The sequence below is a fragment of the Methylobacterium sp. UNC378MF genome, assembly GCF_900103195.1.
Lineage (GTDB): Bacteria > Pseudomonadota > Alphaproteobacteria > Rhizobiales > Beijerinckiaceae > Methylobacterium.
Window position 1 is genome coordinate 1 of the sequence record NZ_FMWU01000002.1, and the last position, 53,167, is coordinate 53,167.

The window sequence follows — 53,167 nt, forward strand, 5'->3', positions numbered from 1 at the left end:
GGAAATGCCCCTGCGCCGACCCGCTTCTGGGCTGACCCTGAGCGACCTGCGGACCCGCCCACGACGAGGCGGGACGGCTGGAAGGCCACGGCGCTGATAGCGGGTTCCGGAGGTGCGTGCGCCTCGCAGAGACCGCTTGGCAGGCAGGCGCAGGTCCGGGGCGTCGGAAGACACCGCGACGAGAAAGACGGCACCGGCCGGGGAGGATGCCCGGTCGATGCCGCGGGCGCCGCGGGGATCGGATCCCGCGCGTTATTTGGCCGACACAGGGTTCCCGCGGCGTCCCGCGTCCCTCGTGATCTCCCGGGCCATGCCCCCGGCGCCAAAGGCGCGCGGGGACGATGACGCACAGCTTGAGGACGGGCTGGGGCCAGGGATGCGCTGCGCGGCCGTTCCCTCGCCTAAAAAATCGGTCTACACGGCCGCTCCCCCGAAGACGCTTACCTGCCGCGTATGCAGGACTGAGCCTGGAGACGCTCGAACCATGCCGATTCTCACCTTCCCCGACGGCAATACCCGAGAGATCGCCGCCGGCACGACCGGCCGCGCCGTGGTCGAGGGCATCGCCAAGTCGCTGGCCAAGCGCACCGTCGCCATGGCGCTCGACGGCACGGTCGCCGACCTCGACGATCCGATCGACCGCGATGCCCGAATCGAGTTCCTGGACCGCACCGACCCGCGCAGCCTGGAGCTGATCCGCCACGACTGCGCGCACGTGCTCGCCGAGGCCGTGCAGGCGCTCTGGCCGGAGACGCAGGTCACGATCGGCCCGGTGATCGAGAACGGCTTCTACTACGACTTCCACCGCGAGACCCCGTTCACGCCCGAGGACTTCCCGAAGATCGAGGCGAAGATGCGCGAGATCATCGCGCGCGACGCGCCCTTCACGAAGGAAGTCTGGACGCGCGACGACGTGCGCGGCCTGTTCGCCGGCAAGGGCGAGGGCTTCAAGGTCGAGCTGGTCGACGCGATCCCGCCGGGCGAGGACCTGAAGATCTACCGCCAGGGCGACTGGTTCGACCTCTGCCGCGGCCCGCACATGACCTCGACCGGCAAGGTCGGCACGGCCTTCAAGCTGATGAAGGTCGCCGGCGCCTACTGGCGGGGTGATTCGAACAACCCGATGCTGACCCGCATCTACGGGACGGCCTGGGCGAACCAGGCCGATCTCGACGACTACCTGCACCGGCTGGAGGAGGCCGAGCGCCGCGACCACCGCCGGCTCGGCCGCGAGATGGACCTGTTCCACTTCCAGGAGGAAGGGCCGGGCGTCGTCTTCTGGCACGCCAAGGGCTGGACGATCTTCCAGGAGCTGATCGCCTACATGCGCCGGCGGCTGCGCGGCGACTACGCCGAGGTCAACGCCCCGCAGATCCTCGACAAGGCGCTCTGGGAGACCTCCGGCCACTGGGGCTGGTACCGGGAGAACATGTTCGCCGCGCAATCGGCCGGCGAGGAGGCCGAGGACAAGCGCTGGTTCGCCCTCAAGCCGATGAACTGCCCGGGCCACGTGCAGATCTTCAAGCACGGGCTGAAATCCTACCGCGACCTGCCCCTGCGCATGGCCGAGTTCGGCATCGTCCACCGCTACGAGCCGTCGGGCGCCATGCACGGGCTGATGCGCGTGCGCGGCTTCACGCAGGACGACGCCCACGTCTTCTGCACCGAAGACCAGCTCGCCGACGAGTGCCTGAAGATCAACGACCTGATCCTCTCGACCTACGCGGATTTCGGCTTCGACCAGATCGTCGTGAAGCTCTCGACCCGGCCGGAGAAGCGCGTCGGCTCCGATGCCCTCTGGGACCACGCCGAGGACGTGATGACCCGGGTCCTGGCCCAGATCGAGGAGCAGTCGGCCGGCCGGATCCGGACCGCCATCAATCCGGGGGAGGGCGCGTTCTACGGGCCCAAATTCGAGTACGTGCTGCGCGACGCGATCGGCCGCGACTGGCAATGCGGCACCACGCAGGTGGACTTCAACCTGCCCGAGCGGTTCGGCGCCTTCTACATCGACGCCGACGGCGCAAGGAAGCCGCCCGTGATGGTCCACCGGGCGATCTGCGGCTCGATGGAGCGCTTCACCGGTATCCTGATCGAGCATTTCGCCGGGCACTTCCCGCTCTGGCTGGCGCCCGTGCAGGTGGTGGTGGCGACGATCACCGGCGAGGCCGATCCTTACGCCCGGGACGTTATCCGCACCCTGGAGCGCGCGGGCCTGCGGGTCGAGGCGGATCTGCGCAACGAGAAGATCAACTACAAGGTCCGCGAGCACTCGCTGGCCAAGGTGCCGGTGCTGCTGGCGCTCGGCCGCCGCGAGGCCGAGGAGCGGACGGTCTCGATCCGGCGGCTCGGCAGCCAGCAGACCCGCACGCTGCCGCTGACCGAGGCCGTGGCGGCCTTCGTGGAGGAGGCGACCGCCCCGGACCTCCGCCGGGCCCAGGCGGTGGCCGAGTCGGTCCCGACCAGCGACACCGTCCTCGACGGCCATCACGGCCCGCACGACGCGCCCTGACGGCGTATCCGGGCGCCGTCATCCCGGGGCGGCACAGCAGCGCCCGGGATCCAGACGCGCCGACGTGCCAGGACATCGCGCCGGTGGTGGTTCCGGTGTCCGGGCTCACCTGCGGCGCCCCGGACCGATGGGGCGAGCCGACGGCTGTGAAGCGTTGATGCCGAGACGGCGGCTCCGCTGGCGCGATCCCGGAGCCGGGCGGAGCCGGAACCCGAGCAAGTCGGCGGACAGAGGCCGGACGTCGGTCGGGAACAGTCTTGAGGCGCACCCGGTCCACCATCTCAACTTCAGGATGGCGCCACTCCCACTTCGATCGCTCAACGTGCATTACTTTCGTCAAGGTTGGCGAAAGGAATCCCATTCTATGTGGAGTCGAGACTGATGTCCGGGTCGGATCGATCCGGCGGCGGCACGATTGCGCCGTGGGGCGCTTCGGGGGACTGGCCATGGCGGCGCAGGCGGGCAGGGCAGCGATGAGGCTGGCGCGGCGCCATCGTCAGGCGGCCTGCGGCCGGCGCCAGGACGGCCTCGGCCGCGGGCGGAAGCTGGGCCCCGGTCTCGTCCAGGCTCTGGACTCGCTGCCGCACGGCCTGTGCCTGTTCGATTCCGCCGACCGGCTGCTGTTCGTGAGCGACGGGTTCCGGCGCCTGTTCGGACCACCGGCGAACCGGATCCGGCTCGGCATGCATGCCCGGGAGGTCGGCGCGGCGAGCGTCGCGGGGACTCTTCCGGCCGACCGGGAGCGCTGCGGGCTCTGGGCAGCGCGCCGCCGGCTCCGGGTTCGGGGCACGGCCGATGCCGTGGTGCAGACGCTTCCGGACGGGCGCCAGATCACGATCACGCTGCACCCACAGGCCGGCGGCGGCTGGACCGCCCTGTGGGAGGACGTGACCGAGCGCCGCCGGGCGGAATCGCTCCTGCGCTACATGGCCCATCACGACCCGCTGACCGGACTGCCGAATCGCTACCTGTTCGCGGCCCGGCTCGACCGGGCGCTGGCGCGCCGCGACGGCGCGGCCTGCGCGCTGCTGTGCATCGACCTCGACGGCTTCAAGCCGGTCAATGACCGGCACGGGCACGCCGCGGGCGACGCGCTCCTGCGGCAGCTGGCGGAGCGCCTCCGTGAGGGGTTGGGCGCGGAGGACGTCGCCGCGCGGCTCGGGGGCGACGAGTTCACCATCCTCCTGGGCGACGCCACCCCGGCATCGGCCCTCGGCCTCGCCCGGCGCGTCCAGGCGCGGCTCGCCGAGCCCTACGATCTCGGCACGGGATCGCCGATCCGGGTCGGCGCCGCGGTCGGCGTGGCCTGCGCTCCCCTGCACGCCACGCGGGCACAGGCCCTGGCGGAGCGGGCCGACGCGGCGATGTACGCGGCCAAGCGGCTCGGCCATCCGTGCCTGTGGGACGCGGCGCTGGTTCTCGCGCCCACGGATACCGGCCACGGTGCCCCCGCCTGAGGCGACCGCGATCCGGTGTGTCGCGGAACACGCCCGCGGCGAGAGCTTGGGCTTATCGAACCCCCACACCGCGAAGACAGTCGCGAACCGAATGGAGATCGACGATGAGCTGGACCAACCGCATCACCCTGGCTCTCACCCTGATGGGCGGCGCCCTCGCGCTGACCCTGTACGCCCAGGGCCTGTCGCTCCCGGCGCATTTCGTCTGAGAACGCCGGGAGCGGCCCGGCTCCCGCAAGGCAGCGCTCAGCGCGCCTTCTCGTGCTCGCCGAGGCCCACGGCCTTGTAATCGTAGGTCGGGAAGAACTCGGTGCGGTACGCGCCCCAGGCCGTGTCCTCGAGGACGCGGTTGATCTCACGCAGGCGGGATGCGGGCAGCCGCAGGACGATGATCTGCCCGATTCCCATGACGACGTTCCAGGAGACGACCTCGATACCGGGCGGCGGGAAGGCCTTGTAGAAGCCCTGCTTGGCGAGTTGCGCGTTCAGCTCCGCCAGCGGACGGGACTGGTCATGGCGCAGGAAGACCGTCAGCAGCACGGCGTTGTCCGCCGTCGCCGTGGCGGAACCCGCCGGCGGTGGCGGCGCGGTCTGCGCGGTCGCCGGCCCGGCGGCCCCGAGAAGCACGAGCACCGCCGCGAGAGAGCCGGTCAGACCTGTTGAACGTCGCATGCGATCTCCTGGAACTGTGCGCCGGCCTCCGTCAACGCGATCGGGCGCAGCGCTTTCCCCGACCGGTGCGACGGCAGCCCCGTCAGCCGCCCTCGATATCGTAGGAGAGGCGCAGGCGCAGGCGGACCGCGCCCTGCTCGTCGCGCACGGCGATCACGTAATCCTGCCGCTCCATCGGATCGGCCAATCCCTGCGCCAGCCGGGTCAGCATGCGGACCGCCTGTGCCCGCGCCGCGGCGAGATCCGGCAGATCGAAGCCGTCCCGGTCGCGAACCAAGTTGGCGCCGTCGTGAAGGTCGATGAAATAGCGGGGCACGGATGCGGGCTCGGCGAGCGCGGGGGCTGACAACAATCAGCCCCGGTTGTTTCTACGTAGTTTCCTGCGGGCCGCAATCCGGCGGCGCCCGTGTCGCACCCCGGGATGCGCCCGGTTGTCCGCAGGCGTTCCGGACCGGCTCAGCCTCCCAGGAGACTCTCGGCGAAATCGTCCGGGACAGTGCCGAACTGACCGAGGATCGTGACGCCCTCGAGCTCACCCGTCTCGTCGTCGGCGACGACCTTGAGGGCCGCCGCACCCGGCATGCGGGCGGCCAGCGCCTCCGCCTTCTTGAGGGCACCGAATTCGCTCTGCGCCGGCTCCTGGCGCGCGGGCCGCAGGCGGTTCCGGTGCATCTCGAACGGCTGCACGAGATAGGTGGTCTTCAGGGTCATTCCCGCCTCCTCGGCGCGGACAGCGGTCGTGACCGGACCGATGCGTGTTCCGCTACAGGCTGCGGGTGGTCACTCCAAGGGCGAGCAGAACATAGGCGCCGATAAAGAACCACTGCCGGTGCGCCACGACCGTTTTGCCGACCATGGGGATGCGCGTGTAGAGGCTGGCGACGGCGAGGCCGATCAACACGGCCGACACCAGGAACGTGAGCAGGCGCGGTGCGGAGAGCGTGGGCATAGCCCATGCTCGCGCCGGTACGCTTACCGAACCGTTACCGATCGAGCCCGGGGACAAGGGGGCGATAGGCCGTCAGCGGGCCCTGGGTTCCCGGAAGCAGCCCGACCTCGGCCAGCCACAGAGCCATGATCGCCCCTGCCAGCAGCGTCGCGACCGAAGCCAAGCGCCCGGTCCACCGCCGCAGGATGAACATCGCGACCACGACGGCCAGCAGGGCGATGAGGAGCGCGAGCATCAGCATGGTCGCGCCATGCCACGGCGCAGCCGCCGCGTCACCGCAGAAGACATGGAACGCCCCGCCCGCCGGTGTCGCTGGGTTTCACAGCCGCTAGATGCACCTTCTGGTCGTTCCGCAGAGCGGAAACTCTACCGCAGTCGATAGGCCGGACGCGGAGGCGTGCGAAAGGTCTCCGTCACAATTTGCCAGAAGTACCTGCCTGCTCCGCGCGGCGGGCACGCCAATCATGCGCCGGATGCCCCCTGCAAACGCTTTTGTAACTTGCATTCAGCGCTCAAAAGTAGCAGATCCCAGGCGAGGGGCACACCAGGAATCTTACAGTGACAGAAGAAACCACAGGGCCCAACTCCAACTTTATCGAGCTCGCCGGCGATATCGTTGCCGCCTACGTATCGAACAATCCGGTGCCGGCCTCGGAGCTGCCGGCACTGATCGCGCGGGTGCACGGCGCGATCAGCGGACTCGTCGCTGGGAGCCTGACGGCGGAGACCGGGGCGGCCCAGCAGGCCGATGTGGAGAAGCCGAGTGCGGCGCAGATCCGCAAGTCGGTCCGGCATGACGGGATCGTCAGCTTCATCGACGGCAAGACCTACAAGACGCTGAAGCGCCACCTGACGAGCCACGGTCTCGATCCGCGCAGCTACCGCGACCGTTACGGCCTGCCGGACGATTATCCGATGGTCGCCCCGAGCTACGCCGAGCAGCGCTCCGCCCTCGCCAAGGCGATCGGTCTGGGCCAGCCCGGCGCCATGGCCGAGCGTGAGCGCAAGGGCCGCAAGGCCGCCTGAGGGCGAAGGTTTCCGGGGGCGCCTATGCGTGCGCCCCCGTAACGACGGGCTGCGCAGCCCGGCGTAGCGCGCGGCCAGCGGCCGACGGTGCGCGCCGACCCGATGGTGCAGCCGGATCATTCCATGGCCCCGAGGCACCGGACCGCGCCGAGACCGTTGCATCGCGGTCACACACGTCCAGGACATTGCACGACACGGACAAGCTGCCACACTCTGCACAAAGCTGATGCGCACGCCGGAACCCATCGATGTTACCGAGGGGTTCGGCGAGATGAAGCGAGAGCAGACGATGACGAGTTCGGTCGTGCCGTTCCCGGCGCATATCGCGCCCGCGGTCGCGGATGAAGACACCGCGTCGATCATCGCCGTGTTGCAGGACCAGCTGGCGATGGCCCGTGAGGGCCGGCTGCGCTCGGTGGCGGTCGTGTCCGTCTCGGCGGACGGGGAGGCGATCGGCACGCAATGGTCCTGCAACGGCTCCGATATCAGCAATCTGATCGGCAAGCTCACCGTCCTGACCCATGACCTGATGGCTGCCCGCAAGTGACTGCCCGCAAGTGACTGCCAGAAATTGACCGGCCCACCCTGACAGCCGTGGCCGCGGGCCTGTCCCCACACGGCAGCCACGATGGGCGGGCACCGCCGGTCCGGTGCGGCGTTCCAGAGGCGGATTCAGCCTCGGACCGAAGGAATGCGTCCGGATGAAACGCGCTCTGCTGCTCGCCGCCCTGTTGACTACGGCAGCCCTGCCCGACGCGGCTTCGGCTGCCGAAGACACGAAAGACAGCCAGCGCACCGAGACGATCGAGGGCCTCGTGCGGATCGTCGGCGCACAGGCCGGCATCGTCCTGTACTGCCGCAAGCTCTACACCATCGACGATACGGTCTCGGAAGGCCTGTCCCGCACGGTTCGCCGCGCCCTCGAAGCGTCCCTCGGCCACCATCAAGCCCAGAGCGCCATCGCCGAGGAGGGTCGGCGCGTCGCGGGGGAGATCGCCGCAATCGGCGCGGAGCAATGGTGCGCCGACCAGCGCGACATCCTGAATACGGATGGCGTCCGCGTCTTCGTCGATTGAGCGTCTTCGGGGCCGCCCGGTCGATGCCCCCCTCGACAGGGGCATCCCTGCCGGCGGACTTGCCCCGAGCCCCGCGCCCAGATCAGATGAAATGACGATCCGCTCGCGTGTTCCGCAATGCAGAACAGATTATCGTCTTGTTCACGGGTTCTTCGTCTGTCATGTTTTGACGACGGATGAACCTGAACAGATCAAGCCGGTCGCACTCATTCGTTTACAAGAGCCCTGAAGGGCCGCGAGACCGGCGAAGAAGGAAACGCCATGTCTCGATCGATCGTTCTGGCCCTTGCTCTCGTCGTCTGCGGGGCTGCCGTCACGCTGTTCGCCTTCCTGCGTGCCCCTCAGTCGAAGGAATTCGCCGGATGGGACGTCGCGTTCATGAGCGGTATCGGGGCTGTCGCCCTGGGCTTTCTGACCACCCTCGTCGAAGTCGTCACGGAGTAGATGGCGACCGGTCCGAGGCCCCAACCACCTCCGAAGCGGTCCGGCCGAGGCAGGCTCCGTCTCCGTGGCCTCGCTGCCTCCGGAGGCGGCGAGGCGCTGGGCATGCGGCCTGGCCGCGCAACCCGCATACAAAGCTCAGAATTCACAGGGACGCAGGCATCCCGACAATTCGACGCATTTCGCAAACCCGGCCTGAACGCGGATGGCGGATCCTGTCGGGCAAAGGTCTTCGAGGCGGTGATGTTCGAACGACGCAGCGCTCCACGCACACGCCTCAACGAGACCGGCAGCATCTCGGTGGACGAGCATCGAAGCATACCCTGCATCGTCTACGACCGGTCCGCCGGCGGCGTGCGGGTTGCCCTTCCGGACGCCGAGATCGTGCCGGACAGCTTCATTCTCAGCATCGACGCCAGCAACGAGATCCTCGTCTGCCGGGCCATGTGGCGCAAGGCCGACGAGATCGGGGCAGCGACCGACGCCCGCGAAGCCGCACGTCCGGGCAGGTTGAACCTGCGGCGCGAAGTGGAGCCGATCTGACGGCCGCGTCCGGCAGCGTATCCGCCGCCCGGCGCCGCAGAGTTGTCACGGCTGTGTTCCGCGTTTCACGCGCAGCAGCATCGCGGGCCGAGCTTGCCGATGCGCGTCAATCCCAATCGATGTTCAGGGAGCGCTCGAAGGCGGCCGCGGACAGTTCCTTGCCCTTCGCGTCGGCGACCGTGATCTCGCGGAAGCCCCGGCGGGCCAGTTCCCAGGTCTTCTCCATCGCCTGCTCGTCAGTCCCGCATGCGAACGTCATAACGCGCCCGGACGGATCAATCCCCTTAACGGTGAACACGCCGCTCTCCCTGCTCTCGCCTCCCATATAGAGCCGCGTCACGCCTCCCGTCATCGTGAGGAGCACCCGGGACCCGTACCCGCGCCGTCGCGTTGGCTGCAGGCAGGGAGAAGCTGCATGATCAACGCGCGCGAGACCGGAACGCCGACGGGCCAGACAGCGGGCCCGCGCGACGGGGAGCAAATCCCGCCGGGATTCGGTCAAAGGGACGTCTCCAATGCGATCCCGACCGAGGATCCCGAGGTCGGCCTGGCGCAGAAGGGCAGCGGCGAGAACGCGATCGTTCGGCGCGAGACCGAGATCTCACCGACCGCTCCGGCGAGCCGCCGATCCCTGGACGCGCCGGCGTGTGCGATGCACAAACGAGCCGGCCGCAGCCGAGCGGACGGCCGACAGGAGACCGGTCATGGCAGAGATTTCGAGCTTCGAGGTCCCGACCCAGATCCGCGACGTCGCCGAGACCAGCCTCGAACAGGCCCGCAAAGTCTTCGGGAGCTTCATCCGGACCGCGCGGCGCGCCTCCGACACAGGTCGGGATTCGGCCCAGGAGATTGCGGTCCCGGAACGGCAGCCCGCCAGGGAGGCTTCGCACTGAGCCCTCGTCGAGCGACCTTCGGGTGAGAGGGCCGCCGGCCCGTCGAGGCGCTGCCGGTCGTGTTCGGATGCGGAGTTGGAGATGATGTACGGAGAGGTTGGCCGCTTGGCGGATGAAAGCCTGCGGCTGGGCCTGCGGCAGGCCGAGAATGCCGTATTGCTCGTGATGGCCGCGCAATACGCGTGGGCGGAACTGTGGTTCGAGGGATACCGGACGACGGGGGTCGCTCTCAGCGCCAAAGTCAACCGACAGGCGCGGACACGGCGGCTGATCCGGCGTGGCGTGGCACCGGCGGCGGCCGCTCAGGAGTTGCACATTGTCTGAGCCATGGCCGGAGACGGAGCTGCCTAGGGCGCTCCGTCTCCGGCAGCGGGCTCAGCGGCTCGCCTCGACGGAGGCCTGAACCATCGGGCGGCTGAGGGACGAGACCGTGCGGCCGACGCTTGCCGGCGCCGCGACGGGCTGGGGCGTGGTGGTCAGATCGTGGATCACGCGGACCTGCTGGGCCGGCCGGGCCTGATCCCGATAGAGGGGCGGCGTCAGATGCAGGCGGTCGTCGGCAGCGGCAAGGCCGGTGAAGGCGGCCGAGGTGAGCGCGGCCGACGCGAGGATGAGGATCGTGCGCATGGTGCGTCTCCGTTTCGATCGCAGGGTCGATCGCGGGATGCGATCGACCAGCGCATGAGACCACGGATTTGTGCGATGCGGCATGCATTTATCGCATTGCACCATATCGCCATGATGGCACAGTAATGCAGTGTCTCCCTAAGATCCTCAGGCATTGACGGCAGCCGATCACCGAACGCGCCATGCATTCGATGCAAATGAAATAAACTTCCGACGGCGAGCTCTCAAATCAAAATTGAAGGGAACGTCATTTAATTTCCGCACGGCCCCTCTGACCGCACGAGGAAGCGGCTCAAGCGTCACGGTTGCTGTTGTCGCGCCCGTAGGCGCGAATCGGAAACCATGGCGCCAGATCCGCGTCATACAAGCACGGTAGAACCGCTTGTCCCGCGAAGCACCACGAGCGTTCCGATGACGCCCGCCGATCTCGACAAACGGGCCGAGCTAACCATCTGGCTCCGAAGGGCACCCGGCCGGTCTGCAGAGGGACGGCCCTTCGCGACGCTGCGCGAGGCCCTCGCGGTCGCGATCGCGGCGATCGAATCCGGCGAAGCCCAGCCGTGGATCATCACCGAGGCCGGCGACATCCTCTCGCCGCGCTGGATCCAGGCGAATTCCCGATCGTGGGGGCTGCAATAGCCGGCGCGAAAGCCGGCTCGCGGAGCCGATCAGCAGCCGATGCAGATGTCGCGCACCACGTGCTGATGTCGCGACCCGGTGCGCTGGTTCGGAAGCTGCCCCTCGACCGCCGAGAAGCCGCTGCCCAGGGCCCGGAGGCGGCGCCCAGCCGCCGACCCGGCTTCAGCCCGTGCCGGAGCCGGTGGATCGGTCGTCGGTACAGGTGACGGTGCGGGCAGCGACGCGGGCTCGGGCGCACCGCTGGCCATGCCGGGATCGGGCAGCGACAGGGCCATGCCGGGCACCGGCGGCGCCTGCGCGAACTCGCCCGCCCGACCTGGGACGGGAGCGATGACCAGGGCCGCGACGACGAGCCGGTTCAGCGGACGCATCACATTCTCCTGGCTCCGAAGCCGGCACGCCACGAAACGCCGTGCCGCTGAGACGCTGCCGCACCCGCGCCCGTCCCGATGGGAGGCGCCGATCCGGCAGCGGTTGTGACGTGGGCGCCGAGGCCGCGCCACTCCTCCATTCGGTGGAGCGGGCGCCGGGCGGCTCAGTAGGCCCGACCGTAGAAGGGCTGCGAGACCGGGCGATAGCGGTCGCTGACCGGCCACGAATAGGGCTGATCCTTGCCGGTGCGCAGGCTCGAACCGAATTTCGGTTCGGTGAAGCCGATCCCATGCAGCCCCGTCGTGCCCTTGGCACCGTGCGCCTTGGGCCCGGCATCGCGCGCCAGGGCGGCACCCGAGACGCCGAGAACGAGGGCAGCCGCAAGCGAGACGCGGCCCAGAATGACGTTCATCTCTGACTCCTGTCCCGGCCGAGGTGCCGGAACAGAAGGAACGGCAGCGGTTCGGCGCGGTTCCGGACACGGCCGCCGTTCAGAACCCCTGGCCGAGGCAGGCTTCGGCGAAGGGCCCGCTGCAGAGGTCGCCGGTCCGGACCGGCGCGGCAGCCGCGCCGCCGATTCCGGCACCGCCGACCGCTCCACCGCCGGACGGGGGAATCCGGGTCGATGGGGCCGGAACGTCGGCGCGCAGCCCGGAGCTGCCGGCGATCCCGACCCCGCCCGTGCCGATCCCGCTTGCGCCGGCCGTGCCCGCAATCGTCCCGCCCGCGCTTGAACTCACGGCGGTGCCGAACCCGAACAAGCCGAACAGCCTGCCGGTGGACAGGGCGGTGCCGGACGCTCCGATCTCGGCTGCGTCGGCCACTCCGCTCCCGAGGCCGGCCGAGCCGGCGACGCCGGACGAGCCCGCCGCGAGCGAGGATCCGAGGGTTCCGGCACCGTTCAGGCCCGTGGCAGGGTCGGCGACCGGGCCGGCCCCAACCAGGGGCGTCAATGGCACGGCGGTGTTCGTGCCGCCGGAACCCCGGCCGACCGAGAGGCCCGATCCGCCCCCGAAGCCGCCCGTGCCGATGGTCGGCGACAGGATGCTCCCGGCGGTGGTCGAGCCCGACCCCGAACGCGTGGCCGTGCCGAGGCCGCCACGGGCGCCGGTGGCTCCGATCGTCCCGCCGGTCCCGAGCGTCGAACGGGTGACACCGGCACCGCCGGTCGCGGATGAACCCAGGACGCCGAGCTGGCCCAGGCTGGCCGATCCGGCGGTCGAGGCCCCGAGCGTCGTCCCGCCCGACACCCCGGCCGATGCCCCGATGCGGCCACCGCCTCCGCCACCTCCGCCGAAGCTGAGCTGGCCGGCATTCACCAGGCCGCCGGTCTGCGCCGAGACGGTCGGAAATGGCCCGGTGGTGGAGCCGCCACCCAGGCTGAGCTGGCCCGGATTGGCGATGGGCGTCAGCGGTTCCAGCGCGGCTGAATTCGGCACCGTCGCGGTGGCCGACAGGCTCTGTGCCGAGGCCGGGACGGCGATCGGCAGCAGCAGGGCGGCAGCGAGCATCGTCCGCATGGCACGCTCCGTGGGCAAAGGGCCGCCCGGAGGCAGACGGACGGGCGGGAAGGTTACCTGCCGGAAACAGAGGGTCGTCCGGCCGGTTCCGGCGGCCCAGCGACGCGGAGCGGCGGCACAGGCGCGGAAAGCGCGCCGCCGGCCTTCATGCTGCCGGAAAGGCGGTGTGCTCTCCCGGCCGGATCCGCCTAAACCTGCGATCGTGCCGTTGCCCGAAACTCTCGCCCAAGGCTTGCGCAGCGCCGGCTGGCTCGCCGGCCTGCCGGCGCTCGCGCTGATCTGGGCGAGCGCGACCCTCTACGCCGCCCCGCGCATCGCCGAGGGGCTCGCGGCCGAGGGTGCGGCGATCGTGTCCGGCACGGCCACCGCCACCGGCGAGCCCTGGCTCCGGCTCGCGGCCAGCGGCCGCGACCTCGTGGCGGCCGGCGAGGCGCCGGACGTCGCCGAACGCGCCACGATCCTGTCCCGCCTCGCCGCCCTGGAGGGCCCCCGCCGCATCGTCTCCGAGGTCGGGATTGTGGAGACCGCGACGCCTTTCCAGTGGGCGGCGATCCGTACGGGCACGAACCAGATCGCCCTGGAGGGCAGCCGCCCGGTGGAGATCGGCCGGAGGGCCCTGGAGGCGCGGATCACCGGCGCGGTGAATCCCGGCACCAGCCTCGACGACACCGCCCGCGCCGCCCGGGGTGCGCCGCCGGATTTCGCCAGCGCAGCCGCGTTCCTGGCGGCCCGGCTCTCCGGCCTCGCCAAGGGCGGGCGCGCGGCGCTCAGCGACACCGTGCTCAGCCTGTCCGGCGAGGCGCTCGACGTGCCGGCCTACGAGGCCCTGCGGGCGGCCCTGTCGGACCCGCCGGAGGGGTTCAGCATCGGGCGGGTCGAGATCCTGCCGCCCAAGGTGGCCGCATACCGGTTCGCCGTGGAGAAATCGGCCCGGGGCATCGTCCTCGACGGCTTCGCCCCCTCGGCGGCCGACCGCGAGTCCGCCCTGCGCGCCGCCACCGAGGCCGCCGCGGGCGGAACCGTGGAGGACCGGCTCCTGGCCGCCCGGGGCCTCGACCCGGCGATCGAGCCGAAGCGCCTCATCGCCTTCGCGTTCAAGCTCGCCGAGCTGATCCAGTCCGGCCAGGTCGCCTTCGTGGACGGGGCGATCTCGGTGACCGGCGACGCCATCGACGGGCAGGCGCTTCCCGACGCGGAGGCGCTGATGCGCGACGGCCGGCCCGCCGGGGTGGCGGCCGGGCGGGTTGCGCTCACGGCGCGGCCGCTCTCGCCCTACCGGGTGGCGATCCGCCGGACCGCCGAGTCCGTGACCCTCACCGGGCACCTGCCGGACACCGCGACCCGGGAGCGCGTGCTCGCCGCCCTGCGCCCGCGCCTGTTCCGGGAGCCGGTCATCGACCGCACCCGCCTCGCCGACGGCGCGCCCGCGGATCTCGGCGAGGCGCTGGCGGCCGCTGCCCCGCTGGTGACGAACCTCGCGGACGGGACCGTCTCGGTCTCGGACCGCACCCTGACGCTCACCGGCGAGAGCCTCTACCGGGAGGGCGCCGCCCGCACCCCCGACCGGCTGGCCGAGGTGCTGCCCCCCGGCTGGACCGGACAGGCCAGCGTCACGGCCCGGGACGCGGCGGAGCGGCGCGATCCCGCGACCTGCCGCACCGACTTCGCCGCCGCCCTCGCGGGCGCGGATCTGCACTTCCCCGCGGGCGGCGCCGTGCTGACGCCCGCCTTCTACCCGACCCTCGACGCGCTCGCCGCCCTGGCAAAGACCTGCCCGTCGCTGCGCATCGCGGTCTCCGGCCCCGCCGATCCGGCCAAGCCGCCGGCGACCCCGGCCGCCGGACCGGCTGCGGGGGAGGGCGCCCCCGCCGCCGAGCCGATCCGGGTCGCAGACGCGGCCAAGCCGGAGGCTCATGCCAAGCCCGCGACGCCCGGGAAACCCGCCCCGGCCGGGAAGGAGACGGCCAAAGGAGCCGGCCAGGATCGGGGCAAGACCGAGGCCGGCAAGGCGAACGCGGCCAAGACAGACCCGCCCAAGAAGGAGCCGGCCGCCTCCGGCAAGGCGGCGAAGAAGCCTGCCGACACCTCCGACGAGCCGCCGCCCGATCTGCCGCGCCTGCGGGCCCAGGCGGTGGTCGAGTATCTGCTCCAGGCCGGCGCCCGACCGGAACAGGTGAGCGCCGGGCCGGACGGGCCGGCCGGACCCGTCGTCTTCGCGTTGCTGCCGTGAGGAACGCCCGCTCCGCCGCGCGCCCGCAAGCCGGGCCGCGCCCATCCGCGCGCCACCATCGCGCCCCCAGGGAGGCCGCACGGCCGTGACGCTGCTGCTCGCCGGATTCTGGCCCGGGCTCGCCGGGGCGGCCGCGCTCGGCCTCGTGGTCGGGGGGCTGGTCGGCTGGCCGGCCCGGCTCACCGCCTCGCTGGGCCTCTGCGTGATCGCAGGGCTCGTGGCCGCGGCGGCAATTGCCGGGTTCGTACCGGGCGTGGCTGGCCTGTGGCTCGATGGCGCGGCCCTGATCCTGCCGGTCTATTGCGGGGCCTGCGCCCTCGGGGCGCTGGGGCGCCGCCTCGTCATCCGGACCTGAAGCTCCGGGAACCGGTCCGCCCCCCGACAGCGTTCCTCCGGCAACAGGGCCCCGAGGGCCCGCCCCGAACCCGGAGAGGCCGCGATGCCCAGGACCGTCGAACGTCCCCATCCCGCGAAACGCCGCGCCGTCCGCCTGCCGCGCCCCCGCGCCGGCGCCGCCGCCACCGGCCTGTTCCTGGCCGGACTGATCCTCTCGGCCGCGACGGTGCCGCTGGTCGAGCCCGCCGACGCCACCACCGGCGGCGGCACCGCGCAGGCCGCGCTCACCCATCCGGGCCGCTGAGCGAGGCAACCCGCGCCCGCCCCGGATTGTTGTTCGCCCGGGCTCGTCAGGCCCGAACCTTGGGGGAGACGCGCATGGGACTGCTCGAATCGGCGATCGGGGGCGTGCTGGGTCAGGTGTTCGGCGGGCAGAAGCAGGGCTCCGGGGGCATGTCGCCCCTGGTGAAGGCGCTGCTGATGCTGCTGCTCGCCAAGGGCGCCAGTGGTGGATTCGGCGACATTTTCGGGCGCGGGCGCCAGGGTGAGCCGGGCCCCGAGGCTGACCGCTCCGGCGGCGCCGGACCTTACGGGCGCGATCCCGGCCAGCATCCGGCCGATGCCGGTGGACGCCGCTCCGACGACCCAGGCGATATCGGCGGCTGGGACCAGTATGGCGGCCGCCGCGACAGCGGCCCGGACGGTCCGGTGGACCGGTCCCTGCCGCCGGGCGATTTCTCGGATCTGTCCGGCATGCTCGACGGCCCGGGCGAGGCCCCAGCCCCGAGCCGCGCCGCCCCGGACGGGCAGGGCGATCTCGGCGGCCTCGACGGGCTGGTGGAAAGGTTCCGCCAGGGCGGCCTCGGCGACGTGATCGAGTCCTGGATCGGCCACGGCGCCAACCGCCCGGTGGCCCCGGACCAGCTCGCCCGGGCGCTCGGCCCCGACACGGTGGACACCCTTCAGAGCCAGACCGGGATGGACCGCGAGACGCTGCTGGCACAGCTCGCCCAGGCGCTGCCCGAGGTGGTGCACACGCTCACCCCGCAGGGGCGGGTGCCGGGGGCGGACGAGCGGCGGGGGTGGTAGAGATCAAGCTATTACTGCTTCTCCGCAGCCAGAACGCGTGTTTGAACCTAGGATTTCTTTAGAACAACGGTTCATGTGACAGAAATCCAAGTCCCTCTCTCATCCTGATGTGCCGAAGCGCGGCGGAGGCCCCGGAGGAGGCCTCCGGGGATCACAGCGCGTTCTGGAGGGCTCCTTCGAGACTTCTGCGCACCGCCTCAGGATGAGAGCGAGATCGGGATATCGCTCACAAGCTTCGCGCAACCAGCGTCGCGGATTTCGGGAAGAGCGTCTACGCGGGCGCGATTGCCGGATCCGAGGCGGCATTCTGCACGCAGCTCAGTAACCGTCCGCAGATTGTGCCAAGCCGTCCGCGAAACGCTCGCGTTGATCGACTGAAAAGCTGCAGGCCGGAAGTATTTCTTCTTGAACGCACCCTCGGCGCGCAATGCGAGAGGCGCCAGACGAGGCTGACCCGTTCGGCCTTCCAGGCAACGGCTTCCACGGGGCTCGCTACATCGGCGCACGCCCCGCAATCTTCAGGCCCATGCCAGACCCCTACCGCACGGGCGAGCACGGCCCGTCACGTTCCACGTGGCGCCCTCTGCAAGAGCGCCGAAGTATTCGTGCGCCCGATCACGGCCAAAGTTTCTGGAAGACTTGCAGAGCGTATCGGAGTGAACCGGCGACGCTCTTATGCGACCCGCCGCATGACCAAGCTGGCATTCGTCCCGCCGAACCCGAACGAATTCGACAACACCACATCGACCTGCTTCCGCTTCGCCTCGAACGGCACCAGATCGATCTTGGTGTCGACCGAGGGATTGTCGAGGTTGAGCGTCGGCGGGATCACGCCGTCGCGCAGGACGAGGATGGAAAAGATCGCCTCGACCGAGCCGGCAGCGCCCAGCAGGTGGCCGACCGAGCTCTTGGTCGACGACATGGTGGCGTTCGCGGCGGCGTCGCCCAGGAGGCGCTCCACGGCCTTCAGCTCCAGCTCGTCGCCCATGGGCGTCGAGGTGCCGTGGGCGTTGATGTAGCCGATCTCGGCCGGCGAGATCCCGGCCCGCTTCACCGCCGCGCTCATGCAGCGGAAGGCGCCGTCGCCGTCCGGGGACGGGGAGGTGATGTGGTAGGCGTCGCCCGAGAGGCCGTAGCCCACAACCTCGGCGTAGATCTTCGCGCCGCGCGCCTTGGCGTGCTCGTATTCCTCCAGCACCACGATGCCGGCGCCCTCGCCCATGAGGAAGCCGTCGCGGTCCCGGTCGTAGGGGCGCGACGCCTTCTCCGGCGTGTCGTTGAAGCCCGTGGTCAGCGCCCGGCAGGCGGAGAAGCCCGCGATCGAGAGGCGGTTCACCGGCGACTCGGCGCCGCCCGCCACCATCACGTCGGCGTCGCCCAGCGCGATGAGGCGGCTCGCGTCGCCGATGGCGTGGGCGCCCGTGGAGCAGGCCGTGACCACGGCGTTGTTGGGGCCCTTCAGGCCGTACGCGATCGAGACCTGGCCCGAGGCGAGGTTGATGATCCGGCCCGGGATGAAGAACGGCGAGATCCGGCGCGGGCCCTTCTCGTGCAGGGTCACGGAGGCGTCGTAGATGCCGCCGATGCCGCCGATGCCGGAGCCGATCAGCACGCCGGTGGCGCATTGATCCTCATGGCTCTGAGGAAGCCATCCGGCGTCCTTCAGCGCCTCGTCGGCCGCCGCCATCGCGTAGACGATGAACGGATCGACCTTGCGCTGCTCCTTGGGCTCCATCACCGCGTCGGGGTTGAAGGTGCCGTCGGTGCCGTCGCCGAAGGGGACCTGCGCGGCGATCCGGCAGGGCAGGTCGGCGGATTCGAAGCCGCGGATCGGGCCGGCGCCGCTGTCGCCCGCGATCAGCCGGCTCCAGGTGTGCGCCACCCCGCTGCCGAGCGGCGTGACCATCCCCAGACCCGTGACCACCACCCGCCGCATGTGCCCTGTCCCGTCTTCAGGCGCCGCCCCGCCGGCACCGCCGCGGTCGCGCATCGTCCTAACGTCCTCGGAGACGGAATCGGTCCCGCCGGGACCCGTCACGACTCCGAGCCTTGAAACGCATAACGGCGCGGGGGCTGTTTCGCCTCACCCGCGCCGCGTCAAACCCGGTCCCCGGCGCCTCAGGCGGCGGAGTTCTTTTCCAGGAACTTCACGGCGTCGCCGACCGTCTGGATCGTCTCGGCAGCGTCGTCCGGGATCTCGACGTTGAACTCCTCCTCGAAGGCCATGACCAGCTCGACCGTGTCGAGGCTGTCGGCACCGAGGTCGTCGATGAAGTTGGCGCTCTCGACCACCTTCTCGGGCTCCACGCCCAGGTGCTCGACGACGATCTTCTTCACGCGCTCAGCGATATCGCTCATCGGTCTTCCGTCCTCGTCCTTTTGGTCTGTCAGTCTTCTCGGGGTGGTGCCGTGGCCGCGTCGCGCCCTTGCGGGCTTGTTGTGACGGGCCGGTGTCCGATCGCGCGTGCTTCTGAGGTGAACCGGCGCGTGAGCCGGGACGCCCCCGCCGGAAGGCCTTGGACTGAAAACCCGCTGAACCGTCAACCCCCTGTACGGCTGCGGGGCGTGGTAGCACAGGGTTCCCGCCCTGGCGAGAGCCCGTTCAGAAAGCCTTCATGGGTGTGGCACTTGCGTGTCGGCGGGGGTGATTCGCAAGCAGTCTTCGCAAGTCCAGGACCGGTATACGCGCTCTAGTACATGGCCATCCCGCCATTCACGTGCAGCGTGTGGCCGGTGACGTAGGCGGCTTCCGCGGAGGCGAGGTAGATGCAGGCCGCCGCGACCTCCGACCCCTCGCCGAGGCGCCCGGCGGGCACGCGGGCGAGGATACCTTCGCGCTGCTTCTCGTTGAGGGAGTCGGTCATGGGCGAGCTGATGAAGCCCGGCGCGATGCAGTTGACCGTGATCCCGCGGGAGGCGACCTCGGCGGCGAGCGCCTTGGTCATGCCGACGAGGCCGGCCTTGGCGGCGGCGTAGTTGCCCTGGCCGGGATTGCCGGTCGAGCCGACCACCGAGCCGATATTGACGATCCGCCCGGAGCGGCGGCGCATCATGCCCTTCACGGCGGCCCGCGACAGCCGGAAGGCGGCGGTGAGGTTGACGGCGATCACCTGCTCCCACTCCTCGTCCTTCATCCGCATGAAGAGGTTGTCGCGGGTGATGCCGGCATTGTTCACGAGGATGTCCAGCGGGCCGATCGCGGCCTCCGCGGCCGGCACGAGGCCCTCGACCGAGTCTTTGTCGGAGAGGTCGGCCGCGACGGGACTCGCGCGCTCGCCGAGTTCGACCGCCAGCGCCTCCAGGGCCTGCGGGCGCGTGCCCGACAGCGCCACGGTGGCGCCCTGGGCGTGCAGCGCCCGGGCGATCGCCTGGCCGAGACCGCCGGTCGCGCCGGTGACGAGGGCCTTGCGGCCGGTGAGATCGAACATGCGGGGCTCCTGTGGGATCAGAGCGCGAAGGCGGCGACGTCCGCGGGGGTGCCGATCGCGGTGGCCGACGCCTGGGGCGCGATGCGCTTGACGAGGCCGGTCAGGACCTTGCCGGCGCCGAGTTCGTAGAACCGGTCGACGCCCGATCCCGCCATGGTGGCGACGCTCTCGCGCCAGCGCACGGTGCCGGTGACCTGCTCGACCAGGGCCGCGCGGACCGCCTCCGGATCGGCGACCGGGGCGGCCGCGACATTGGCGTAGAGGGTGACGCGCGGGGCCTTCAGGGTGACGGCGGCCAGCGCCCGGGCCATGGCCTCGGCGGCCGGGGCCATCAGGCGGCAATGGAACGGTGCCGAGACGTTGAGCATCACGGCGCGCTTGATCCCGCGGCTGGTGGCGATGCCGATGGCGCGCTCGACGGCCGGGCGGTCGCCGGAGAGCACCACCTGCCCGCCGCCATTGTCGTTGGCGACGTCGCAGACCGCGCCGCCGCCGGCCTCGTCGGCCGCCGCCTCGGCGACGGACCGGGCGGCCTCGAGGTCGGTGCCGATCAGCGCCGCCATGGCGCCGGCGCCCGGCGCCACCGCCTCCTGCATGGCCTCGCCCCGCAGGCGCAGCAGCCTGGCGGCATCCGCCACGGTGAGGCTTCCGGCGGCCGCGAGCGCCGCGTATTCACCGAGCGAATGGCCGGCGACGCAGGCGACGTCGCGCTCAAGGTCGAGGCCGCGCTCGGCCTCCAGCACGCGCAGCACCGCGAGGCTGGCCGCCATCAGCGCCGGCTGGGCATTGGTGGTGAGGGTCAGTTCCTCGGCCGGCCCCTCGAACATCAGCCGCGACAGGTTCTGGCTCAGGGCGGCATCGACCTCGTCGAGCACGGCCCTGGCCTGCGGGAAGGCCTCCGCAAGGTCCCGCGCCATGCCGACCGCCTGGCTGCCCTGGCCGGGAAAGATGAGTGCGCGCATGTTGCGTCCTGATCGCCGCCATCGGTCGGCGCGCGAACGCCGCCCGTGTCGGCCGAAACTCTGGAATGGCGCGCGCACTCGCACCCGCGGCCGCGGGTGTCAACAATGCGCCGCACCATGGCGCCGCATCGACGTGCCGCGCGGGCGCCGGGTCGACCGGACCGGCACGCTCGCCGGACGCGCGCCCTGCGCAACCCGCTGTGCTTGTTGCACAACGGCATCCGGTGTAGAGTGACCCCATACCCGACATCATCCGTCGCTCAAGCCTAAGGAGCCGCCCCGCATGGCGCGCGTCACCGTCGAAGACTGCATCGAGAAGGTCGAGAACCGCTTCGAGCTGGTGCTGCTGGCGAGCCACCGGGCCCGCCTCCTGGCCGCCGGCGCCCCGCTGACCATCGACCGCGACCGCGACAAGAACCCGGTCGTGGCCCTGCGCGAGATCGGCGACGAGACGATCACGGCCGACGATCTCAAGGAGCAGCTGATCCACTCGATGCAGAAATACGTCGAGGTGGACGAGCCGGAGGCCGAGACCGTGCCGCTGCTGTCGAGCTCGCCGGCCGCCGCCGCGGTGGCGCCCCAATCCTCCAGCGACGATGCGGCGGTCCAGTTCGACCGCATGAGCGAGGAGGACCTCCTGCGCGGTCTCGAGAACCTCGCCCCGCCGGTCGAGACCGACGACGAGGGCGAGTGAGCCTGACGGCGTGGGCCTGGATGCGCAGGACCTGACCGAGACCGGACCCGGCGGAGACGCCGGGTTCTCTCGTTCCGCGGCCGGCCCGTCGGCAGCCGGCACCCCTCCGACGCCGGGGACTGGCGCCGGCACGGCGGTTGCGGAACAATCGCGCGTGATCCCGACCCCACGCACGACCCAGGAAGCGCCGGCCCCGTCCCGGCGGATGATGCGCCAGTACGAACTCGTGGAGCGGGTCAAGCGCTACAACCCGGCCGCCGACGAGGCGCTGCTCAACCGCGCCTACGTGTACGCCATGCAGGCGCACGGCACGCAGAAGCGCGCCTCGGGCGACCTGTTCTTCGCCCACCCGCTCGAGGTCGCGGCGATCCTCACGGACCTGCATCTCGACGACGCCACCATCGTGGCGGCGGTCCTGCACGACACCGTGGAGGACACCGAGGCGACGCTGGAAGAGATCCGCCGGCTGTTCGGATCGGAGATCGGCGCCCTGGTCGACGGCCTGACCAAGCTGAAGCGCCTCGATCTCGTCTCCAAGCAGGCGGCGCAGGGCGAGAACTTCCGCAAGCTGCTGCTCGCCGTGGCGGCCGATGTGCGGGTGCTCCTCGTCAAGCTTGCCGACCGCCTGCACAACATGCGCACCCTCCAGCACATGCGGGAGGACAAGCGCCACCGCATCGCGCAGGAGACGCTCGACATCTACGCGCCGCTCGCCGGCCGCATGGGCATGCAGGAGCTACGCGAGGAGCTGGAGGATCTGGCCTTCCGCAACCTGGAGCCCGACGTCTACGCCACCATCACCCAGCGCCTGACCCGGCTCACCGCCAAATCCGAGAGCGTGGTCGAGACCATCGCGCAGGTGCTCACCGACAAGCTCGGCGCGCAAGGGATCACCGCCGAGGTGAGCGGCCGGCAGAAGCGCCCGTTCTCGATCTGGTCGAAGATGGAGCGGAAATCCGTCGCCTTCGAGCAGCTCTCCGACATCTTCGGCTTCCGCGTGGTCGTCGACACCGTGCAGGATTGCTACGCGGCGCTCGGCATCGTCCATACCAGCTGGCCGATGGTCCCGGGCCGCTACAAGGACTACATCTCGACGCCGAAGCAGAACGATTACCGCTCGATCCACACCACGGTGATCGGGCCGAAGAGCCAGCGCGTCGAGCTGCAGATCCGCACCCGCGCCATGGACGACATCGCCGAATACGGCATCGCGGCCCACGCTCATTACAAGGAACTCGGCAAGGACCTCGCCAAGGAGGCCGGGCGGACCGAGGGCAGCGTCCATCCGCGGCTGGCGGCCGAGAGTGGCGCCTATCAGTGGCTCCGCCGGACCATCGAGCTGCTCGCCGAGGGCGACAGTCCGGAAGAATTCCTGGAGCACACCAAGCTGGAGCTGTTCCAGGACCAGGTGTTCTGCTTCACCCCGAAGGGCCGGCTGATCGCGCTGCCGCGGGGCGCGACGCCGATCGACTTCGCGTACGCGGTTCACACCGATGTCGGCAACACCGCGGTCGGCGCCAAGATCAACGGCCGGATGGCGCCGCTGCTGCACGAACTCGCCAACGGCGACGAGGTCGAGATCAGCCGCTCGGACGGGGCCTCGCCCCCGGCGGCCTGGGAATCCCTGGTGGTGACCGGCAAGGCCCGCGCGGCGATCCGGCGGGCGACCCGGGCGGCCGTGCGACGGCAATATGCCGGGCTCGGACGCCAGATCCTGGACCGGGCCTTCGAGCGCGCGGCCAAGACCTTCTCGGAGGACAAGCTCCGGGGCGCCCTGCCGCGGCTCGCCCGCGCCACCACCGAGGACGTGTTCGCCGCCGTGGGGCGCGGCGAGATGTTCTCGGGCGACGTCGTCCGCGCCGTCTATCCCGACCATCGCGACGAGCGCCGGCCCTCTGCCGCCCAGGGGGCCGCCAGCGGCGCGGGCCGCCTCGTCCGCTCGGCCGACCAGACCATGCGGCTGACCTTCCCGGGCGCCGAGGGCAAGGAGGGACAGGCCGAGGACCGGAGCGACGCGATCCCGATCCGGGGTCTTGCGGGCGACCTCCCGGTGACCTTCGCGCCGAACGGCGGCGCGGTCCCGGGCGACCGGATAGTCGGCATCCTGACGCCCGGGGTCGGCGTCACCGTCTACCCGATCCAGTCGGCGGCGCTCGCCGCCTTCGACAACGAGCCGGAGCGCTGGCTCGATGTCCGCTGGGACACGGAGGCGCTCGGCGGCGAGCGCTTCCCCGCGCGCCTCGCGCTCAAGTCGATCAACGAGCCGGGCGTGTTCGCCCAGATCGCTCAGGTGATCGCCGACCACGACGGCAACATCGACAACATCTCGATGAAGCGGCGCACGCAGGACTTCACCGACATCACCATCGACCTGTCGGTCTGGGACCTCCAGCATCTCAACGCCATCATCGCCGAGTTGCGCGGCAAGCGCCCGGTCAACAGCGTCGAGCGCGTGAACGGCTGAGGCCGGGCGCCCCGGCGCCATGCATCTGAGGTTTACGGGATCAACTTCCCTAACTCTCGTTGTTCGTCGCAAAAGCCTGTGTCGATCAATCTTTCCGACCCCTTGCTCCAGGTCTTCGAGGCTGCACGCGTCCGTGCTCTGCTTGACACGGGCGCGTTTGAAACGAATGGTCCGGCAGCCAGGGCGGCGGGCGCGGATCGAGGGCCGCGCTGTGCCACCCCGGATTGCAGAGCGTGACAACCGCGACCGCGGCGCACGCCTGGCCCTCCGCCCCCGGGCGGACCTGGCCGTTTGTTCAGACGATTTCTGTCACCCACGATTTTTCGGGATTTGACCTGTTCATGCCAGCCACCCAACGCAGCGCTGTCTTCATCGACGGCGCCAACCTCTACGCCACCACCAAGGCCCTCGGTTTCGATATCGATTACAAGAAGCTGCTCAAGGAATTTCAGTCGCGCGAGAACCTCCTGCGCGCGTTCTACTACACAGCCATGATCGAGGATCAGGAATATTCCTCGATCCGGCCGCTGATCGACTGGCTCGACTACAACGGCTACCGCGTCGTGACCAAGCCCGTGAAGGAATTCACGGACTCGACGGGGCGGCGGAAGTACAAGGGCAACATGGATATCGAGCTGGCGATCGACGCCCTCGAGCTCAGCCCGCATATCGGCCACATGATCCTGTTCTCGGGCGACGGCGATTTCCGCTCGCTGGTCGAGGCGATGCAGCGGCGCGGGGTCAAGGTGACGGTGATCTCCACCATCCAGACCCAGCCGGCGATGATCTCCGACGAGTTGCGGCGGCAGGCCGACGAGTTCGTGGACCTCGCGAGCCTCGCGGGGCGGATCGGCCGGGAGCCCAGCGAGCGTCCGGCCCGCACCTCCGGCGAGGCACCGAGCCGTTACCGTGGAGAGGGCCGCGGGAATCCCGGCCTGGAGAACCGCTACGGCATCCGCCAGCCGGAGGCCGAGGAGGAGTAGCGCCTCAGGCGCCGGTCCCGTCGAGCCAGTCGAGGACCTGCCGGGCGCTCCGGTCCGGCGGGAAGACCGGGTAGAACAGCTGGCTGACCACGCCGTCGTCGATCACCAGTGTGAGCCGACGCAGCAGAACCTGCCCGCCGGCCTCGAAGACCGGCAGGCGCGCCGCCATCGCGAAGGCCCGGTGCGGATCGGCCAGCAGCGGGAAGGGCAGGCGCAGGCGCTCGGCCGCCTCCCGCTGGTAGGCGCTCGTCTGGGTCGAGAGGCCGTAGACCTGCGCGACCCCGCGCGCCTTGAGCTCGGCGTGATGGTCGCGGAAATCGCAGGCCTGGGGCGTGCAGCCTCGGGCGCCGGGGATCGCGTCCCAGTCGGGCGTGAGGCCGGGCTGCCCCGGCTCGCCGGTGCGCGGGTAGGCGTAGGCCACGGTGCGGCCGGGCAGCCGCGCCAGCGAGACCGTGCGGCCGTCCGTGGCGGTGAGCGCCACGTCGGGCAGGCGCATCCCGCGGAGATGATCGGCCGCGCCGTCGTCGACCGGGACGGGCAGGCCGTCGGGCAGGACGTCGTGGGTGGCTGGCATGGATGGCTCCTCCCGGCTTCGGCACCCGGCCTCGGTTCCGTCTTTACGCGCGGATCGAAGCCATCCGGAAGCGCTCCGCTCGCGATGACGGGCCGGCCTCAGCCCCGGTCCCGCAGCAGCCGCGCCCGGTCGCGCTGCCAGTCACGCTCCTTGACCGCCTCGCGCTTGTCGTGGGCCTGCTTGCCCTTGCCGAGTCCCAGCTCGACCTTCGCGCGCCCCTTGTCGTTGAAGTAGATCTTCAGCGGCACCACCGTGTAGCCCTGGCGCTGGGTCGCGCCGATCAGCTTGTTGATCTGGCGGCGGTGCAGCAGCAGCCGGCGCGGGCGCTTGGTGTCGTGGTTGAAGCGGTTCGCCTCCAGATATTCCGGGATATAGGCGTTGAACAGCATCAGGTCGTTGCCGGAGGGGCCCGCATAGGCCTCGCCGATCGTCGCCTTGCCGCCGCGCAACGACTTCACCTCGGTGCCGGTCAGCGCGATGCCGGCCTCGAGCGTGTCCTCGATCGTGTAGTGATAGCGCGCGGCGCGATTGTCGGCGACGATGCGCCGACTGGGCTCCGGTTTCGGGGCCATGATGCGTGACTTCCCTCAGTCCACCAGCAGGCCGGCGTGGCGCAGGGCGTCGTCCACGATCCGCTTCGTGGGCTCGGTCACCGGCACCAGCGGCAGCCGCAGCTCGTCGTTCATGTGGCCGAGCCGGGACAGCGCGTACTTCACCGGCGCCGGGTTGGCCTCGGCGAACAGCCCCGTCTGGAGCGGGAACAGCCGGTCCTGGAGGGTCAGCGCCTTGGCATAGTCGCCCGCGAGCGTCGCCTCCTGCAGGTCGGCGCAGAGGCGCGGCGCGACGTTCGCCACCACCGAGATGCAGCCGTGGCCGCCCTGGGCGTTGTAGCCGAGCGCCGTCGCATCTTCGCCCGAAAGCTGGAGGAAGTTCGGCCCCATGGCCTGACGCTGCTGGCTGACGCGGTCGATCTTGGCGGTCGCGTCCTTCACGCCGGCGATGTTCTTCAACTCGAAGAGCCGGGCCATCGTCTCGACGCTCATGTCGACGACGGAGCGCGGCGGGATGTTGTAGATGATGATCGGAATGCCGACCGCATCGTTGACGGCCTTGAAGTGGGCGTAGAGGCCCGCCTGCGTCGGCTTGTTGTAATACGGCGTCACCACCAGGACGGCGTCGGCGCCCGCGCGCTCGGCGTGCTGCGCCCGCTCGACCGCCTCGGCGGTGGAGTTGGACCCCGCGCCGGCCACGACCGGCACGCGCCCGCCCGCCTCGTCGATGCAGGCTTCGACCACCCGGTCGTGCTCGGAATGGGTCAGGGTCGGGCTCTCGCCGGTGGTGCCGGTGGGCACGAGGCCGTGGCTGCCCTGCTCGATCTGCCAGCGCACGAACTTTCGGAAGGCGGCCTCGTCGAAGGCCCCGTCGCGGAACGGCGTCACAAGCGCGGTGAGCGAGCCCCGCAGGCGGCTCCCGGTCATCTCGGTCATCTCAGGCGTCCCAAAGGGTCCCAATTGGGAAATCGGCGTTCTCGGCGCCGCGCAGGGTCCGCACCTGACGGGCGCGGACGGGCAGACATAGGCGGTCGCGCCACGGCGCGCAAACAGATCGTGGCGACGGTTAACGCGATCTTAATGGTCGCCACCGCATCCTCGATCTTTCCCGCTTCGATGATCAGCAGGGGGAAATCGTGATCCGATCCGCGGCGTCGCATCCGGCCCCGAAGCGCACGTCCCTCACCGCCGCGGCGCTCATCGCCACCGTCGGCGTCGCGCTGGCCGGCCAAGCCGGCCCCGAGGCGTCCGCGACGCCGCCGGCCTCGCAACCCACACCGCCGGCGACCGATGCCGCCCTCTCGACCGCGCAGGTCCGGGGCGCGCAGGCCGTCAAGGCCGCCGACCCGGTCGCCGCCGACGCCCTGAAGCTCGACCCGGTCCACGCCTCCGGGAGCGACGACAAGGGCGAGGAGCCGGCCCGGACGCTGCCCGCCGCGGCCTCGGCCTACGCCTCCGCGGACCCAGACGCACCCGTGGCCTTCCCGCTGCCCGACGCCGCCGTAACCCCAGCGGCCCCGGTGCCCGAGGTGCCGGATCCGGCCCGGCCCAAAATCTCCGGCGACACTGACCCGACGCTGCTGCGCGGTGCCATCGACCTCTACCGCAAGGGCCGGGTCGCCGACGGCGACCGGATGCGCGACGGCTTCACCGATCCGGCCGCGCGGGCGCTGCTCGAATGGGTGGCGATCCGCGCCGGCGCCGGCATCGGCTTCAACCGCACCGTCGCCTTCGTGCGGGCCAATCCGGACTGGCCGGCCGGCCCGCTGCTGCGCCGCCGGGCCGAGGAGGCGCTGCTCTCCGAGCGGAAATCCCCCGCGACGGTGCGGGCCTTCTTCGCCACGGCGAAGCCGTCGAGCGCGCCGGGCAAGTTCGCCCTGGCGCTCGCGCTGCGCGCCGACGGCTGCGAGGCCGACGCCGCCGACATGGTCCGCGACCTCTGGCGCACCGAGAGCTTCGGGCGCAGCCTCGAGGCCAAGGTGCTCGACGCCTTCCCGGACACGCTCACCCGGGTCGACCACCGCTACCGGATGGAGCGGGCGCTCCTGAAGGACGATTGGGAGAGCGCCGGCCGGGCGGCCGGCTACGCGGGCGGCGCCTATGCCAGCCTCGTGCGCGCCCGCCGGGCCGTGGAGGACAAGTCCTCCGGCGCCGCGGCCGCGCTCGCCGCGGTGCCGCCGTCGCTGCGCAGCGACGCGTCCTACATCTTCTCCCGGGCGCAGTATTTCCGCCGGGCCGACAAACCCGAGGCCGCCGCCGCCGTGCTCGCCACGGCGCCGAGCAACCCGGACGTGCTGGTCGACGGCGACGAGTGGTGGGTCGAGCGCCGGATCGTGGCGCGCAAGCTCCTCGACCTCGGCGACGCCAGGACCGCCTACGCGGTGGCGAGCCAGCAGGCGGCACGCACGCCCGAGAAGCGGATCGAGGCCGAGTTCCACGCCGGCTGGATCGCCCTGCGCTTCGCCGGCGATCCGGCGAGCGCCGCGCAGCATTTCGCCCGGATGGCCACCGTCGCGGAGAGCCCGATCTCGGTGGCGCGGGCCGCCTACTGGCAGGGCCGGGCGGCCGAGGCTTTGGGTCAGGCGGAGGAGGCCAAGCGCTTCTACGAGCGGGCGGCCCTCCAGCCGATCGCCTATTACGGTCAGGTCGCCCGAGCCCGGCTCGGCCAGACCAGCCTGCCCCTGCGGGCACCCGCGGACCTCGAGGGCGCGGAGCGGCAGGCCTTCGACGGGCGGCTCTCCATCCGCGCCCTGCGCCTGCTCGGCGAGGCCGGGATCAAGGAGCTGGCCCTGCCGCTCTACATCGACGCCGCCCGGGACCTCTCCGACCCCCGCGAGATCCAGGCGCTCGGCGACCTCGCCACCGACATGAAGGACGCCCGCGCCCTGGTGGCGATCGGCAAGCTCGCGGTCCAGCGCGGCCTGCCGCTCGACGCCCACGCCTACCCGACGATCGGGATCCCCAATTACGAGACTTTCACGGCGGTCCCGCAGGTAGAGCGGGCCATGGTCTACGCCATCGCCCGGCAGGAGAGCCAGTTCGACCCGCGGGCCCAGTCGGGCGTCGGCGCCCGCGGCCTGATGCAGATGATGCCGGCCACCGCCCAGCGCACCGCCCGCCGTGTCTCGGCCGCGTTCGACGTCGACCGCCTGACCAGCGATCCCGCCTACTGCGCCAAGCTCGGCCAGGCCCATCTCGGCGAGCTGATGGAGGATTGGCGCGGCTCCTACGTGCTCGCCTTCGCCTCCTACAACGCGGGCGGCGGCAACGTGAAGAAGTGGATCGACGCCTACGGCGACCCGCGCAAGGGCGACGTCGACGTGATCGACTGGGTGGAGCGCATCCCCTTCACGGAGACGCGCAACTACGTGCAGCGGGTGATGGAGAACCTGCAGGTCTACCGCTCGCGGCTCGACAGCCGCAGCGCCCTGCTGATCGACGGCGACCTCCACCGCGGCGCGCGGTAGCGGGCTCCTCACCGTCTTTGCGAGCGGAGCGAAGCAACCCAGTCGCGCCAGACCGCCGGACGTTGTGTTGCCCTAGGTTGCTTCGCTCCGCTCGCAAAGACGAAGTTCTCAACCTGCAGCCTGCCTCAGGGACGTAACCCACACCCCAGCTCCGCAGCGGCATAGCTTTTGGTTGTGCCTCCGGCGGTTGGCTCCCTAGAAGATGGGCCGGTCCGCATTGACCGGCTCCCGAGAGCCCGCGCTGCCGAGAGGTTCCCATGCTGCGTTCGAGATTGGGTTTCGCCCTCCTGCTGAGCACCGCGCTCGCGGCCGGCGCACCGGCCCTGGCCCAGGAGGCCTCCACCGCCGAGCAGACGGTCGACGTGATGAACACGCTGTTCGGCAAGCATCCGGGGGCGCGGGCCAACCACGCCAAGGGCGTGGTCGCCGAGGGCAGCTTCACCCCGTCGCCCGAGGCGGCGAAGATCAGCAAGGCGTCCCTGTTCAAGGGGCCGGCGGTGCCGGTGACGATCCGGTTCTCGGACGCCACCGGCGTCCCGACCATTCCGGACGGCGTCGCTGACGCCAACCCGCACGGCCTCGCGCTCAAGTTCAAGCTGAGCGACGGCTCCGAGATGGACGTCGTCACCAACGCGCTGAAATACTTCCCCGTCGCCACGGGCGAGGAATTCCGCGACCTCCTCAAGGCCGCCGCCGAGAGCGGCCCGAACGCGGCCCATCCGACCGCGCTGGAGCGTTTCGCCGCCGCCCACCCGGCTGCCGCCACCGCGGGCGGAACCGCCAAGACCCCGTCGAGCCTTGCCCGGCAGACCTATAACGGCGTCAACGCCTTCATCCTGGTGGACGCCGCCGGCAAGCGGCAGCCGTTCCGGTTCCGCTTCGTGCCGGCGGAGGGCGAGGAGATCCTCGCCCCCGAGGAGGCGGCCAAGCGCGACCCGAACTTCCTGATGGCCGAGATCGGCCCGCGTGTCGCCAAAACTCCGGCGAAGTTCCGGATGCTGGCCCAGCTCGCCGAGCCGGGCGACCCGACCAACAACGCCACCAAGCCCTGGCCGGACGACCGCAAGACCGTCGATCTCGGCACCGTGACGGTGAGCAAGGTCGTGCCCGACAGCGCCGAGGCCGAGAAGGCGCTGCTGTTCATGCCGAACAACCTGACCGACGGGATCGAGGTCTCGGACGACCCGCTCATCGACGCCCGCGTCCAGGCCTACGCGGTCTCGTTCAGCCGCCGCTCCCAGTAGCGCGGTCCGGCCGGACGGGATTTCCGGCTCGCGTCCTCATCCTGAGGCGCCCACCTCTGGATGGGGTCCAGGGTGGGACGTCGCCCGAGTCGGGGCGGATCAGCGGCCCGCCCCGGCCTTCGGGGCGGACGGCGGCTTCGCGCCGCCCGGCTGGCCCTTGCTCTCGACCGAGCCGGTGCGGGCGCCGTCCTGGGTGGAGCCGGTGCCGCTGAGACCGCCGGCGCCCATGCTGGTTGTGGACGCGCCGGCATCCTTGGCGCTCTCGGCCTTGCCCTGGCCCTCGGCGGCGTGAGCGGCCCCCGCCGCGCCGGCGAGGAGGGCGGCGAGCAGCGTCGTACGGGTCAGGATCCTCATGGGGCCTCCGCGGTTCCACCTGCGCCCGGGCGGGCTTGCCGGTCCAACCGGGCGCGCCCGGGAGCGTTCCCGTGAGGACGGGGCGTCACCCGTCGGCGCGGAGGCTCGCGGCGGCGCGGCGGCCCCGCCGCTCCGCGGGATCCTGGAACACCCCCGACCACAGGCCGAGGCGCCGTCCCCAGGCGCGGTCCGCCGCGGGCGCGTAGTCCGGCGCGACGTCGCGATCGGGCAGGGCGAGGCCCTGCGCCACCATCCAGGCTCCGAGATCCGCCTCGCCGACCCGGCAGAGCGCCGTGTTCGCGTCACCGCGCGGCTCGCAGGCGACGGAGGCCCCGCCGATCCGCCCGGCCAGGGCCCGGGCGGCGTCCCGGCCGCACGGGTAGGGCCGGTCCTGGGCATCCGCGCAGGTCGCGTCGGCTTCCGGCGCGGCGATCCCGAACAGGCTGACCTGGCGCGCGCCGAGGCGCAGCGTCCCGCCGTCGATCACCTGGGCGGGGCCGCGCAGGATCTCGCCGGCCCGGGCGGGAGCCTGCCAGGACAGGCCGCCCGCCAGGAGCGCGGCGAGGAGCGGCAGGCGCGAGCGGCCGGCCTTGTCGTCTGGGCAGAGGAGGGTGCCGGCGAGGCCGGCCGCGCAGGCGAGGAGGATACCGACGAAGAGCGACATGGTCTCAGGTCTCCGGAAACGCTATGGCCGCCCTTGTGCCGAAGCGCCGCCCCGCGACCCTGACGCCGCCTGTCAGCGTCCCGTCAGGCAACCCGCGCTACCGCGTGCCCGCATGACGACCCGCCGTGCCGCCTTCCTCTGCCTGCTCGCCGCCCTCGCCGGCGCTCCCGCCTGCGCCTCCGAGGATGCCGACCGCGCCCGCCGCGCCCTGGAGAGCGGCGAGATCCGCCCCCTCGACGCCGTGCTGGCGGCGGCCCGGGCGGCGGTGCCGGGCGACGTCGTGTCCGTCGATCTCAAGCACGACGAGGGGCACTGGCTGTACAAGCTGCGCATCCTCGGCGCCGATGGGAAGCGCCGGACCGTGAAGGTCGATGCCGGCACGCTCAGGATCCTGGACGAGGACGACGATGATTGAGGAGGCTGGGCCGTGCGCGTCCTGATCGTCGAGGACGAGCCGCGCATCGCCGCCGATATCCGGCAGGGGCTGGAGCGGGCCGGCTACGTCGCCGACGTGGTGGCGGACGGCGAGGCGGCGTGGTTCCGGGCCGAGACCGAGACGTACGACGCCATGGTGCTGGATCTCGGCCTGCCGCGGCTCGACGGGCTCGGCGTGCTGCGCCGCCTGCGCGCCGCCGACGTCGCCCTGCCGGTCCTGATCCTCACCGCCCGCGATGGCTGGCGCGAGCGCGTCGAGGGTATCGACGCCGGCGCCGACGACTACCTCGCCAAGCCGTTCCGCATGGAGGAGCTGGTGGCGCGGCTCCGGGCGATCCTGCGGCGCACCGCCGGCCACGCCGCGCCGGTGCTGCGCGTCGGCGCGGTGGAGCTCGACACCCGCACCCGCGCGGTCAGCGTCGACGGACGGCCCACGGAGCTGACCGCCCTGGAATACCGGCTGCTGGCCTTCCTGCTGCACCGGCAGGGGCAGGTCGTTCCGGCCGGCGAGCTGCTCGACCACCTCCACGGGGTCGGGACCGAGCGCGAGGCCAACGCCCTGGAGGCGCTCCTGACCCGCCTGCGCCGCAAGCTCGGGCCGGGGGTGATCGAGACCCGGCGCGGCCAGGGCTACCTGATTGCCGGACCGGGCGGATCGTGAGGCGCGACTCCCTGCGCCTGCGGCTCGGCCTCGCGGCGGCCGCGCTGATCGCGCTGGCGCTGGTTCTTGCTGGGATCGGCCTCACGGTGATCCTCGACCGGGTGCTCGATGCCCGCACCATCGAGGATCTGGACCGGACCGCCAAGCTCATCGCCGGGCGGGTCGGCCTCGGACCGGACGGGGCGCCGACGCTCTCGCGGGACCTGCCGGACCCGCGCTTCGCCACGCCCTATGGCGGCCTGTACTGGCAGGTCGAGGCGGGATCGCACCTGCTGCGCTCACGCTCGCTCTGGGACAAGAGCCTCGACCTCGGACACGCCCGCACGGGCGCGCAGGCCCCCGCCACCCTCGACACGACCGGGCCCGATGGCGGCCGGCTCATCGCGGTGGTGCGGCCGGTCCAGATCGGCGCGCAGGGCTCCGAGACCGCGCTGCGGGTCGCGGTGGCGGAGGACCGGCGCAGCCTTGCGGCGAGCCGGAGCACGTTCCTGCACCTGCTGATCCCGGCCCTGATCGCCCTGTTCCTCGTGCTGACGCTGGCGATGGGCCTGTTCGTGCACCGGGCGCTCGGCCCGTTCCGGGTGCTGCAGGCGGAGCTCCTGGCGGTCCATGCCGGGCGGCGGGCGCGGCTGCCGGAGCACTTCCCCGACGAGGTCCGGCCGCTGGTCGCCGACCTCAACCGGCTGCTCGACGCGCAGGAGCGCGCCCTGATCCGGGCCCGCGACGCCGCCGCCGACATGGCCCACGGCCTCAAGACCCCGCTCGCGGTGCTCGACGCCCTGGCGCGCCGGACCGGGCCGGCCGACCCGACGCTGGCGGCCGAGATCGCCGAGCAGGCGCGGGCCATGGGCGGGCAGGTGGAGCGGGCGCTGGCCCGGGCGCGGGTCGCGGCCGCGGGCGACCTGCGGCGGCGGTCCTGCCGGGTCGCCCCGGTGGCGGAGCGCCTCGTCGCGACCCTGCGGCGGCTGCCGGAGGGCGACTCCCTGGAATGGACCGTGGCGGTGCCCGAGACCCTCGCCTATCCGGGTGAGGAGGGCGAGCTGATGGAGGTGCTGGGCAACCTCCTCGACAATGCCCGCAAGTGGGCGCACCGGCGGGTCCGGATCACCGGGACGGCCGCCGGCCGCCCGGCCCTCGCCGTCGAGGATGACGGCCCCGGCATGAGCGCCTCGGCCATCGCGGGGATCGGGCGCGGCCAGCGTTGGGACGAGAGCCGGCCGGGCACCGGCTTCGGCATCGCCATCGCCCGCGACGTCGCCGAGGCCGCCGGCGCCCAGCTCGATTTCGGCCGCTCGGAGCTGGGCGGCCTGCGGGCGGACCTGCGCTGGCCGGGCGGGTAGGGCACCTGGAGCCGCTGGCGCGCGCGACCTGCCCCCCTCCCGCTCGGGAGAGGGGACCCCTCGCCCGGTCCCGGCTCGTCAGCCCGTCCGCAGCCCATTGGGCCGCGGACGGCGCCGAATGACCGTGGTCGCGCCGCTCACCGCCCCGGCTTCGTCCCCGCGGCGGTCCGGCTCAGCCGCATCAGCCGCGCGCTCAGGGCACGGGCGCAAGGCCCGGTGCCGCGGCCCTCGGTGGCGATCGTCAGGTCCGGCCGCTCCGGCGGCTCGTAGGGCGCCGAGATGCCGGTGAAGCCCGGGATGCGGCCGGCGCGGGCCAGACGGTAGAGGCCCTTCGGGTCCCGCGCCTCGCACAGGCCCAGCGGCGTGTCGACGAACACCTCCAGGAACGGGATGTCGCCGGCGATCCGGCGGGCCAGCGCCCGGTCGGCCCGGTAGGGCGAGATCAGCGAGACGATCACCACCGTCCCCGCCTCGGCCATCAGCCGCGCCACCTCGGCGGTCCGCCGGACGTTCTCGGCGCGGTCCTCCGGCGAGAAGGCGAGGTCGGCGTTCAGCCCGTGGCGCAGGTTGTCGCCGTCGAGGACCGCGCTGTGCCGGCCGCCCGCGACCAGGGTGCGGTCGGCCTCCGCCGCCAGGGTCGACTTGCCGGCCCCCGACAGGCCGGTCAGCCACGCGATCACCGGCACCTGGCCGAGGCGCGCCCAGCGCGCCTCCCGCGCCTGGAGGGGGTGCCAGGTCACGGGACCCGGAGGGAGGCGAGCTGGGATCGTCTGCGGGATCTTCTGCACGACGCACATATCCACCACCTGGGGCAGCGTTCGCGGAGGCGGCTGCCGGTTCTCGGACATCGACACGGGCGCGCGGCCCCTAGGGCACGCGCCAGACCGGGTAGCCGACGGCCTCGCCGAGGCGCTCCCGGCACTCCTCCAGGATGTGGGCCGTCCGCCGCCGCCACGCGGGCGGGGACCGGAAGGCGGCCTGCGCCGCCGCCGCGCGCACCAGCGCCTCGACCGCGGCCTCCGTCTCCGGCGCGACCGGCCCGGCGGCGAGCTCGTTCGGCGGCGCGGCGGGCGCGGCCGCGATCACCGCATCCCAGGACTGCCCCCAGCAGGCGGAGGCGAAGCGCGCGTTCCCGGCTGCGTAGCGCGCCGCGACGCGGGCCAGCCCCTCCGGCGCGTCGCCGCGGAACCGCTCCGCGTCGAGCCCCCGCGCCCAGGCCCAATCGTCGAGGATATGGCCGAGCAGCCGGCGATGCCCGGTCACCTGCCGGTGCACGCCGAGCCGGTACAGGCGGCGCGACGCCTCGACCGCGACCGGACCGGAACTCCGGTTCGTGCGGTAGGCGAAGTCGGCCGGGCCGAGGAGCGGCGCGAGGCGCTCGCCCAGGCCGAGCCCGTCGACGAGCCGCGCCAGCAGCGGCGCGTCGCACCGCCGGTCGCGGTACGGCAGGGCGGTGACGCGCCCCGCGGCGGCGCGGCGCCAGGGCTCGAGCCTTTCCGCGTAGTCGTAGCGCCGGGACGCGCCCTCGGAGCGCAGGAAGCCCCGGAACGTGCGGCCCTCGGCGACGACCTGCGTCCGCAGGGCGTAGGCCGAGGCCAGCTGCTCAGCCTGCGGCTTGACCACCAGCGCCGCCTCCAGGGCGAAGCCGCGGCGCGCAAAGAGATCTGCCAAGATCCCGGGAACGCGCCAGAACGGCCGCTGGACCGCGAAATCCTCGTAGGAGAGCAGGACCGTGTCGGCCGGCGTGGCGGCGAGGATCGCGTCGAGCCGCGCGAGGGCCTCGCGGCGCTCCGCGGCGCCGCGGCGGCGGTCCAGCGCCTGGCCGAGCCGGTAGTGATTGACGTCGTCGCTGCCGGGGGCGCCCGGCGGCGCGAGGTTCGGGTAGCAGATCCCGACCGCGGCGAGGCGGGGGCGCAGGCGGGCCAGCACCTCCTGAAACGCGGTGGAGCCGGTTCGCGGCATCCCGATGTGAACGATCGCGCGGCGCACGTGTCCTGTCGACCCTGCTGGAATTCGTGGTTGCGGCAAGTCTTCCGCGCAGCCGGACACAATCCACGACCCCTCGTGGACGCGCACGTCTCGGGAAAACGCCAGACGAATCCGTAATCACGGTCCGATCACGGGAACGCGATCAGAAATAGCCAAGCTCCGTTTCTGTTCTATTTCAGACTGCTGTCGGCAGCGCCGGGCCGGGGCGCTGCGGGCGCCCCCGGGAGAGAAGGCGCCGTGCGGCGCCTCTCAGGGCCCGGACAATGGCGCGACGCTGGAGCCGCTCCCGATCGGGTCGGGACGGAGGCGATCGCCGAGCCCGTACCGCACGAGGCGCCGGTCCCCTCTCCCGCACGGGAGAGGGGGCATGGTGTGACTGTCTCGACCGGGGTCGCCGTCCTTCCGAACCGTCGCGACACGACGGGGAGCGGCGCTAGGGCCCGGCCTCCGCGCGCCGGAGCAGGAACACGCCCTGCGCGCCGAACAGGTTCCAGACCCACCAGGGCATGGAGAACCGCATCGGCCGGCCGCGGGCGTCCAGCGCCGTGGCGTGCTCGATCCGGGCGCCGATCAGGCGGCACAGGCCGACGAAGTCGCGGATCGTGCAGTGGTGGATGTTGGGCGTCTCCCACCACGCGTCCGGCATGATCTCGGTGACCGGCATCCGCCCGCGGAACGCCAGCTCGGAGCGCACGCGCCAGTGCCCGAAATTCGGGAACGAGATGATCACCTGCCGGCCGATGCGCAGCAGGTGCTCCAGCACGACCCGGGGATTGCGGGTCGCCTGGATGGTCTGGGACAGGACCACCACGTCGAAGGCGCCGTCCGGGTAGTTGGCGAGGTCGGTGTCGGCGTCGCCCTGGATCACCGACAGGCCGCGGGCGAGGCAGGCGTTCACGCCCTCCCGGGACAGCTCGATCCCGCGCCCGTCGATGCCGCGGCGGTCGCGCAGCAGCGCCAGCAGAGAGCCGTCGCCGCAACCGATATCGAGGACCCGGGCGCCGGCCGGGACGAGGCCGAGCACGACGAGGTGGTCGACGCGGGCGCCGTTGCCCTCGGCCGTATGGGGGAGGGCCTCCGCGCTCTCCCAGGGCGCGGCGTGCTGCGTCTTGCCCAGGGGCAGCTTGCCGCTCGCCATCCGCGTCACAGCCCGCGCGCCCGGGCAGCGGCGTCGATGAAGCCGCGGGCCGCGGAGAACATCGCCGGCTCGTCGAGCAGGAAGGCGTCGTGGCCCTTGTCGCTCTCGACCTCCACGAAGGCCACCGGCGCAGCGGCGGCGTTGAGCGCGTGCACGATCGCCCGCGAATCGCGGGTCGGAAACAGCCAGTCCGAGGTGAACGAGATCACGCAGAAGCGGGTCTTGGTGCCCCGGAAGGCGTTGGCGAGCACGCCGCCGTGGTCCTCCGCGAGGTCGAAATAGTCCATCGCGCGGGTCAGGTAGAGGTAGGCGTTGGCGTCGAACCGCTCGACGAAGCTCAGGCCCTGGTGGCGCAGGTAGCTCTCGATCTGGAAATCGGCGTTGAACGAGAAGGTCGGCGCCGTGCCGCCCTGGAAGCGGCGGCCGAACTTCCGGTGCAGGGCCGGCTCGGACAGGTAGGTGATGTGCGCGCCCATCCGGGCGACGCCCAAGCCCTTGGCCGGCCGCGTGCCCGCCTCAAGGTAGCGCCCGTCGGCCCAGGCGGGATCGGCCATGATCGCCTGCCGGCCGACCTCGTGGAAGGCGATGTTCTGCGCGGAATGGCGGGCGCCGGTGGCGATCGGCATCGCGGCGAAGACGCGCTCGGGATAGAGCGCCGCCCATTGCAGCACCTGCATCCCGCCCATCGAGCCGCCGATGCACAGGAACAGGTCCTGGATGCCGAGATGCTCCAGCAGCATCGCCTGGGCCCGGACCATGTCGCGGATCGTCACCAGCGGGAAGTTCAGCCCGTAGGGCCGTCCCGTGGCCGGATCGATCGAGGCCGGGCCAGTGGAGCCCATGCAGGAGCCGATGACGTTCGAGCAGACGACGAAGTAGCGGTCGGTGTCGATCGGCTTGCCGGGGCCGACCAGGGTCTCCCACCAGCCGGGCTTGCCGGTGACCGGATGGGTGTGGGCGAAGTACTGGTCGCCGGTGAGCGCGTGGCAGATCAGCACCGCGTTCGAGCGCGCGGCGTTGAGGGTGCCGGCGGTCTGGTAGGCGATCTGGAAGGGCGCGAGTTCGACGCCCGCATCGGTGAGCAGCGGCCTCTCCGTGGAGAAGCAGGCCACCGGGCTCTTCGGGTCGAGCGCCTGCGAGCGCTCGGACGCGCGCCGTGCCGGCTCGTCGATCGGGTCCGGCCTCAGGGCCGTGTCCGTTTGGGTATCCATGGCGGGTCTTGACGACCGTGTATCCGTTCGGATCCGGACCGGGAGAGCACGGTGCCGCCTGACGCGCCGCACTCGCCCGACGCGGCCAGCGTTGCGGAGGTAATGCGCGGGGGGCCGAGCGTCAACGCGCGCCCCCGCTCCGTCCGGCGCGGGCCGGGTCTAGCGGCCCGGACGATCCCGCGCGTCGGGGTCTGTCTCCGTGCCCGGGGACCGGCCGGGCGAGGGGGCTGCCCCGAAGAGACGCCGCCTCCCGTACCGCCAAGCGGCCTCGATCGCGTCGATCAGGAAGAAGAAAACGATATCCGCTACGATGCTCATCTCGAGGCTCCGCCTTTCGAGATGGACCTCTACGATCGGAGCACGGCGCCCGAGGTGCCGCGGAACACGGGCCCCGGCGCTCCTCCACGGCCGATCGGGCGCGATCCGGTGTCCGGCAGGTCACTCACGCGATCGGCGCGGCCATCACGGCGAGCCCCAGGGCGGGCAGGCCGAGCGCGAGGGCGGCCCGGACATCCAGCCGGTCCGCGCGGACGCCCGCCCGCCAGTGCCGGCTCGCCGCGCTCTCGATCAGGATGCCGGTGAGCACGAGACCGCAGCCGATCAGCGCCTGCATCGAAACCATGGAAACCCCGCCCAGCCAGCCGCGCCTCCGGGCGCGTGCCCGGCTGCCGCTGGGAAAGTCCGTCCGGCGACGGCTGGTTCCTCAGAGCATCGCAGCCGCGCAGGCCGCGAAGACGAGGGCGGCGCCGGCGGCCGTGATGCAGCCATTGGCCCAAGGAGCCGCCTCGACCCGGCGCAGGCGGCAATCCGCGGCGACCGACACGAGGATCCCGATCAGGAACAGGCTGCAGGGGATCAGGTCACCGGGCATCGTCGATCCATCCAGGGGTTGCGGGGCGGGGCGCGCCCGACGCGCCCCTGTTCTGCCGGTTCAACAGGCCGAAACGTGGCGAGTGCCCCGCGGCATTTGCGCGTCGCCGATTTGCCGCGGCGCGCCCGAACCGGCCCGACCGGTCGCAACCTGCCCGTCAGGGCTTGGCCGAAGCAGGCCGCGTGTCGAAATCCTCCGGCCCCAGATCCAGGAGGTCGTTCGGGGTCTCGGTCCGGTCATAGGCCTGACTCGCCGCGGCCTCGATCACAGCCTGATTGCGGGCGAACAGTTCCAGGGGCGCGAGGTCAGCGCCGCCGCCGAAGTGCTGACGCAGCACGGAGACCGGAACTTCCACCGCGATCACCCGCTGGCCGTTGGTCATGCCGAAGCGGATCAGGCTCTCGTCGGCGGGGAGGAGATGGGCGCCGCCATCCAGGTAACGTTCGAGGGGCATGAGATCGGTCCTTCGCATCGGGCGCCTGCCGGCGTAGCACCGGCATACAGCCATGACTCCGTGCGGGCGTACAAGACGCCCCGGCGCCGTCCGATCCCTCTCGAATGGGATGCATCCTGAATCGTCTTCGCGGTCGGGGACGCCCGGGATCGGCAGGGACGCGTATTGCCGGGGGAATGCGCGGCGCGGCGGCCCTGCAACGCGGCGGCGGCTTCGGCCCGCCCGGACCCGGCCGCCACCTCCTGAGGAGAGCCCGGGTTCACCGGCAAAGGAAATGCTGTAGACGGACGCGGAACCGACCGAACCCCGCGCATCCCGAGTCGCACTGCAATGTCCGCCCCCCGACCCGCCCGTCCGGAACCGCGCCCCGGCGTCCTGGCGATCGACACCTACGTACCCGGCAAGAGCAGTCGGCCCGGCGGCGGCACGGTCTACAAGCTGTCCTCCAACGAGACGCCCCTCGGCCCCAGCCCCGCGGCGCTGGCCGCGCTCCACGCGGCGACCGCCAAGCTCGAGACCTACCCGGACGGGCGCGCCACGGTGCTGCGCACCGCCATCGCCAGGCGCTACGGGCTCGATCCCGAGCGGATCGTCTGCGGCGCGGGCTCGGACGAGCTGCTCTCGCTGCTCGCCTACGCGTATGCCGGGCCGGGCACCGAGGGGATCTACTCGGAGCACGGATTCCTGGTCTACCGGATCGCCATCCTGGCCTCGGGGGGCGAGCCGGTGGTCGCGCCCGAGCGCGACCTCACCGTCGACGTCGACGCGATCCTGGCCCGGGTCACGGACCGGACCCGGATCGTCTACGTCACCAATCCCAACAACCCGACCGGCACCTACCTGCCCTTCGACGAGATCCGCCGCCTCCACGCCGGCCTGCCGGCGCACGTCCTGCTGGTGATCGACGGCGCCTATGCCGAGTACGTCCGGGCGAACGACTACTCGGCCGGGCTCGAGCTGGCGCTCGAGGCCGAGAACGTCGTGATGACCCGCACCTTCTCGAAGATCCACGGCCTCGCCGCCGTGCGGATCGGCTGGATGGTCGCGCCGTCGCACGTGGCGGACGCGGTCAACCGCATCCGGGGCCCGTTCAACGTCTCGGGGCCGGCGATCGCCGCGGGCTCGGCCGCTATCGCCGACGAGGCGCATATGGCGGCCGCCGCCGCCCACAACGCCGAGTGGCTGCCGAAGCTCACCGAAGGCGCCCGCGCGCTCGGCCTGGAGGTCACGCCGAGCGTCGCGAACTTCCTGCTGATCCACTTCCCCGACGCGCCGGGCCGCTCGGCGGCCGACGCGGACGCGTTCCTGACGGAGCGCGGCCTGATCACCCGCCGCGTCACCGCCTACGGTCTGCCCAACGCCCTGCGGGTGACGGTGGCGGGCGCCGAGGCCAACACGGCGTTCCTGGCGGCGCTCGGCGACTTCGTGCGGGGCACCCATGCCTGAGACGCCCAGGGCCGGGACGCCCGCCATCGACCGTCTCGCCATCGTCGGCCTCGGGCTGATCGGCTCCTCGATCGCCCGGGCGGCGCGGCGCTACGGCCTCGCCCGCACCATCGTGGCCGTCGACCGGGACGAGGCCGTGCGCGACCGGGTGCGCGAGCTCGGCATTGCCGACGTGGTCACGGGCGACCCGGCGGAGGGCGCGGCCGGCACCGACCTCGTCATCCTGTGCGTACCGGTCGGCGCCATCGGCGCGGCGGCGGCCGAGATGGCCCCGCATCTGAAACCCGGCGCGATCGTGTCGGATGTCGGCTCGGTGAAGGGCGCCGTCGTGGCGGCGATCCGGCCGCACCTGCCCGAGGGCGTCGCCCTGGTCCCCGGCCACCCGATCGCCGGGACCGAGTTCTCGGGGCCGGATGCCGGCTTCGCGACCCTGTTCCAGGGCCGCTGGTGCATCCTGACCCCGCCCGAGGGCACCGATCCGGCGGCGGTGGCCTGCGTGCGCACCCTGTGGGAGGGGATGGGCGCCAATGTCGAGGCGATGAGCGCCGAGCACCACGACCACGTGCTGGCCATCACCAGCCACCTGCCGCACCTGATCGCCTACAATATCGTCGGCACCGCCGCCGACCTCGAATCGGCGACGCAATCCGAGGTGATCAAGTTCTCGGCGAGCGGATTCCGCGATTTCACCCGCATCGCGGCGTCCGACCCGACCATGTGGCGGGACATCTTCCTCAACAACCGCGACGCTGTGCTGGAGATGCTCGGCCGGTTCAACGAGGATCTCTCGGCGCTCGCCAAGGCGGTGCGCTGGGGCGACGGCGACGCGCTCCACGCGATGTTCACCCGCACCCGCGCGATCCGGCGCAGCATCGTGGCGCAGGGCCAGGAGACCGCGGCCCCGGATTTCGGCCGCCCGCGGCCGCCGGAGGAATAGGGGAAGGCGGCGGACCGACCCGCACGCGGACTGGATCCCTCCGCCGTCTTTGCGAGCGCAGCGAAGCAATCCCGGGGACCTCTACGCCGGGCGATGTCGCGCTGCCCTGGGTCACGTCGCTACGCTCGTGATGACGGAGCAGGTGAGACAGCAGCGGCTTGCAACCTCACGCCGGCGGGCTTTTGACCAGGACCGGCTGCGGCGCCGTGCGCTCCGGGAACAGCTGCTTCAGCGCTTCGAGCTTCGGCGCGTCGTTGGCGGCGATGTACGGGTGGTCCGGGTGCAGCGCCATGAAGTCCTGGTGGTAGCCCTCCGCCGGGAAGAACGCGGCGCCGGACTCGATCCGGGTGGCGACCGGCCGCGCGTAGGCCTTGGCCGCGTCGAGCTGGGCGATGTAGGCCCGCGCGACCCGGGCCTGCTCGGCATCCTGCGGGAACAGGGCCGAGCGGTATTGCCGCCCGGCATCGGGTCCCTGGCGGTCCACCTGGGTCGGGTCGAGCGCCACCGAGAAGAAGATCCGCAACAGCTCGTCGTAGCGGATCGCGGCCGGATCGTAGGTGACCGCCACGGCCTCGGCATGACCGGTCCCGCCGCCGCTCACGCTCCGGTAATCGGCCTGCGCGCGCGTGCCGCCGGCATAGCCCGACACCGCGTTGCTCACCCCGCGCACGTGCTGGAACACGCCCTGCACGCCCCAGAAGCAGCCGCCGGCGAAGACGGCCACGTGCGACCCTGGCTGTTCGGCGGCAGGGGTGACGGCCTCCGGCAGGCGCCGGGGCGCCTCCTCGGCGAAAGCCGGCAGGCGCGGCAGCAGGAGTGCCGCGGCGAGGCCCAGCCCGAGAGCGGCTCCGAGAACCGGGCGGATCGTGTCGCGAAGAGCCATGGCCAACCTCCTGCCGGATGCTGACAGCGTGTTCGCCGTGGCGCCCGATCCGGTTACGCGGGCGCGAGGCCGCATTGCGGTGCCGCCCGCATGGGTCTAGGCACCCGGCAAACCATCGACTCGCGCGCCAGGACTCATCCCGTGACCATCGCCCCCGAGCCTAACTCCTTCCGCACCGGCCCCGACGAGCGCGGCCGCTTCGGCATCTTCGGCGGCCGCTTCGTCGCCGAGACGCTGATGCCGCTGATCCTCGAGCTGGAGGCGGCCTACGAGGCGGCCAAGACGGACCCGACCTTCCAGGCCGATATGGAGAGCTACGGCACCCACTATATCGGCCGGCCGAGCCCGCTGTACTACGCCGAGCGCATCACCGAGCACCTGCGCGCCAAGGCGCCAGCGGGGCAGGGCGCCAAGGTCTATTTCAAGCGCGAGGAGCTGAACCATACCGGCTCCCACAAGGTGAACAACGTGCTGGGCCAGATCCTGCTGGCCCGCCGCATGGGCAAGCCGCGGATCATCGCCGAGACCGGCGCCGGCCAGCACGGCGTCGCGACCGCGACCCTCTGCGCGCGCTTCGGCCTCAAATGCGTCGTCTACATGGGCGCGGTCGACGTCGCCCGGCAGGCGCCCAACGTCTTCCGCATGAAGATGCTCGGCGCCGAGGTGGTCCCGGTGGAATCCGGCACCAAGACCCTCAAGGACGCCATGAACGAGGCCCTGCGCGACTGGGTCACCAACGTCGCCGACACGTTCTACTGCATCGGCACGGTGGCGGGTCCGCACCCGTACCCGGCGATGGTCCGCGACTTCCAGTCGGTGATCGGCCGCGAGACCCGCGAGCAGATGATCGCCCAGGAGGGCCGGATCCCGGATTCGCTCGTCGCCTGCATCGGCGGCGGCTCCAACGCCATGGGGCTGTTCCACCCGTTCCTCGACGACCGCGAGGTCGAGATCTTCGGCGTCGAGGCCGCGGGCCACGGGGTGCAGTCGGGCCTGCACGCGGCCTCGCTCACCGGCGGCAAGCCGGGCGTGCTCCACGGCAACCGCACCTACCTGCTGATGGACGGGGACGGCCAGATCGCCGACGCCCACTCGATCTCGGCGGGCCTCGACTATCCGGGCATCGGCCCCGAGCACGCGTGGCTGCACGAGATGGGCCGGGTCACCTACCTGTCGGCGACCGATTCCGAGACGCTGGAGGCGTTCAAGCTCTGCTCGATGCTGGAGGGGATCATCCCCGCCCTGGAGCCGGCCCATGCGCTCTCCAAGGTGCTGGAACTCGCGCCCCAGCGCCCGGCCGAGCACCTGATGGTGATGAACATGTCGGGCCGGGGCGACAAGGACATCCCGCAGGTGGCCGAGATCTTCGGCACGAAGCTCTGAGCCCTCCGCTCCGGGGCGGCACCGTCGTCCCGGGTCGCCGCGGGTGAGCCCGGACCCGGAGCCGCTCTCGGAGCGGGATCCTGGCGCCGCGCCGGTTCCGGATCCCGCCGCGCGGCCCCGGGATGACGGCGGGGTCCGGCCCGTCCGGGCCCGGGCCGGAGATCGCCCGCGTCCGGACGGGGCGCGAGCCCGGCCTCACCGCACCGTCACCTGATCCTTGATCTTCTCGTAGACCGGCCGGCTGAGCACCCGCTTCGACAGCAATTGCTCCACCGACGTGTAGGGCCGCTTGGCGACGATCGCCCGGCCGATGGAACCGCCGCCGCGCAGGCGGTTGAGATCCGCCACCGAGGCGGTGTTCAAGTCGAGCACCGCCAGGGCCCGGGGGCCGGCGCTATCCTCCGCCCGCTCGACCTCCGCCTGACCGGCCGCCTGACCTGCCCCCTCCTGCCCCTGGGCCTGATCGTGCGCCTCCAGAGGCGCCGGCGGATCGGCGGGGAACGCCATCGCGTCGGACGGCATCTGCGTCGGCCCGGCGGGCGCCGGACTCTTGCCGGCCGGCGGCGGGGCGGGCTCGACCGAGGGGGCGGGGGCCGGCTCGGGCCGCGCGACCGGCGGCGCAGCTTCGGGGGCCGCCGGCGCCGACGGAGCGGAGGCGGGCGGAGACGCCGGTCCGGGCACGGGGCTCGGCAACAGGACCTGCACCACCGCCGCGAGCAGGCCGGCAATGATAAGAAGGACCGAAACTCTGAGGATTGCAGGACCGCTGAGCACGCACCACTCGACGAGGATTAAAACTATATGCATCTACAGTTAATGCTGTTCTTGCGCGTCGTCCAATCCACGCCCGAGATCCGGTGAGCAATCCCCAAGGGATGACCGGGCGGGCGCCGAGGCTGGGCGAGCGCGTGAGCGAGCGCCTGGGCGCCCTGCGCTACTTGCCGACCCTGTTCCGCGAGATCGCCGCCGCGAGCCCGCGCCTGCTGGCGGTGAGCCTGTCCTTACGTCTCGTGGCGGCCTGCCTGCCGGTCCTGACCCTGTACCTCGCCAAGCTGATCCTCGACGGGATCGTGGCCGAGCACGCCCGGCCCGCGCCGGAGGCGGGGCTGGCGGAGTGGCTCGCCGATCCCGGCCGGGCGCGGCTCGCCGGCCTCGTCGCCGCCGAGTTCGGCCTCGCCCTGGTCGCCGACCTCACCGGCCGGCTCACGAGCCTCGTCGAGACGCTGATCGGCGATCTCTACGCCAACGCGGCCTCCCTGCGGCTGATGGCGCATGCCGCCGCCCTCGACCTCGCGCAATTCGAGGACAGCGCCCAGCAGGACCGGCTGGAGCGGGCGCGCCGGCAGGTCAGCGGCCGCACCGGCCTCATCGGGACGGTGTTCGGCCAGTTGCAGGGGCTCCTGACCCTCGCGACCCTGGCGGTCGGCGTCGCGGCCTTCACGCCCTGGCTCGTGGTCCTGATCGCCGCCGCCCTGGTCCCGGCCATCCTCAACGAATGGCACTTCACCAAGGCCGGCTACCGCCTCGCCTGGATCCGCAGCCCGGAGCGGCGGCGGATCGACTACCTGCGCTACCTCGGTGCCAGCGTCGAGACCGCCAAGGAGGTCAAGCTGTTCGGCCTCTCGGGCTACGTGACCGGGCTCTACGCCACCGTGGCGCGCCGGCTGCTCGCCGAGAACCGCAGCCTCGCCACCGCCCGGGCCGGCTGGGGCTTCGCCTTCGCGAGCCTGGGCACGCTCGCCTATTACGCCGCCTACGCGGTGATCGTCTGGCGGACGGTGGCGGGATCCTTCTCGGTGGGCGATCTCGCCTTCCTGGCGGGCGCCTTCCAGCGCCTGCGCGGCGGCCTGGAGGGGCTGCTCCTCGGGCTGACGCAGATCACCGGCCAGGCGCAGTATCTCGACGATTTCTACTCCTTCTTCGCGATCCGGCCGCAGATCCGCGCGCCGGCGCGACCGGTTCCGGTGCCGAGCCCGCTCCGCACGGGGCTGGTCTTCGAGGCGGTCGGCTACCGCTATCCGGGTACGGAGACCTGGGCGCTGCGCGGCCTGTCCTTCGCGGTGCGGGCCGGGGAGACTGTGGCGCTGGTCGGCGGCAACGGCGCCGGCAAGACCACGATCGTCAAGCTGATGACCCGGCTCTACGACCCGCAGGAGGGCCGGGTGCTCCTCGACGGGGTGCCGCTCACCGCCTACGACCTCGACGACCTGCGGGCGCGGATCGGGGCGATCTTCCAGGACTTCGTCCGCTTCGACCTCACCGCGGGCGAGAACGTCGCAGTCGGCCGGATCGAGGCCGCCGGGGACGCGGCGCGCATCGCGGCCGCGGCCGCCCGGGGGCTCGCCGCGCCGGTGATCGAGCGCCTGCCCGAGGGCTACGCCCAGCCGCTCGGCAAGCGCTTCGCCGGCGGCCTCGACCTCTCCGGGGGCGAGTGGCAGAAGGTCGCGCTGTCCCGAGCCTACATGCGCGAGGCCGAGATCCTGATCCTCGACGAGCCGACCGCGGCCCTCGACGCCCGGGCCGAGCACGACGTGTTCGCGCGGTTCCGGGACTTGTCGGCCGGGCGGACGGCGGTGCTGATCTCGCACCGCTTCTCCACGGTGCGCATGGCCGACCGCATCCTGGTGCTGGAGGGCGGCCGGGTGCTGGAGGAGGGGAGCCACGCCGCCCTGATGGCGCGGGGCGGGCGCTACGCGGAGCTGTTCACCCTGCAGGCGGAGGGTTACCGGTAGGGCGGCTGCGGACGGGGTGTCCTCCCCCGCGTCATTCCGGGGCGCCGCAGGCGAGCCCGGAGCCGGAGGCGGGCAACCCGGAATCACTGTCGGTGCCGAGCTTTGGCACGTCGGCGGTTCTGGATCCCGGGCGCCGCTCCACGATGGAACGGGGCGCGCGCGGCCGGTGCATCCCGGAGGCGGAATGTCCGGCGCCGTCGCCCAAGCATTGCCCGATTCCCTGAGCCTGCTATCTGCGGCGGACCGAACCGAGGTTGTCCATGCGCCTGCGCCTCTCCCGAATGCTGACGGCCGGCCTTCTCGTCTCCGCCTGGAGCGCGCAGGCGGCCCCGCCCGCCGCGCCCGAACCGGAGGCCAAGGCGCCGGCGCCCGCGATCGTGCTGGCCAATCACCGCGCCGTCTACGACCTGTCGCTCGCCGAGGGCGGCGGCACCCGCTCGGTGGAGAGCGCCCGCGGGCGCATCGTCATCGACTTTCGGGGCGATGCCTGCCGCGGCTACACGATGCTGACCCGGCAGGTGACGGAACTCTCCTCCGGCGAGACCGGCACCCGCCTGTCCGACATGCGCAGCACCACCTTCGAGGGCGGGGAGGGCCGCGAGTTCCGGTTCAAGACGACGACGCTCACCAACAACCAGCCCGCCGCCCCCGTGGACGGCACCGCCTCCGAGCAGGGCAATGCCCTCACGGTGAAGCTGAAGGGCGGCCCGAAACCCTTCTCGGTCGACGGGCCGGTCCTGTTCCCGAGCGAGCATATGCGCCGCCTGATCGAGGCGGCGCGGGCCGGCCAGTCGACCCTCTCGGTCAAGGTCTACGACGGCTCGGACGACGGCAAGAAGATCTACGACACCTTCGCGGTGATCGGTCACACCGAGACCGGCCCGGCCGCGGCGTCCGGCTCGACCCGGGACAAGCCCCTGCGCGAGGGGCCGCTCGCCGCCATGCCCCACTGGCCGGTCCGCCTGAGCTACTACACGGAAGGCGCCGGGGAGCGGACGCCGATCTACACCCTCGGCTTCGACCTCTACGAGAACGGCGTCAGCGGCGCGCTCAAGCTCGATTACGGCGACTTCGCCATCCTGGGCGACATGACCGCCCTCGACATCGACACCAAGGCCGGGCGGTCCGACAAGGAGGCGGGCAAGGGCTGCACGCCCTGAGCGCCAGCCCCCCTGCCGGGTCTCGGATCGCGTCCGAGCGCCCGGACGAGGCCCGCCTCACGCCCACTCGTCGTCCGGCCGCGGCGACAGGCGCTGCCAGGCCGCCGCGATCCGCTCGGGCTTGATGCCGAGGCCGCTCGCGCAGGCGACGAGCACGTTCTCGTCGCCCATCACGTGGTCGAGGACGCCCACCAGGAAGGCCGGCTCCCGGGCGCTCTCGCGGAGCGTGTCGGGGCTGAGTCCGCTCGCCGCCAGGAAGGGCAGCAGGCGGTCCTCGTCCCCCGCGATCCACAAAAGAACGTCCAGGGCGAGCCGCTCGGCCGAATCATCCCCTTGAACAGGTTTGCCATTCATCAACATGTGAACGCTACAAAGGTGACGGAGGGGCTTCAGGGCCCGCTAATCATGATCGGCGCGCACCGGGACAACGGATCATGAAGAAAACGGTGCTGATCGTCGAGGACAACGAGTTGAACATGAAGCTGTTCAACGATCTCCTGGAGGCGAACGGCTACGCGACGCTCAAGACCGCCCACGGCATCGAGGCGATCGAGCTGGCGCGCGCCCATCATCCCGACCTGATCCTCATGGACATCCAGCTCCCCGAGGTCTCCGGCCTCGAGGTGACGAAATGGCTCAAGGAGGACGACGACCTCAAGAGCATTCCGGTGATCGCCATCACGGCCTTCGCCATGAAGGGCGACGAGGAGCGGATCCGCGAGGGCGGCTGCGAGGCCTACCTGTCGAAGCCGATCTCGGTCGCGAAGTTTTTGGCAACGGTTCGGGCCTATCTTGAACCGCGTTGACGCCGGCGAGGCGTGCCGTTGAACCGGTCCCCCGGCCGCGCCGGGCCGGGGGACCGGTTCAACCGTCCGTCCCGTCGTGTCCGTCCCGGCCCTCGCGGCCGCCCGGCGGCGCGCACCCATGGCCCACGGTGCCCGGTTCGGGCCGCTCTGCCGCGCCCTGACGAGGAAGCATGTCGGCCCGTGTCCTGATCGTCGACGATCTCTTCCCGAACGTCAGGCTTCTCGAGACGAAGCTCGGGCTGGAATATTTCGACACCCTCGCGGCCATGAACGGCCGGGACGCGATCGCGATCTGCGAGAAGGGCCTCTGCGACCTCGTCCTGCTCGACGTGATGATGCCCGGCATGGACGGGTTCGAAGTCTGCCGGCACCTCAAGAACAACCCGCTCACGGCCCATATCCCGGTGGTGATGGTCACGGCCCTCGACCAGCCCGCGGACCGCCTGCGCGGCCTCGATGCCGGGGCCGACGACTTCCTGACCAAGCCCGTGGACGACACGGCCCTGTTCTCCCGGGTGCGCAGCCTCGTGCGCCTCAAGGCGGTGACGGACGAGCTGCGCCAGCGCGCGCTCGCCTCGCGCGAGTTCGGGATCGGCGATCCCCTGGCGCTGGCCACCGCCGAGACCGGCCTCGACGCGAGGATCCTGCTGATCGAGGACCGCCCCGGATCGGCCGAGCGCCTCGCCGGGGCCCTGCGCCAGCACCATGTCGTCACGGTCGAGCCCGACCCGCAGGAGGCCCTGCACCTCGCCGCCGACGAGCCCTTCGACCTCGCCCTGGTGAGCCTCGACCTGGCGGGCTTCGACGGCCTGCGCCTGTGCAGCCAGCTCCGGTCCCTCGACCGGACGCGGGCGATGCCGCTGATCATGCTCGCCGAGGAATACGACCGCGCCCGGGTGGTCCGCGGCCTGGATTTCGGCGTGCACGACTTCCTGATGCGGCCGGTCGACCGCAACGAGCTGATGGCGCGGGTCCGCACCCAGGTGAAGCGCAAGCGCTTCACGGAGGCGCTCCGCGGGGCGATGCAGGCCTCGCTGAAGATGGCCGTGACCGACGCGCTCACCGGCCTGCACAACCGGCGCTACCTCGACAATCATCTCGGCACGCTGTTCGGCGACGAGGCCGCCCGCCGCTCGACGCTCGCCGCGCTGATCCTCGACATCGACCACTTCAAGGGCATCAACGACAGCTTCGGCCACGAGGCCGGCGACGAGGTGCTGCGCGGCTTCGCCGATCGGGTCCGGCAGCACACGCGGCCCATCGACATCGTGGCGCGCTACGGCGGCGAGGAGGTGGTGGTGATCCTGCCGGAGGCGGGACTCGTCGAGGCGCAGGGCATTGCCGAGCGCATCCGCGAGCGCGTCGAGGCGGTGCCGTTCTCGGTGCTGCGGGCCAGCCGGACGGTGTCGGTCACCGTCTCGATCGGCGTCGCGGTCCGCCGGAGCGAGGATCTCGACCCCGCCGACATGCTCCGGCGCGCCGACCTCGCCCTCTACCGGGCCAAGGCGGCCGGGCGGAACCGGGTCGAGTCGCAGGCGGCCTGAGGCCGCGATCCGCGGGCCGTCCCCGCGTCAAAACGCGCACATGCCGGCCAGGATGAAAGCCCCACGTTCGGCGTGCTATCCGACACGGCCGGCCCGCCGGGACCGGCGGAGCGCTTCAGGGAATCGGACAGGGCGGATGGAGATGCAGGTGCCGGCACGATCCGGTCGCGACGCGAGCGTGCTCAACCACCGTCGCCTGTGCAAGATCGCCTCCTCGCCGCACGCCTATGTCCGCGGCAGCACGGCGCGGTTCTACGAACTGATCGCCGGGATGCCGGCCGGCGCCCTGCCCGAAGGGCCGCCGGTCTGGATCTGCGGCGACGCCCATCTCGGCAACCTCGGCGCGGTTGCCGCCCCGGACGGCCGGATCGACATCCAGATCCGCGACCTCGACCAGACCGTGGTGGCGAACCCGGCCTTCGACCTCGTCCGGCTCGCGCTCTCCCTGGTCACCGCGGCGCTCAACGCGACGCTGCCCGGCATCGTCACCGCCCGGATGATGGACGCCATGGCCGACGGCTATGCCGACGGGATCGCCGATCCCGAGGGCGCCGAGCGGGACCTCGACCCGTCCGAGATCGTCGTCACGACCAAGCGCCGGGCGCTCGGCCGGCGCTGGCGCCATCTCTCGCGCGAGCGACTGAAGGGCAAGGCCGCCCGGCTGCCGCGGGGCAGCCGGTTCTTCGACCTCGACGCCGAGGAGCTGGATGCCGTCGCGGCGCTGATCCGCGACCCGGAGGTCCGCCGCCTCGTCCTGGCGCTGGGCGGCGCCGCGACCGATGCCGAGATCCGGCTGCTCGACGCCGCCTACTGGATCAAGGGCTGCAGCTCCCTCGGACGGCTGCGCTACGCCGGCCTCGTGGAGGTTCTGGGCGGGGACCGTCCGCAGCTCGCCCTCCTCGACGTCAAGGAGGCGGTGCCCCACCTCGCGCCGGCCGCCGCCGGGATCGCCGTGCCGGACGACCATGCCGAGCGGGTGGTCGCCGGCGCCCGGGCGCTGTCGCCCAATCTCGGCGACCGGATGGTCGCCGGTCATATCCGCGGCACGCCCGTCACGGTCCGGGAACTGATGCCGCAGGATCTCAAGATCGATGCCGAGCAATTCTCCCGCGGCGAGGCGGTGCGGGTCTCCCGCCACCTCGCCGCCATCCTGGGACGGGCCCATGGCCGCCAGATGGGCGAGGCCGACCGCCGGACCTGGATCGACGCCGTGCGGACGCCCGGACCGGGCCCCGACGCCCCCGGCTGGCTCTGGTCCGCGGTCACCGACCTGATGGGCGCGCACCAGCGCGGCTACCTGGAGCATTGCCACCGGATCGCCCGGGAGGAGCGGGAAGCCGCCTGAGGCAGGCTCAGCCGCTCCGGAAGCGGGGCGCTTCCGCCACGACGCCGGTTGACACCACCCCCGCCATCGCCAACACCTCGCGCCCGCCGCCCCCGCGCGGCGGATTCCGGGAAGACCTGAGATACGATGGCGGTGACGCGCACCTACCTCGACTTCGAGAAGCCGGTCGCCGAGCTGGAGGCCAAGCTCGAGGAACTGCGCGCCGTGAGCGCGCGCGACGGCGCGGTCTCCATCGCCGAGGAGGTCGGCCGGCTCGAGGCCAAGGCCGGACAGGCGCTCGCCGAGATCTACGCGAATCTCACCCCCTGGCAGAAGACCCAGGTGGCGCGCCACCCGCAGCGGCCGCATTTCGTGGATTATTGCGGCGGGCTCATCACCGAGTTCACGCCGCTGGCCGGGGACCGCAGCTTCGGCGAGGACGAGGCGATCCTGGGCGGGTTCGGCCGGTTCCGCGGACGCCCGGTCCTGGTGCTCGGCCAGGAGAAGGGCGCCACCACCGAGGCGCGGCTGCGCCACAATTTCGGGATGGCCCGGCCCGAGGGCTACCGCAAGGCGGTCCGCCTCATGGAGACCGCCGACCGGTTCGGCCTGCCGGTTCTCGCCTTCGTGGACACCGCCGGCGCCTATCCGGGCATCGAGGCGGAGGAGCGCGGCCAGGCCGAGGCCATCGCCCGCTCGACCGAGGCCTGCCTCGCGCTGGGCGTGCCCAACGTCGCCGTGGTGATCGGGGAGGGCGGCTCGGGCGGCGCCATCGCGCTCGCCACCGCCAACCGGGTGCTCATGCTGGAGCACGCGATCTACGGGGTGATCTCGCCGGAGGGCGCCGCCTCGATCCTGTGGCGCGACCAGGGCCGCGCCTCCGACGCCGCCACCGCCATGAAGATCACCGCCCAGGACCTGCTGCGACTCGGCGTCATCGACGGGATCATTCCGGAGGCCACCGGCGGGGCGCACCGCGACCGCGAGGCGGCGATCCGGGCCGCGGGCGACGCGGTCGCCGACGCCCTCGCCCAGTTCGACGGCCTCTCCCCCGTCGAGGTCCGCGACCGGCGCGCGGAGAAGTTC

The 53,167-nt window shown here is 71.8% G+C and carries 60 protein-coding genes (1 of these 60 cut by a window edge); 31 read left to right on the top strand and 29 right to left on the bottom strand.

What is annotated here, in order from left to right; all coding sequences use genetic code 11:
- Positions 1-484: 484 nt before the first annotated feature.
- Positions 485-2,512, top strand: coding sequence for a threonine--tRNA ligase (thrS, locus tag BLT59_RS01870; protein ID WP_091775808.1), 2,028 nt, complete (start codon positions 485-487; stop codon positions 2,510-2,512).
- 422 nt (positions 2,513-2,934) lie between these two features.
- Entirely contained in the window at positions 2,935-3,969 is a 1,035-nt protein-coding gene (locus BLT59_RS01875) for a sensor domain-containing diguanylate cyclase (protein ID WP_244513788.1), read from the top strand.
- Between the two features lie 246 nt (positions 3,970-4,215).
- On the opposite strand, the gene BLT59_RS01880 is transcribed toward BLT59_RS01875, so the two are convergent.
- From BLT59_RS01880 to BLT59_RS01900, 5 genes are all read right to left on the bottom strand, one after another.
- Complete coding sequence (locus BLT59_RS01880; protein WP_091775814.1) at positions 4,216-4,641, bottom strand: hypothetical protein; 426 nt, start codon at positions 4,639-4,641, stop codon at positions 4,216-4,218.
- Positions 4,642-4,723: 82 nt separating this feature from the next.
- Positions 4,724-4,957 carry a DUF6894 family protein gene (locus BLT59_RS01885; RefSeq protein WP_091776524.1) on the bottom strand — a complete coding sequence of 78 codons (234 nt, stop codon included), beginning with the start codon at positions 4,955-4,957 and terminating at the stop codon, positions 4,724-4,726.
- A 140-nt stretch (positions 4,958-5,097) separates the two neighbouring features.
- The gene (locus BLT59_RS01890) at positions 5,098-5,352 is read right to left on the bottom strand and encodes a hypothetical protein (RefSeq protein ID WP_091775817.1); all 255 of its coding nucleotides are present in this window, start codon (positions 5,350-5,352) and stop codon (positions 5,098-5,100) included.
- A gap of 52 nt (positions 5,353-5,404) precedes the next feature.
- Positions 5,405-5,590: a hypothetical protein gene (locus BLT59_RS01895; RefSeq protein WP_043353550.1), complete on the bottom strand. Its 186-nt coding sequence runs from the start codon at positions 5,588-5,590 to the stop codon at positions 5,405-5,407.
- Positions 5,591-5,624: 34 nt separating this feature from the next.
- Positions 5,625-5,831, bottom strand: a complete 207-nt coding sequence (locus BLT59_RS01900; RefSeq protein ID WP_091775820.1) for a hypothetical protein — start codon at positions 5,829-5,831, stop codon at positions 5,625-5,627.
- Positions 5,832-6,148: 317 nt separating this feature from the next.
- Here BLT59_RS01900 and BLT59_RS01905 point away from each other — a divergent pair, with 317 nt between their 5' ends.
- From BLT59_RS01905 to BLT59_RS01925, 5 genes are all read left to right on the top strand, one after another.
- Positions 6,149-6,616, top strand: coding sequence for a Ros/MucR family transcriptional regulator (locus BLT59_RS01905; protein WP_091775823.1), 468 nt, complete (start codon positions 6,149-6,151; stop codon positions 6,614-6,616).
- A gap of 271 nt (positions 6,617-6,887) precedes the next feature.
- Positions 6,888-7,163, top strand: coding sequence for a hypothetical protein (locus BLT59_RS01910; protein WP_091776526.1), 276 nt, complete (start codon positions 6,888-6,890; stop codon positions 7,161-7,163).
- Between the two features lie 154 nt (positions 7,164-7,317).
- Positions 7,318-7,692, top strand: coding sequence for a hypothetical protein (locus BLT59_RS01915; protein WP_091775826.1), 375 nt, complete (start codon positions 7,318-7,320; stop codon positions 7,690-7,692).
- A 261-nt stretch (positions 7,693-7,953) separates the two neighbouring features.
- Positions 7,954-8,136 (top strand): hypothetical protein, encoded by a 183-nt coding sequence (locus tag BLT59_RS01920; protein WP_091775828.1) that lies wholly within the window; start codon positions 7,954-7,956, stop codon positions 8,134-8,136.
- A 240-nt stretch (positions 8,137-8,376) separates the two neighbouring features.
- Complete coding sequence (locus BLT59_RS01925; RefSeq protein WP_091775831.1) at positions 8,377-8,676, top strand: PilZ domain-containing protein; 300 nt, start codon at positions 8,377-8,379, stop codon at positions 8,674-8,676.
- Positions 8,677-8,782: 106 nt separating this feature from the next.
- Here the strand turns inward: BLT59_RS01925 and BLT59_RS01930 are convergent, their stop codons facing one another.
- On the bottom strand, positions 8,783-8,974 hold the full coding sequence (locus BLT59_RS01930) for a hypothetical protein (protein WP_091776528.1): 192 nt from the start codon (positions 8,972-8,974) through the stop codon (positions 8,783-8,785).
- A gap of 406 nt (positions 8,975-9,380) precedes the next feature.
- Between BLT59_RS01930 and BLT59_RS01940 the strand changes: the two genes are divergently transcribed.
- A complete protein-coding gene (locus tag BLT59_RS01940; protein WP_244513789.1) occupies positions 9,381-9,569 on the top strand; it encodes a hypothetical protein in 189 nt (62 codons plus the stop codon).
- An 81-nt stretch (positions 9,570-9,650) separates the two neighbouring features.
- The gene (locus BLT59_RS01945) at positions 9,651-9,893 is read left to right on the top strand and encodes a hypothetical protein (protein ID WP_091776530.1); all 243 of its coding nucleotides are present in this window, start codon (positions 9,651-9,653) and stop codon (positions 9,891-9,893) included.
- A 51-nt stretch (positions 9,894-9,944) separates the two neighbouring features.
- On the opposite strand, the gene BLT59_RS01950 is transcribed toward BLT59_RS01945, so the two are convergent.
- Complete coding sequence (locus tag BLT59_RS01950) at positions 9,945-10,196, bottom strand: hypothetical protein (protein ID WP_091775834.1); 252 nt, start codon at positions 10,194-10,196, stop codon at positions 9,945-9,947.
- Between the two features lie 411 nt (positions 10,197-10,607).
- Here BLT59_RS01950 and BLT59_RS01955 point away from each other — a divergent pair, with 411 nt between their 5' ends.
- Positions 10,608-10,835: a hypothetical protein gene (locus tag BLT59_RS01955; protein ID WP_091775837.1), complete on the top strand. Its 228-nt coding sequence runs from the start codon at positions 10,608-10,610 to the stop codon at positions 10,833-10,835.
- A gap of 29 nt (positions 10,836-10,864) precedes the next feature.
- Here the strand turns inward: BLT59_RS01955 and BLT59_RS01960 are convergent, their stop codons facing one another.
- From BLT59_RS01960 to BLT59_RS01970, 3 genes are all read right to left on the bottom strand, one after another.
- On the bottom strand, positions 10,865-11,206 hold the full coding sequence (locus tag BLT59_RS01960) for a hypothetical protein (protein ID WP_091775840.1): 342 nt from the start codon (positions 11,204-11,206) through the stop codon (positions 10,865-10,867).
- 164 nt (positions 11,207-11,370) lie between these two features.
- Positions 11,371-11,619 carry a hypothetical protein gene (locus BLT59_RS01965; protein ID WP_091775843.1) on the bottom strand — a complete coding sequence of 83 codons (249 nt, stop codon included), beginning with the start codon at positions 11,617-11,619 and terminating at the stop codon, positions 11,371-11,373.
- Positions 11,620-11,698: 79 nt separating this feature from the next.
- Positions 11,699-12,727: a hypothetical protein gene (locus BLT59_RS01970; protein WP_091775846.1), complete on the bottom strand. Its 1,029-nt coding sequence runs from the start codon at positions 12,725-12,727 to the stop codon at positions 11,699-11,701.
- Between the two features lie 202 nt (positions 12,728-12,929).
- Between BLT59_RS01970 and BLT59_RS01975 the strand changes: the two genes are divergently transcribed.
- From BLT59_RS01975 to BLT59_RS01990, 4 genes are all read left to right on the top strand, one after another.
- A complete protein-coding gene (locus BLT59_RS01975) occupies positions 12,930-14,957 on the top strand; it encodes an OmpA family protein (RefSeq protein ID WP_244513811.1) in 2,028 nt (675 codons plus the stop codon).
- A gap of 85 nt (positions 14,958-15,042) precedes the next feature.
- Entirely contained in the window at positions 15,043-15,312 is a 270-nt protein-coding gene (locus BLT59_RS01980) for a hypothetical protein (RefSeq protein WP_091775852.1), read from the top strand.
- Positions 15,313-15,396: 84 nt separating this feature from the next.
- A complete protein-coding gene (locus tag BLT59_RS01985) occupies positions 15,397-15,597 on the top strand; it encodes a hypothetical protein (RefSeq protein ID WP_091775855.1) in 201 nt (66 codons plus the stop codon).
- A 74-nt stretch (positions 15,598-15,671) separates the two neighbouring features.
- Entirely contained in the window at positions 15,672-16,382 is a 711-nt protein-coding gene (locus BLT59_RS01990; RefSeq protein WP_091775857.1) for a YidB family protein, read from the top strand.
- A 673-nt stretch (positions 16,383-17,055) separates the two neighbouring features.
- Here BLT59_RS01990 and fabF read toward each other — a convergent pair.
- The 4 genes from fabF to fabD all read right to left on the bottom strand — a co-directional run bounded on the left by fabF (position 17,056) and on the right by fabD (position 20,772).
- Positions 17,056-18,318 (bottom strand): beta-ketoacyl-ACP synthase II, encoded by a 1,263-nt coding sequence (gene fabF / locus BLT59_RS01995; RefSeq protein ID WP_091775860.1) that lies wholly within the window; start codon positions 18,316-18,318, stop codon positions 17,056-17,058.
- Positions 18,319-18,500: 182 nt separating this feature from the next.
- Entirely contained in the window at positions 18,501-18,740 is a 240-nt protein-coding gene (locus BLT59_RS02000) for an acyl carrier protein (RefSeq protein ID WP_007559070.1), read from the bottom strand.
- A gap of 332 nt (positions 18,741-19,072) precedes the next feature.
- Complete coding sequence (fabG, locus tag BLT59_RS02005) at positions 19,073-19,810, bottom strand: 3-oxoacyl-[acyl-carrier-protein] reductase (protein ID WP_091775863.1); 738 nt, start codon at positions 19,808-19,810, stop codon at positions 19,073-19,075.
- A 17-nt stretch (positions 19,811-19,827) separates the two neighbouring features.
- Complete coding sequence (gene fabD / locus BLT59_RS02010) at positions 19,828-20,772, bottom strand: ACP S-malonyltransferase (RefSeq protein ID WP_091775866.1); 945 nt, start codon at positions 20,770-20,772, stop codon at positions 19,828-19,830.
- A gap of 283 nt (positions 20,773-21,055) precedes the next feature.
- Here fabD and rpoZ point away from each other — a divergent pair, with 283 nt between their 5' ends.
- The 3 genes from rpoZ (at position 21,056) to BLT59_RS02025 (ending at position 24,913) form a co-directional block, all read left to right on the top strand.
- Complete coding sequence (rpoZ, locus tag BLT59_RS02015; RefSeq protein WP_010685409.1) at positions 21,056-21,466, top strand: DNA-directed RNA polymerase subunit omega; 411 nt, start codon at positions 21,056-21,058, stop codon at positions 21,464-21,466.
- Positions 21,467-21,671: 205 nt separating this feature from the next.
- On the top strand, positions 21,672-23,930 hold the full coding sequence (locus BLT59_RS02020) for a RelA/SpoT family protein (RefSeq protein WP_091775869.1): 2,259 nt from the start codon (positions 21,672-21,674) through the stop codon (positions 23,928-23,930).
- A 341-nt stretch (positions 23,931-24,271) separates the two neighbouring features.
- On the top strand, positions 24,272-24,913 hold the full coding sequence (locus BLT59_RS02025) for a LabA-like NYN domain-containing protein (RefSeq protein ID WP_091775872.1): 642 nt from the start codon (positions 24,272-24,274) through the stop codon (positions 24,911-24,913).
- 4 nt (positions 24,914-24,917) lie between these two features.
- Here the strand turns inward: BLT59_RS02025 and BLT59_RS02030 are convergent, their stop codons facing one another.
- The 3 genes from BLT59_RS02030 to dapA form a co-directional block, all read right to left on the bottom strand.
- Positions 24,918-25,487 carry a peroxiredoxin gene (locus tag BLT59_RS02030; RefSeq protein WP_091775875.1) on the bottom strand — a complete coding sequence of 190 codons (570 nt, stop codon included), beginning with the start codon at positions 25,485-25,487 and terminating at the stop codon, positions 24,918-24,920.
- A gap of 98 nt (positions 25,488-25,585) precedes the next feature.
- Entirely contained in the window at positions 25,586-26,059 is a 474-nt protein-coding gene (smpB, locus tag BLT59_RS02035; protein ID WP_020095208.1) for an SsrA-binding protein SmpB, read from the bottom strand.
- A gap of 15 nt (positions 26,060-26,074) precedes the next feature.
- On the bottom strand, positions 26,075-26,974 hold the full coding sequence (gene dapA, locus BLT59_RS02040) for a 4-hydroxy-tetrahydrodipicolinate synthase (RefSeq protein ID WP_091775878.1): 900 nt from the start codon (positions 26,972-26,974) through the stop codon (positions 26,075-26,077).
- 200 nt (positions 26,975-27,174) lie between these two features.
- Between dapA and BLT59_RS02045 the strand changes: the two genes are divergently transcribed.
- Positions 27,175-29,505 (top strand): transglycosylase SLT domain-containing protein, encoded by a 2,331-nt coding sequence (locus BLT59_RS02045; RefSeq protein ID WP_091775882.1) that lies wholly within the window; start codon positions 27,175-27,177, stop codon positions 29,503-29,505.
- A gap of 257 nt (positions 29,506-29,762) precedes the next feature.
- Complete coding sequence (locus BLT59_RS02050) at positions 29,763-30,749, top strand: catalase family peroxidase (protein WP_091775885.1); 987 nt, start codon at positions 29,763-29,765, stop codon at positions 30,747-30,749.
- A gap of 99 nt (positions 30,750-30,848) precedes the next feature.
- On the opposite strand, the gene BLT59_RS02055 is transcribed toward BLT59_RS02050, so the two are convergent.
- Complete coding sequence (locus BLT59_RS02055) at positions 30,849-31,103, bottom strand: hypothetical protein (RefSeq protein ID WP_091775888.1); 255 nt, start codon at positions 31,101-31,103, stop codon at positions 30,849-30,851.
- Between the two features lie 85 nt (positions 31,104-31,188).
- On the bottom strand, positions 31,189-31,767 hold the full coding sequence (locus BLT59_RS02060) for a thermonuclease family protein (protein ID WP_091775891.1): 579 nt from the start codon (positions 31,765-31,767) through the stop codon (positions 31,189-31,191).
- A 112-nt stretch (positions 31,768-31,879) separates the two neighbouring features.
- On the opposite strand from BLT59_RS02060, the gene BLT59_RS02065 reads away from it, so the two are divergent.
- From BLT59_RS02065 to BLT59_RS02075, 3 genes are read left to right on the top strand one after another with little or no spacing between them, the layout of a single operon-like run.
- Positions 31,880-32,182, top strand: coding sequence for a PepSY domain-containing protein (locus tag BLT59_RS02065; protein ID WP_091775894.1), 303 nt, complete (start codon positions 31,880-31,882; stop codon positions 32,180-32,182).
- Positions 32,183-32,194: 12 nt separating this feature from the next.
- Entirely contained in the window at positions 32,195-32,863 is a 669-nt protein-coding gene (locus BLT59_RS02070) for a response regulator transcription factor (RefSeq protein ID WP_091775897.1), read from the top strand.
- Positions 32,860-34,203, top strand: coding sequence for an ATP-binding protein (locus BLT59_RS02075; protein ID WP_091775900.1), 1,344 nt, complete (start codon positions 32,860-32,862; stop codon positions 34,201-34,203). The genes BLT59_RS02070 and BLT59_RS02075 overlap by 4 nt, the downstream gene beginning before the upstream one ends.
- Before the next feature lie 137 nt (positions 34,204-34,340).
- Here BLT59_RS02075 and cysC read toward each other — a convergent pair whose 3' ends face one another.
- From cysC to BLT59_RS02105, 7 genes are all read right to left on the bottom strand, one after another.
- On the bottom strand, positions 34,341-35,000 hold the full coding sequence (gene cysC / locus BLT59_RS02080) for an adenylyl-sulfate kinase (protein WP_091775903.1): 660 nt from the start codon (positions 34,998-35,000) through the stop codon (positions 34,341-34,343).
- Positions 35,001-35,070: 70 nt separating this feature from the next.
- Entirely contained in the window at positions 35,071-36,192 is a 1,122-nt protein-coding gene (locus tag BLT59_RS02085; protein WP_175543906.1) for a hypothetical protein, read from the bottom strand.
- Between the two features lie 433 nt (positions 36,193-36,625).
- The gene (gene metW, locus BLT59_RS02090) at positions 36,626-37,330 is read right to left on the bottom strand and encodes a methionine biosynthesis protein MetW (RefSeq protein ID WP_091775906.1); all 705 of its coding nucleotides are present in this window, start codon (positions 37,328-37,330) and stop codon (positions 36,626-36,628) included.
- A gap of 5 nt (positions 37,331-37,335) precedes the next feature.
- Positions 37,336-38,541: a homoserine O-acetyltransferase MetX gene (locus BLT59_RS02095; RefSeq protein WP_091775909.1), complete on the bottom strand. Its 1,206-nt coding sequence runs from the start codon at positions 38,539-38,541 to the stop codon at positions 37,336-37,338.
- A 442-nt stretch (positions 38,542-38,983) separates the two neighbouring features.
- On the bottom strand, positions 38,984-39,163 hold the full coding sequence (locus tag BLT59_RS02100; RefSeq protein WP_012318859.1) for a hypothetical protein: 180 nt from the start codon (positions 39,161-39,163) through the stop codon (positions 38,984-38,986).
- Positions 39,164-39,244: 81 nt separating this feature from the next.
- The gene (locus BLT59_RS31080) at positions 39,245-39,412 is read right to left on the bottom strand and encodes a hypothetical protein (protein WP_175543907.1); all 168 of its coding nucleotides are present in this window, start codon (positions 39,410-39,412) and stop codon (positions 39,245-39,247) included.
- A 157-nt stretch (positions 39,413-39,569) separates the two neighbouring features.
- Positions 39,570-39,866 carry a DUF1488 family protein gene (locus BLT59_RS02105; RefSeq protein ID WP_091775913.1) on the bottom strand — a complete coding sequence of 99 codons (297 nt, stop codon included), beginning with the start codon at positions 39,864-39,866 and terminating at the stop codon, positions 39,570-39,572.
- A gap of 330 nt (positions 39,867-40,196) precedes the next feature.
- Between BLT59_RS02105 and BLT59_RS02110 the strand changes: the two genes are divergently transcribed.
- Both BLT59_RS02110 and BLT59_RS02115 read left to right on the top strand, forming a co-directional pair.
- Positions 40,197-41,312 carry a pyridoxal phosphate-dependent aminotransferase gene (locus BLT59_RS02110; protein WP_091775915.1) on the top strand — a complete coding sequence of 372 codons (1,116 nt, stop codon included), beginning with the start codon at positions 40,197-40,199 and terminating at the stop codon, positions 41,310-41,312.
- Positions 41,305-42,249 (top strand): prephenate/arogenate dehydrogenase family protein, encoded by a 945-nt coding sequence (locus BLT59_RS02115; RefSeq protein WP_091775918.1) that lies wholly within the window; start codon positions 41,305-41,307, stop codon positions 42,247-42,249. Before BLT59_RS02110 ends, BLT59_RS02115 begins: the two co-directional genes overlap by 8 nt.
- A gap of 166 nt (positions 42,250-42,415) precedes the next feature.
- Here BLT59_RS02115 and msrA read toward each other — a convergent pair whose 3' ends face one another.
- Positions 42,416-43,132, bottom strand: coding sequence for a peptide-methionine (S)-S-oxide reductase MsrA (gene msrA, locus BLT59_RS02120; protein ID WP_091775922.1), 717 nt, complete (start codon positions 43,130-43,132; stop codon positions 42,416-42,418).
- 141 nt (positions 43,133-43,273) lie between these two features.
- Between msrA and trpB the strand changes: the two genes are divergently transcribed.
- A complete protein-coding gene (gene trpB, locus BLT59_RS02125) occupies positions 43,274-44,515 on the top strand; it encodes a tryptophan synthase subunit beta (protein WP_091775925.1) in 1,242 nt (413 codons plus the stop codon).
- A 195-nt stretch (positions 44,516-44,710) separates the two neighbouring features.
- Here trpB and BLT59_RS31665 read toward each other — a convergent pair whose 3' ends face one another.
- Complete coding sequence (locus tag BLT59_RS31665) at positions 44,711-45,322, bottom strand: helix-hairpin-helix domain-containing protein (protein WP_244513790.1); 612 nt, start codon at positions 45,320-45,322, stop codon at positions 44,711-44,713.
- 68 nt (positions 45,323-45,390) lie between these two features.
- Here BLT59_RS31665 and BLT59_RS02135 point away from each other — a divergent pair, with 68 nt between their 5' ends.
- Positions 45,391-47,247: an ABC transporter ATP-binding protein gene (locus BLT59_RS02135; RefSeq protein ID WP_091775928.1), complete on the top strand. Its 1,857-nt coding sequence runs from the start codon at positions 45,391-45,393 to the stop codon at positions 47,245-47,247.
- Between the two features lie 260 nt (positions 47,248-47,507).
- Complete coding sequence (locus BLT59_RS02140; RefSeq protein WP_091775931.1) at positions 47,508-48,407, top strand: cell envelope integrity EipB family protein; 900 nt, start codon at positions 47,508-47,510, stop codon at positions 48,405-48,407.
- 57 nt (positions 48,408-48,464) lie between these two features.
- Here the strand turns inward: BLT59_RS02140 and BLT59_RS02145 are convergent, their stop codons facing one another.
- A complete protein-coding gene (locus tag BLT59_RS02145) occupies positions 48,465-48,761 on the bottom strand; it encodes a DUF3572 domain-containing protein (RefSeq protein WP_091776536.1) in 297 nt (98 codons plus the stop codon).
- An 80-nt stretch (positions 48,762-48,841) separates the two neighbouring features.
- On the opposite strand from BLT59_RS02145, the gene BLT59_RS02150 reads away from it, so the two are divergent.
- The 4 genes from BLT59_RS02150 to BLT59_RS02165 all read left to right on the top strand — a co-directional run.
- A complete protein-coding gene (locus BLT59_RS02150) occupies positions 48,842-49,213 on the top strand; it encodes a response regulator (protein WP_007560977.1) in 372 nt (123 codons plus the stop codon).
- 170 nt (positions 49,214-49,383) lie between these two features.
- Positions 49,384-50,757 (top strand): PleD family two-component system response regulator, encoded by a 1,374-nt coding sequence (locus tag BLT59_RS02155; RefSeq protein ID WP_091775935.1) that lies wholly within the window; start codon positions 49,384-49,386, stop codon positions 50,755-50,757.
- A 136-nt stretch (positions 50,758-50,893) separates the two neighbouring features.
- Positions 50,894-52,102 carry a DUF2252 family protein gene (locus BLT59_RS02160; RefSeq protein ID WP_091775938.1) on the top strand — a complete coding sequence of 403 codons (1,209 nt, stop codon included), beginning with the start codon at positions 50,894-50,896 and terminating at the stop codon, positions 52,100-52,102.
- 126 nt (positions 52,103-52,228) lie between these two features.
- Positions 52,229-53,167, top strand: the 5' portion of a protein-coding gene (locus BLT59_RS02165) for an acetyl-CoA carboxylase carboxyltransferase subunit alpha (RefSeq protein ID WP_091775941.1). Its footprint extends 24 nt past the window's final position; only the first 939 of its 963 coding nucleotides appear in the window; its start codon is at positions 52,229-52,231; its stop codon lies beyond the right edge, outside the window.

What these genes read in the sequence shown, in the direction of transcription:
- thrS (WP_091775808.1), top strand. Translation starts at nt 485, where the DNA reads ATGCCGATTCTCACCTTCCCCGACGGCAATACCCGAGAGATCGCCGCC.
- BLT59_RS01880 (WP_091775814.1), bottom strand. Translation starts at nt 4,641, where the DNA reads ATGCGACGTTCAACAGGTCTGACCGGCTCTCTCGCGGCGGTGCTCGTG.
- BLT59_RS01890 (WP_091775817.1), bottom strand. Translation starts at nt 5,352, where the DNA reads ATGACCCTGAAGACCACCTATCTCGTGCAGCCGTTCGAGATGCACCGG.
- BLT59_RS01895 (WP_043353550.1), bottom strand. Translation starts at nt 5,590, where the DNA reads ATGCCCACGCTCTCCGCACCGCGCCTGCTCACGTTCCTGGTGTCGGCC.
- BLT59_RS01900 (WP_091775820.1), bottom strand. Translation starts at nt 5,831, where the DNA reads ATGCTGATGCTCGCGCTCCTCATCGCCCTGCTGGCCGTCGTGGTCGCG.
- BLT59_RS01910 (WP_091776526.1), top strand. Translation starts at nt 6,888, where the DNA reads ATGAAGCGAGAGCAGACGATGACGAGTTCGGTCGTGCCGTTCCCGGCG.
- BLT59_RS01915 (WP_091775826.1), top strand. Translation starts at nt 7,318, where the DNA reads ATGAAACGCGCTCTGCTGCTCGCCGCCCTGTTGACTACGGCAGCCCTG.
- BLT59_RS01920 (WP_091775828.1), top strand. Translation starts at nt 7,954, where the DNA reads ATGTCTCGATCGATCGTTCTGGCCCTTGCTCTCGTCGTCTGCGGGGCT.
- BLT59_RS01925 (WP_091775831.1), top strand. Translation starts at nt 8,377, where the DNA reads ATGTTCGAACGACGCAGCGCTCCACGCACACGCCTCAACGAGACCGGC.
- BLT59_RS01940 (WP_244513789.1), top strand. Translation starts at nt 9,381, where the DNA reads ATGGCAGAGATTTCGAGCTTCGAGGTCCCGACCCAGATCCGCGACGTC.
- BLT59_RS01945 (WP_091776530.1), top strand. Translation starts at nt 9,651, where the DNA reads ATGATGTACGGAGAGGTTGGCCGCTTGGCGGATGAAAGCCTGCGGCTG.
- BLT59_RS01950 (WP_091775834.1), bottom strand. Translation starts at nt 10,196, where the DNA reads ATGCGCACGATCCTCATCCTCGCGTCGGCCGCGCTCACCTCGGCCGCC.
- BLT59_RS01955 (WP_091775837.1), top strand. Translation starts at nt 10,608, where the DNA reads ATGACGCCCGCCGATCTCGACAAACGGGCCGAGCTAACCATCTGGCTC.
- BLT59_RS01960 (WP_091775840.1), bottom strand. Translation starts at nt 11,206, where the DNA reads ATGCGTCCGCTGAACCGGCTCGTCGTCGCGGCCCTGGTCATCGCTCCC.
- BLT59_RS01965 (WP_091775843.1), bottom strand. Translation starts at nt 11,619, where the DNA reads ATGAACGTCATTCTGGGCCGCGTCTCGCTTGCGGCTGCCCTCGTTCTC.
- BLT59_RS01970 (WP_091775846.1), bottom strand. Translation starts at nt 12,727, where the DNA reads ATGCGGACGATGCTCGCTGCCGCCCTGCTGCTGCCGATCGCCGTCCCG.
- BLT59_RS01985 (WP_091775855.1), top strand. Translation starts at nt 15,397, where the DNA reads ATGCCCAGGACCGTCGAACGTCCCCATCCCGCGAAACGCCGCGCCGTC.
- BLT59_RS01990 (WP_091775857.1), top strand. Translation starts at nt 15,672, where the DNA reads ATGGGACTGCTCGAATCGGCGATCGGGGGCGTGCTGGGTCAGGTGTTC.
- fabF (WP_091775860.1), bottom strand. Translation starts at nt 18,318, where the DNA reads ATGCGGCGGGTGGTGGTCACGGGTCTGGGGATGGTCACGCCGCTCGGC.
- BLT59_RS02000 (WP_007559070.1), bottom strand. Translation starts at nt 18,740, where the DNA reads ATGAGCGATATCGCTGAGCGCGTGAAGAAGATCGTCGTCGAGCACCTG.
- fabG (WP_091775863.1), bottom strand. Translation starts at nt 19,810, where the DNA reads ATGTTCGATCTCACCGGCCGCAAGGCCCTCGTCACCGGCGCGACCGGC.
- fabD (WP_091775866.1), bottom strand. Translation starts at nt 20,772, where the DNA reads ATGCGCGCACTCATCTTTCCCGGCCAGGGCAGCCAGGCGGTCGGCATG.
- rpoZ (WP_010685409.1), top strand. Translation starts at nt 21,056, where the DNA reads ATGGCGCGCGTCACCGTCGAAGACTGCATCGAGAAGGTCGAGAACCGC.
- BLT59_RS02020 (WP_091775869.1), top strand. Translation starts at nt 21,672, where the DNA reads ATGATGCGCCAGTACGAACTCGTGGAGCGGGTCAAGCGCTACAACCCG.
- BLT59_RS02025 (WP_091775872.1), top strand. Translation starts at nt 24,272, where the DNA reads ATGCCAGCCACCCAACGCAGCGCTGTCTTCATCGACGGCGCCAACCTC.
- BLT59_RS02030 (WP_091775875.1), bottom strand. Translation starts at nt 25,487, where the DNA reads ATGCCAGCCACCCACGACGTCCTGCCCGACGGCCTGCCCGTCCCGGTC.
- smpB (WP_020095208.1), bottom strand. Translation starts at nt 26,059, where the DNA reads ATGGCCCCGAAACCGGAGCCCAGTCGGCGCATCGTCGCCGACAATCGC.
- dapA (WP_091775878.1), bottom strand. Translation starts at nt 26,974, where the DNA reads ATGACCGAGATGACCGGGAGCCGCCTGCGGGGCTCGCTCACCGCGCTT.
- BLT59_RS02050 (WP_091775885.1), top strand. Translation starts at nt 29,763, where the DNA reads ATGCTGCGTTCGAGATTGGGTTTCGCCCTCCTGCTGAGCACCGCGCTC.
- BLT59_RS02055 (WP_091775888.1), bottom strand. Translation starts at nt 31,103, where the DNA reads ATGAGGATCCTGACCCGTACGACGCTGCTCGCCGCCCTCCTCGCCGGC.
- BLT59_RS02060 (WP_091775891.1), bottom strand. Translation starts at nt 31,767, where the DNA reads ATGTCGCTCTTCGTCGGTATCCTCCTCGCCTGCGCGGCCGGCCTCGCC.
- BLT59_RS02065 (WP_091775894.1), top strand. Translation starts at nt 31,880, where the DNA reads ATGACGACCCGCCGTGCCGCCTTCCTCTGCCTGCTCGCCGCCCTCGCC.
- cysC (WP_091775903.1), bottom strand. Translation starts at nt 35,000, where the DNA reads ATGTGCGTCGTGCAGAAGATCCCGCAGACGATCCCAGCTCGCCTCCCT.
- metW (WP_091775906.1), bottom strand. Translation starts at nt 37,330, where the DNA reads ATGGCGAGCGGCAAGCTGCCCCTGGGCAAGACGCAGCACGCCGCGCCC.
- BLT59_RS02095 (WP_091775909.1), bottom strand. Translation starts at nt 38,541, where the DNA reads ATGGATACCCAAACGGACACGGCCCTGAGGCCGGACCCGATCGACGAG.
- BLT59_RS02100 (WP_012318859.1), bottom strand. Translation starts at nt 39,163, where the DNA reads ATGGTTTCGATGCAGGCGCTGATCGGCTGCGGTCTCGTGCTCACCGGC.
- BLT59_RS31080 (WP_175543907.1), bottom strand. Translation starts at nt 39,412, where the DNA reads ATGCCCGGTGACCTGATCCCCTGCAGCCTGTTCCTGATCGGGATCCTC.
- BLT59_RS02105 (WP_091775913.1), bottom strand. Translation starts at nt 39,866, where the DNA reads ATGCCCCTCGAACGTTACCTGGATGGCGGCGCCCATCTCCTCCCCGCC.
- BLT59_RS02110 (WP_091775915.1), top strand. Translation starts at nt 40,197, where the DNA reads ATGTCCGCCCCCCGACCCGCCCGTCCGGAACCGCGCCCCGGCGTCCTG.
- BLT59_RS02115 (WP_091775918.1), top strand. Translation starts at nt 41,305, where the DNA reads ATGCCTGAGACGCCCAGGGCCGGGACGCCCGCCATCGACCGTCTCGCC.
- msrA (WP_091775922.1), bottom strand. Translation starts at nt 43,132, where the DNA reads ATGGCTCTTCGCGACACGATCCGCCCGGTTCTCGGAGCCGCTCTCGGG.
- BLT59_RS31665 (WP_244513790.1), bottom strand. Translation starts at nt 45,322, where the DNA reads ATGCATATAGTTTTAATCCTCGTCGAGTGGTGCGTGCTCAGCGGTCCT.
- BLT59_RS02135 (WP_091775928.1), top strand. Translation starts at nt 45,391, where the DNA reads ATGACCGGGCGGGCGCCGAGGCTGGGCGAGCGCGTGAGCGAGCGCCTG.
- BLT59_RS02140 (WP_091775931.1), top strand. Translation starts at nt 47,508, where the DNA reads ATGCGCCTGCGCCTCTCCCGAATGCTGACGGCCGGCCTTCTCGTCTCC.
- BLT59_RS02145 (WP_091776536.1), bottom strand. Translation starts at nt 48,761, where the DNA reads ATGAATGGCAAACCTGTTCAAGGGGATGATTCGGCCGAGCGGCTCGCC.
- BLT59_RS02150 (WP_007560977.1), top strand. Translation starts at nt 48,842, where the DNA reads ATGAAGAAAACGGTGCTGATCGTCGAGGACAACGAGTTGAACATGAAG.
- BLT59_RS02155 (WP_091775935.1), top strand. Translation starts at nt 49,384, where the DNA reads ATGTCGGCCCGTGTCCTGATCGTCGACGATCTCTTCCCGAACGTCAGG.
- BLT59_RS02160 (WP_091775938.1), top strand. Translation starts at nt 50,894, where the DNA reads ATGGAGATGCAGGTGCCGGCACGATCCGGTCGCGACGCGAGCGTGCTC.